56 protein-coding genes (2 of these 56 running past the window's edge) are annotated in these 57,177 nt (G+C 58.5%); 21 read left to right on the forward strand and 35 right to left on the reverse strand.

All coding sequences use genetic code 11. The annotated features are described in order from the left end of the window. Together BLT89_RS16390 and BLT89_RS16395 are read left to right on the forward strand one after the other, a co-directional pair. Positions 1-304: the 3' portion of an NADH:ubiquinone oxidoreductase gene (locus BLT89_RS16390; protein WP_090197916.1), read on the forward strand. The gene continues 50 nt to the left of window position 1, outside the view; 304 of the gene's 354 nt are visible here — the last part of the coding sequence; the start codon falls outside the window, past its left edge; the stop codon is at positions 302-304. Positions 305-345: 41 nt separating this feature from the next. Continuing rightward, the gene (locus BLT89_RS16395; protein WP_090197919.1) at positions 346-816 is read left to right on the forward strand and encodes a DUF2721 domain-containing protein; all 471 of its coding nucleotides are present in this window, start codon (positions 346-348) and stop codon (positions 814-816) included. On the opposite strand, the gene BLT89_RS16400 is transcribed toward BLT89_RS16395, so the two are convergent. The 3 genes from BLT89_RS16400 to bufA2 are packed head-to-tail and all read right to left on the reverse strand — an operon-like array spanning position 808 to position 2,760. Beyond that, positions 808-1,611 (reverse strand): HvfC/BufC N-terminal domain-containing protein, encoded by an 804-nt coding sequence (locus BLT89_RS16400; RefSeq protein WP_090197922.1) that lies wholly within the window; start codon positions 1,609-1,611, stop codon positions 808-810. The two genes, BLT89_RS16395 and BLT89_RS16400, sit on opposite strands and share 9 nt — an antisense overlap. After that, entirely contained in the window at positions 1,602-2,447 is an 846-nt protein-coding gene (gene bufB / locus BLT89_RS16405) for an MNIO family bufferin maturase (RefSeq protein WP_090197925.1), read from the reverse strand. The genes BLT89_RS16400 and bufB overlap by 10 nt, the downstream gene beginning before the upstream one ends. Positions 2,448-2,505: 58 nt before the next feature. After that, on the reverse strand, positions 2,506-2,760 hold the full coding sequence (gene bufA2 / locus BLT89_RS16410) for a BufA2 family periplasmic bufferin-type metallophore (protein WP_090197928.1): 255 nt from the start codon (positions 2,758-2,760) through the stop codon (positions 2,506-2,508). A gap of 161 nt (positions 2,761-2,921) precedes the next feature. On the opposite strand from bufA2, the gene BLT89_RS16415 reads away from it, so the two are divergent. Then, positions 2,922-4,124, forward strand: a complete 1,203-nt coding sequence (locus tag BLT89_RS16415; RefSeq protein WP_231975040.1) for an MFS transporter — start codon at positions 2,922-2,924, stop codon at positions 4,122-4,124. 19 nt (positions 4,125-4,143) lie between these two features. Next, positions 4,144-4,557, forward strand: a complete 414-nt coding sequence (gene arfB / locus BLT89_RS16420; RefSeq protein ID WP_090197931.1) for an alternative ribosome rescue aminoacyl-tRNA hydrolase ArfB — start codon at positions 4,144-4,146, stop codon at positions 4,555-4,557. A gap of 48 nt (positions 4,558-4,605) precedes the next feature. Here the strand turns inward: arfB and BLT89_RS16425 are convergent, their stop codons facing one another. The 22 genes from BLT89_RS16425 to rpmH all read right to left on the reverse strand — a co-directional run bounded on the left by BLT89_RS16425 (position 4,606) and on the right by rpmH (position 26,725). Then, positions 4,606-6,651 (reverse strand): LTA synthase family protein, encoded by a 2,046-nt coding sequence (locus BLT89_RS16425; RefSeq protein ID WP_090199162.1) that lies wholly within the window; start codon positions 6,649-6,651, stop codon positions 4,606-4,608. A 127-nt stretch (positions 6,652-6,778) separates the two neighbouring features. Beyond that, the gene (gene glmS, locus BLT89_RS16430) at positions 6,779-8,614 is read right to left on the reverse strand and encodes a glutamine--fructose-6-phosphate transaminase (isomerizing) (protein ID WP_090197934.1); all 1,836 of its coding nucleotides are present in this window, start codon (positions 8,612-8,614) and stop codon (positions 6,779-6,781) included. A 10-nt stretch (positions 8,615-8,624) separates the two neighbouring features. Continuing rightward, positions 8,625-9,392 carry a DeoR/GlpR family DNA-binding transcription regulator gene (locus tag BLT89_RS16435; RefSeq protein WP_090197937.1) on the reverse strand — a complete coding sequence of 256 codons (768 nt, stop codon included), beginning with the start codon at positions 9,390-9,392 and terminating at the stop codon, positions 8,625-8,627. A 114-nt stretch (positions 9,393-9,506) separates the two neighbouring features. After that, positions 9,507-10,871 (reverse strand): bifunctional UDP-N-acetylglucosamine diphosphorylase/glucosamine-1-phosphate N-acetyltransferase GlmU, encoded by a 1,365-nt coding sequence (gene glmU / locus BLT89_RS16440; RefSeq protein ID WP_090197940.1) that lies wholly within the window; start codon positions 10,869-10,871, stop codon positions 9,507-9,509. Positions 10,872-10,975: 104 nt separating this feature from the next. After that, entirely contained in the window at positions 10,976-11,389 is a 414-nt protein-coding gene (locus BLT89_RS16445; RefSeq protein WP_090197943.1) for a F0F1 ATP synthase subunit epsilon, read from the reverse strand. 42 nt (positions 11,390-11,431) lie between these two features. Continuing rightward, entirely contained in the window at positions 11,432-12,808 is a 1,377-nt protein-coding gene (atpD, locus tag BLT89_RS16450; protein ID WP_090197945.1) for a F0F1 ATP synthase subunit beta, read from the reverse strand. 30 nt (positions 12,809-12,838) lie between these two features. Then, positions 12,839-13,699, reverse strand: a complete 861-nt coding sequence (gene atpG / locus BLT89_RS16455) for a F0F1 ATP synthase subunit gamma (protein ID WP_090197948.1) — start codon at positions 13,697-13,699, stop codon at positions 12,839-12,841. A 50-nt stretch (positions 13,700-13,749) separates the two neighbouring features. Further along, positions 13,750-15,294 (reverse strand): F0F1 ATP synthase subunit alpha, encoded by a 1,545-nt coding sequence (atpA, locus tag BLT89_RS16460; RefSeq protein ID WP_090197950.1) that lies wholly within the window; start codon positions 15,292-15,294, stop codon positions 13,750-13,752. 21 nt (positions 15,295-15,315) lie between these two features. Next, positions 15,316-15,852 carry a F0F1 ATP synthase subunit delta gene (locus BLT89_RS16465; protein ID WP_090197952.1) on the reverse strand — a complete coding sequence of 179 codons (537 nt, stop codon included), beginning with the start codon at positions 15,850-15,852 and terminating at the stop codon, positions 15,316-15,318. 11 nt (positions 15,853-15,863) lie between these two features. Beyond that, a complete protein-coding gene (locus BLT89_RS16470) occupies positions 15,864-16,334 on the reverse strand; it encodes a F0F1 ATP synthase subunit B (protein ID WP_090197956.1) in 471 nt (156 codons plus the stop codon). A gap of 58 nt (positions 16,335-16,392) precedes the next feature. After that, positions 16,393-16,647 carry a F0F1 ATP synthase subunit C gene (gene atpE / locus BLT89_RS16475; protein ID WP_090197959.1) on the reverse strand — a complete coding sequence of 85 codons (255 nt, stop codon included), beginning with the start codon at positions 16,645-16,647 and terminating at the stop codon, positions 16,393-16,395. A gap of 59 nt (positions 16,648-16,706) precedes the next feature. Continuing rightward, positions 16,707-17,573 (reverse strand): F0F1 ATP synthase subunit A, encoded by an 867-nt coding sequence (gene atpB / locus BLT89_RS16480; RefSeq protein ID WP_090197961.1) that lies wholly within the window; start codon positions 17,571-17,573, stop codon positions 16,707-16,709. A gap of 17 nt (positions 17,574-17,590) precedes the next feature. Continuing rightward, the gene (locus BLT89_RS16485) at positions 17,591-17,998 is read right to left on the reverse strand and encodes a F0F1 ATP synthase subunit I (protein ID WP_172829173.1); all 408 of its coding nucleotides are present in this window, start codon (positions 17,996-17,998) and stop codon (positions 17,591-17,593) included. Between the two features lie 138 nt (positions 17,999-18,136). Then, positions 18,137-19,009, reverse strand: a complete 873-nt coding sequence (locus BLT89_RS16490) for a ParB/RepB/Spo0J family partition protein (RefSeq protein WP_090197966.1) — start codon at positions 19,007-19,009, stop codon at positions 18,137-18,139. Between the two features lie 9 nt (positions 19,010-19,018). Then, the gene (locus tag BLT89_RS16495; protein ID WP_090197969.1) at positions 19,019-19,807 is read right to left on the reverse strand and encodes a ParA family protein; all 789 of its coding nucleotides are present in this window, start codon (positions 19,805-19,807) and stop codon (positions 19,019-19,021) included. A 17-nt stretch (positions 19,808-19,824) separates the two neighbouring features. Then, on the reverse strand, positions 19,825-20,475 hold the full coding sequence (gene rsmG / locus BLT89_RS16500) for a 16S rRNA (guanine(527)-N(7))-methyltransferase RsmG (protein WP_090197972.1): 651 nt from the start codon (positions 20,473-20,475) through the stop codon (positions 19,825-19,827). Next, positions 20,472-22,364: a tRNA uridine-5-carboxymethylaminomethyl(34) synthesis enzyme MnmG gene (gene mnmG, locus BLT89_RS16505; RefSeq protein ID WP_090199164.1), complete on the reverse strand. Its 1,893-nt coding sequence runs from the start codon at positions 22,362-22,364 to the stop codon at positions 20,472-20,474. Before mnmG ends, rsmG begins: the two co-directional genes overlap by 4 nt. 454 nt (positions 22,365-22,818) lie before the next feature. Further along, the gene (gene mnmE, locus BLT89_RS16510) at positions 22,819-24,189 is read right to left on the reverse strand and encodes a tRNA uridine-5-carboxymethylaminomethyl(34) synthesis GTPase MnmE (RefSeq protein WP_090197974.1); all 1,371 of its coding nucleotides are present in this window, start codon (positions 24,187-24,189) and stop codon (positions 22,819-22,821) included. A gap of 65 nt (positions 24,190-24,254) precedes the next feature. Continuing rightward, the gene (gene yidC, locus BLT89_RS16515) at positions 24,255-25,928 is read right to left on the reverse strand and encodes a membrane protein insertase YidC (RefSeq protein WP_090197977.1); all 1,674 of its coding nucleotides are present in this window, start codon (positions 25,926-25,928) and stop codon (positions 24,255-24,257) included. A 2-nt stretch (positions 25,929-25,930) separates the two neighbouring features. Beyond that, positions 25,931-26,176 (reverse strand): membrane protein insertion efficiency factor YidD, encoded by a 246-nt coding sequence (gene yidD / locus BLT89_RS16520; RefSeq protein ID WP_231975041.1) that lies wholly within the window; start codon positions 26,174-26,176, stop codon positions 25,931-25,933. Further along, positions 26,169-26,573 carry a ribonuclease P protein component gene (gene rnpA, locus BLT89_RS16525; protein WP_090197983.1) on the reverse strand — a complete coding sequence of 135 codons (405 nt, stop codon included), beginning with the start codon at positions 26,571-26,573 and terminating at the stop codon, positions 26,169-26,171. Before rnpA ends, yidD begins: the two co-directional genes overlap by 8 nt. A gap of 17 nt (positions 26,574-26,590) precedes the next feature. After that, positions 26,591-26,725, reverse strand: a complete 135-nt coding sequence (gene rpmH / locus BLT89_RS16530) for a 50S ribosomal protein L34 (protein ID WP_090197986.1) — start codon at positions 26,723-26,725, stop codon at positions 26,591-26,593. A gap of 438 nt (positions 26,726-27,163) precedes the next feature. On the opposite strand from rpmH, the gene dnaA reads away from it, so the two are divergent. The 7 genes from dnaA to BLT89_RS16565 all read left to right on the forward strand — a co-directional run bounded on the left by dnaA (position 27,164) and on the right by BLT89_RS16565 (position 36,918). Then, positions 27,164-28,606, forward strand: a complete 1,443-nt coding sequence (gene dnaA, locus BLT89_RS16535; protein WP_090197992.1) for a chromosomal replication initiator protein DnaA — start codon at positions 27,164-27,166, stop codon at positions 28,604-28,606. A 43-nt stretch (positions 28,607-28,649) separates the two neighbouring features. Beyond that, positions 28,650-29,753: a DNA polymerase III subunit beta gene (dnaN, locus tag BLT89_RS16540; RefSeq protein WP_090197995.1), complete on the forward strand. Its 1,104-nt coding sequence runs from the start codon at positions 28,650-28,652 to the stop codon at positions 29,751-29,753. Positions 29,754-29,765: 12 nt separating this feature from the next. Then, positions 29,766-30,866, forward strand: a complete 1,101-nt coding sequence (recF, locus tag BLT89_RS16545) for a DNA replication/repair protein RecF (RefSeq protein WP_090197997.1) — start codon at positions 29,766-29,768, stop codon at positions 30,864-30,866. A 3-nt stretch (positions 30,867-30,869) separates the two neighbouring features. Continuing rightward, entirely contained in the window at positions 30,870-33,287 is a 2,418-nt protein-coding gene (gene gyrB, locus BLT89_RS16550) for a DNA topoisomerase (ATP-hydrolyzing) subunit B (protein WP_090198000.1), read from the forward strand. A gap of 4 nt (positions 33,288-33,291) precedes the next feature. Continuing rightward, a complete protein-coding gene (locus BLT89_RS16555; protein WP_172829144.1) occupies positions 33,292-34,200 on the forward strand; it encodes a winged helix-turn-helix transcriptional regulator in 909 nt (302 codons plus the stop codon). A gap of 70 nt (positions 34,201-34,270) precedes the next feature. Continuing rightward, entirely contained in the window at positions 34,271-35,692 is a 1,422-nt protein-coding gene (locus BLT89_RS16560; protein ID WP_197673521.1) for a carotenoid oxygenase family protein, read from the forward strand. Further along, on the forward strand, positions 35,689-36,918 hold the full coding sequence (locus tag BLT89_RS16565) for an acetyl-CoA acetyltransferase (RefSeq protein ID WP_090198005.1): 1,230 nt from the start codon (positions 35,689-35,691) through the stop codon (positions 36,916-36,918). The genes BLT89_RS16560 and BLT89_RS16565 overlap by 4 nt, the downstream gene beginning before the upstream one ends. Before the next feature lie 28 nt (positions 36,919-36,946). Here the strand turns inward: BLT89_RS16565 and BLT89_RS16570 are convergent, their stop codons facing one another. The 4 genes from BLT89_RS16570 to glyQ are packed head-to-tail and all read right to left on the reverse strand — an operon-like array spanning position 36,947 to position 41,285. Next, positions 36,947-37,720: a lysophospholipid acyltransferase family protein gene (locus BLT89_RS16570; RefSeq protein ID WP_090198008.1), complete on the reverse strand. Its 774-nt coding sequence runs from the start codon at positions 37,718-37,720 to the stop codon at positions 36,947-36,949. Between the two features lie 12 nt (positions 37,721-37,732). Beyond that, the gene (gene gmhB / locus BLT89_RS16575) at positions 37,733-38,269 is read right to left on the reverse strand and encodes a D-glycero-beta-D-manno-heptose 1,7-bisphosphate 7-phosphatase (protein WP_172829174.1); all 537 of its coding nucleotides are present in this window, start codon (positions 38,267-38,269) and stop codon (positions 37,733-37,735) included. A gap of 14 nt (positions 38,270-38,283) precedes the next feature. Then, positions 38,284-40,338 carry a glycine--tRNA ligase subunit beta gene (glyS, locus tag BLT89_RS16580; protein ID WP_090198013.1) on the reverse strand — a complete coding sequence of 685 codons (2,055 nt, stop codon included), beginning with the start codon at positions 40,336-40,338 and terminating at the stop codon, positions 38,284-38,286. Continuing rightward, complete coding sequence (glyQ, locus tag BLT89_RS16585) at positions 40,338-41,285, reverse strand: glycine--tRNA ligase subunit alpha (protein ID WP_090198015.1); 948 nt, start codon at positions 41,283-41,285, stop codon at positions 40,338-40,340. The genes glyS and glyQ overlap by 1 nt, the downstream gene beginning before the upstream one ends. A gap of 81 nt (positions 41,286-41,366) precedes the next feature. On the opposite strand from glyQ, the gene BLT89_RS16590 reads away from it, so the two are divergent. Together BLT89_RS16590 and BLT89_RS16595 are read left to right on the forward strand one after the other, a co-directional pair. Continuing rightward, positions 41,367-41,921 (forward strand): DNA-3-methyladenine glycosylase I, encoded by a 555-nt coding sequence (locus BLT89_RS16590; RefSeq protein ID WP_090198018.1) that lies wholly within the window; start codon positions 41,367-41,369, stop codon positions 41,919-41,921. Positions 41,922-42,002: 81 nt separating this feature from the next. Further along, on the forward strand, positions 42,003-42,890 hold the full coding sequence (locus BLT89_RS16595; RefSeq protein ID WP_090198020.1) for a lysophospholipid acyltransferase: 888 nt from the start codon (positions 42,003-42,005) through the stop codon (positions 42,888-42,890). 30 nt (positions 42,891-42,920) lie between these two features. Here the strand turns inward: BLT89_RS16595 and trkA are convergent, their stop codons facing one another. The 4 genes from trkA to def form a co-directional block, all read right to left on the reverse strand. Beyond that, positions 42,921-44,294 (reverse strand): Trk system potassium transporter TrkA, encoded by a 1,374-nt coding sequence (trkA, locus tag BLT89_RS16600; protein ID WP_090198021.1) that lies wholly within the window; start codon positions 44,292-44,294, stop codon positions 42,921-42,923. A gap of 23 nt (positions 44,295-44,317) precedes the next feature. After that, complete coding sequence (rsmB, locus tag BLT89_RS16605; protein ID WP_090198024.1) at positions 44,318-45,670, reverse strand: 16S rRNA (cytosine(967)-C(5))-methyltransferase RsmB; 1,353 nt, start codon at positions 45,668-45,670, stop codon at positions 44,318-44,320. Beyond that, positions 45,667-46,611 carry a methionyl-tRNA formyltransferase gene (fmt, locus tag BLT89_RS16610; RefSeq protein WP_090198027.1) on the reverse strand — a complete coding sequence of 315 codons (945 nt, stop codon included), beginning with the start codon at positions 46,609-46,611 and terminating at the stop codon, positions 45,667-45,669. Before fmt ends, rsmB begins: the two co-directional genes overlap by 4 nt. Before the next feature lie 103 nt (positions 46,612-46,714). Further along, positions 46,715-47,221 (reverse strand): peptide deformylase, encoded by a 507-nt coding sequence (gene def / locus BLT89_RS16615; protein WP_090198030.1) that lies wholly within the window; start codon positions 47,219-47,221, stop codon positions 46,715-46,717. A 146-nt stretch (positions 47,222-47,367) separates the two neighbouring features. Between def and BLT89_RS16620 the strand changes: the two genes are divergently transcribed. The 7 genes from BLT89_RS16620 (at position 47,368) to pbpG (ending at position 54,321) form a co-directional block, all read left to right on the forward strand. Then, on the forward strand, positions 47,368-48,393 hold the full coding sequence (locus tag BLT89_RS16620; RefSeq protein ID WP_090198032.1) for a LysM peptidoglycan-binding domain-containing protein: 1,026 nt from the start codon (positions 47,368-47,370) through the stop codon (positions 48,391-48,393). Between the two features lie 65 nt (positions 48,394-48,458). Continuing rightward, a complete protein-coding gene (gene dprA, locus BLT89_RS16625; protein WP_090198035.1) occupies positions 48,459-49,553 on the forward strand; it encodes a DNA-processing protein DprA in 1,095 nt (364 codons plus the stop codon). 38 nt (positions 49,554-49,591) lie between these two features. Then, positions 49,592-50,149: an L-threonylcarbamoyladenylate synthase gene (locus BLT89_RS16630; RefSeq protein WP_090199170.1), complete on the forward strand. Its 558-nt coding sequence runs from the start codon at positions 49,592-49,594 to the stop codon at positions 50,147-50,149. Positions 50,150-50,260: 111 nt separating this feature from the next. After that, positions 50,261-51,175: an oxygen-dependent coproporphyrinogen oxidase gene (gene hemF / locus BLT89_RS16635; RefSeq protein WP_090199172.1), complete on the forward strand. Its 915-nt coding sequence runs from the start codon at positions 50,261-50,263 to the stop codon at positions 51,173-51,175. A 62-nt stretch (positions 51,176-51,237) separates the two neighbouring features. Further along, positions 51,238-52,068: a shikimate dehydrogenase gene (gene aroE / locus BLT89_RS16640; RefSeq protein WP_090198038.1), complete on the forward strand. Its 831-nt coding sequence runs from the start codon at positions 51,238-51,240 to the stop codon at positions 52,066-52,068. 424 nt (positions 52,069-52,492) lie between these two features. After that, positions 52,493-53,368, forward strand: a complete 876-nt coding sequence (gene ppk2 / locus BLT89_RS16645) for a polyphosphate kinase 2 (protein WP_408003078.1) — start codon at positions 52,493-52,495, stop codon at positions 53,366-53,368. Positions 53,369-53,436: 68 nt separating this feature from the next. Beyond that, on the forward strand, positions 53,437-54,321 hold the full coding sequence (gene pbpG, locus BLT89_RS16650) for a D-alanyl-D-alanine endopeptidase (protein ID WP_231975042.1): 885 nt from the start codon (positions 53,437-53,439) through the stop codon (positions 54,319-54,321). Between the two features lie 87 nt (positions 54,322-54,408). Here the strand turns inward: pbpG and trpA are convergent, their stop codons facing one another. Both trpA and trpB read right to left on the reverse strand, forming a co-directional pair. Beyond that, entirely contained in the window at positions 54,409-55,218 is an 810-nt protein-coding gene (gene trpA / locus BLT89_RS16655; protein WP_090198047.1) for a tryptophan synthase subunit alpha, read from the reverse strand. Continuing rightward, entirely contained in the window at positions 55,215-56,426 is a 1,212-nt protein-coding gene (gene trpB / locus BLT89_RS16660) for a tryptophan synthase subunit beta (RefSeq protein ID WP_090198050.1), read from the reverse strand. Before trpB ends, trpA begins: the two co-directional genes overlap by 4 nt. A gap of 149 nt (positions 56,427-56,575) precedes the next feature. Between trpB and BLT89_RS16665 the strand changes: the two genes are divergently transcribed. Further along, positions 56,576-57,177: the 5' portion of a LysR family transcriptional regulator gene (locus tag BLT89_RS16665; protein ID WP_090198053.1), read on the forward strand. It continues 283 nt past the right edge of the window; 602 of the gene's 885 nt are visible here — the first part of the coding sequence; the start codon lies at positions 56,576-56,578; the stop codon falls past the right edge of the window.

The raw sequence follows: 57,177 nt of genomic DNA on the forward strand, positions 1-57,177 counted from the left end.
GGCTGAAGCCTGCGTCGTACACAGCAGCGGCAAGCAGGTTGACGTAAAGCTGTGCCAGCAGAACGTCAGCATTCCCGCGCAAATGTTTCATGACAATTTCTGCCAGCCACAGCTGTCCGGGCAGAAAGTCGAGGTCAGCTTTGTCGAGCAATGCCCGACGGGGGCTTTTGGGACCTGCCACAATGCCCGGGTGACCAACCTTACTTATCTGGAAGATCTTTACTACTACGGTGTAGCCAGCGATGCCCGCGTGCTGAAAGTGGCCTGCGAGCAACAGTACAAAGGGGTCTGGGAGGCATTTTAGCTGCCAGACCGGGCCGATCGAACGCGCACAAGAGTATTCCCATGTTTCCGCAAAGCAGTATTCCCGACCTTGCACACGTGATCCAGCTGGCCGTCGCGCCGGTATTTCTGCTGACGGCCCTGAGCACCATGCTGGCGGTGCTGACCAACCGTCTGTCACGGGTGGTCGACCGCACGCGCAAGCTTGAAGTGTTTCTTCTCGAGCATCCCGAGCGCATTGCCCAGCCGCGTGCCGAACTGTTCACCCTGTTCCGCCGCACCGTGCTGTGCAATCGCGCCATCAGCCTGTGCACCCTGACCCTGCTGCTGATCTGCGGGGTGATCGGCCTGCTGTTTATCAGCGCCCTGATGGGCTTCAACGCATCGCTGGCGGTAGCGGCGCTGTTCGTCGCCAGCATGGGCACTTTCGTCTTTGCACTGCTGAGTTTTCTGGCTGAAATCCGCGTGGCCTCGAACGCCCTCGAATCCTCGGCGCGGCAGATCATCCGCATGACCGACAGCTCGTCAGGCTGAGGACTCCTGCGCCTGACGCTGCTGCAGCAACCCCTCGCTGAGCCATTGCTTGAGCCAGCCGGCCGCCAGTCGTGGCGCATCCTCAGCGTGGCTGCTGGCCAGCTGCTCGCAGAGCCGGGCAAAGTTCCAGCCTTCGTCGCACATGCCCAGTAACGCTGCAGCCTCGGCACTGCCCAGGCTGCGGTACTGGCTGCGCAGATCCTGCCGCCAGATCAGGCACAGTTTCGCTTCCGGCAGCAGCTCGCTGGCCGGGAACGCCGTGGCCTTCTTCGTCGCCTGCCACAAAGCCAGACTGTTGTAGTGCAAGGGCAGGCGCTGCACGCAGGGCAGCAACTGCACCTGCAACGCCGGCCACGCCTGCGGCGCCAGGCTGGCAACCTGTTCAAGGCTCAGCGGCGGCGCATCCGCAGCGTCGAAGGCCAGGGTAAAGCACCACTCCAGCTCTGCCAGTTCGACCAGCGCCGCCTGTTGCCCGGCCTGCAGGTGCTGCTCGAGAAAACCGGCAAAACGTTCACCCAGCCAGCGCAGGCTGTAATGCCGCGACGGATGGGCCTTGAGATAGGCGCTGGCCAGCTGCTCGAACTGCACATCGCCCAGCCACTCATGCACGGCCGGAAAATCCTCGCGCAGCACCTCCAGCAGGCGTGCCCGATAGGCGTTGTGATAAATCTGCAGGCCCTGCTCGACCGACAGGCTCGGGCTGCCCGACAGGCTCGCCTGCAGGGCAGCAGCCGGCGCCAGCTGATCACCGAGCAGGTAGGCTTCCAGCGCCAGTTGCCAGTCGTTCAGGCGCATCGGGCGCTCCTTTGCAGAGTGCTCTGGCCCAGGGCGCGGGCCTTGCACAGCTCGGCCAGCAATTCTTCAAACGGCGGGAAGTGGTCGTCGCGCTCGATCATCGTGGCGACCGGACCGAGCCATTCCAGGGTGCGCTGATAGAGTGCCCACACCGGATCGCTGATCGGGTGATCATGGGTGTCGATGACGTAATTGCCGTAGTCCGTGTGCCCGGCCAGATGGATCTGGCGGACGCGCTGCGCCGGCAAGGCACTGATGAACTGCCACGGATCGAAGCCGTGATTGCGCGCGCTGACGTAGACGTTGTTGACGTCGAGCAGCAGCTCGCAACCACTCAGTTCGCTGAGCCGCGCGAGAAACTCCCATTCGCTGAATTCGTCACAGGTCGTGCGCAGATAGCTGGAGACATTTTCCAGCACCAGCGGACGCTCCAGCACATCCTGCACCTGGCGCACCCGTGCGGCGACATGCTGCAGACTTTCTTCGCTATAGGGCAGCGGCAGCAGGTCATGCAGCTGATGGGCATTGCCGCGGCTCCAGCACAGATGATCGGATATCCACGCCGGCTGTACGCGCTGAGCCAATTGCTTGAGCCGCTGCAGATAGTCCTGGTCCAGCGCGTGCGGGCCACCGATCGACAGCGACACGCCGTGCATCACCAGCGGGTAATGTTCGCCGATTGCATCCAGGTAATACAGCGCCTTGCCGCCATCAACCAGATAGTTTTCCGAAACAATCTCGAACCAGTCCACCGCCGGCCGCCGGGCGAGGATGGCCTCGTAGTAGTGGCTGCGCAAACCCAGACCGTAACCAAGGCAGGGGGACTCCGGGGTCATGCCGTACTCCTGTTATCCGCAGATCGGGGCGGCCCGCTGCAGGCCGCCCCCGGCAGTGTTACTCGCCGACTGTGCCGCCAGCAGCGGTGCACTCCGCCTCAGTGGTCACCTTGAAGCCATGGCCTTTGCACACGGCCTGACCCTTGCAGGCGTTCTCCGCCGTTTTGCAGTCATTCTGGCCCTTGCAGCCATTGATGCCATAACAATGCACCTGTGCTTCTTCCGCCACGACCTGGGTCGACAGGCTGGCAAACAGGCCGGCTGCAGCAATGGCCAGTGCAGCGCCGGTGTTGCTCATCGTTTTGCTGTTCATGTGAAATCCTCGATCAAGTGGGGTGTAGCAACCTGAACCCTGTGTCCGGTGCATACAATAATCTAGAGAGCGTTTTCAGCGCGGCGTTACACCGCGGTGTGAATCTTTTTTTCACACGACGGTGCTAGTCTGCAGGCTTCTCACCGCAGGACCTTCTCGACATGCAGGAACCGGCCATGCTGCGCGGCATTCCGCGAACCGTCTGGGTGCTGGGCCTGATCAGCCTGTTCATGGATATTTCCTCGGAACTGGTACATGGCCTGCTGCCGATCCTGCTGGTCAACGGTCTGGGCAGCAGCATGCTGGTTGTCGGCCTGATCGAAGGTGCAGCCGAAGCCACCGCACTGCTGGTCAAGGTTTTTTCCGGGGCGCTGAGCGACTACTTTGGCAAGCGCAAGGGCCTGTTGCTGCTCGGCTATGGCCTCGGCGCGCTGAGCAAGCCACTGTTTCCGCTGGCCGGTTCGGCCAGTGCGGTAATGACCGCGCGGGTGCTTGACCGCATCGGCAAGGGCATTCGCGGTGCACCCCGCGATGCTCTGGTCGCCGATGTCACCCCGGCTGCCAGCCGCGGTGCGGCGTTCGGTTTGCGTCAGTCGCTGGACAGTGTCGGTGCCTTTATCGGCCCGCTGCTGGCGGTGCTGCTGATGTTGTGGCTGAGCAATGACATCCAGCTGGTCATGTGGTTTGCCGTGCTGCCGGCCGGTATCGCCGTGGCACTGATCGTCTTCGGCGTGCATGAACCGGCCGGCCAGCCGTCGGCTGGCCAGTTGCGCTGGCCCATCCGGCGGGCAAGCCTGCGGCTGTTTCCGGCGGCTTTCTGGTGGGTGGCACTGATTGGCGCAGTGTTTACCCTGGCCCGCTTCAGCGAGGCGTTTCTGGTGCTGCGGGCCCAGCAGAGCGGCATGCCGCTGGCATTGATTCCGCTGGTTATGGTCATTCTGGCGCTGTGCTACCTGCTTTCGGCCTACCCGGTTGGCCAGCTGTCCGATCGTATCGGCCGCCACGGGCTGCTGGCAGCCGGGCTTGGCCTGCTGATCATTGCCGATCTGCTGTTGGCGATGAACGGCTCGCTACTGTGGGTACTGCTCGGGGTTGCCGTCTGGGGGCTGCACCTGGGCTTTACCCAGGGCCTGCTGGCCGCGATGGTCGCCGACAGCGCACCGGCTGCATTGCGTGGCACGGCGTTCGGTGTATTCAACCTGCTCAGCGGCCTGGCCATGCTGCTGGCCAGCGTGCTGGCCGGCTGGCTGTGGCAGACCTTTGGTGCCGCCACCTGTTTCTACAGCGGCGCGCTGCTGGCCATGCTGGCCTGGCTGCTGTTGCGGCTGCGGCCGGCCCGAACAGGGTATCCTGTCAGCCCCTGAACCTATTGCACCCCTGCCCATGCTGCTGATCTCCAACAACGTGCACCTGCCTGACCATGAAATCGAGCTGAACGCCATTCGCGCCCAGGGCGCCGGCGGCCAGAACGTCAACAAGGTCTCCAGCGCCGTACATCTGCGCTTCGACATTCAGGCTTCGTCGTTACCGGATTTCTACAAGGAGCGCCTGCTGGCCATGCGTGACCAGCGCATCACCGGTGACGGCGTGATCGTGCTCAAGGCCCAGCAATACCGCACCCAGGAACAGAACCGTGCGGATGCGCTGGAACGCCTGCGCGAGTTGATACTGGCCGCGGTCAAGGTCGAGAAGACCCGGCGCCCGACCAGGCCGACCCTCGGCTCGAAGAAGCGTCGTCTGGAAGGCAAAAGCCAGCGCGGCGCAATCAAGGCGGCACGCGGCAAGGTCGACTACTGAAGGCGTGGCTGGCGGGAACCGCGCTAACGGTTCTCGCCAGGCGCAACGCTAGTGGCTGTTGCGCTTGCTGTCGACCACCCCTGCAGTGTCATCCAGCAGACTCTTGGTAGCGGTCTGCAGGAAGGCTTCCAGGGCTTTCTGCATTTGCGGATCGCTGTCACCCGGTACGCGCTCGGCGCTCGGGTTGGCACCCAGCTGATAGTCATACAGGCGTGGCGGGAAGCCTTTGGGCTGAATCAGAATGCGCTCGGGCGACACGATGGCGACGGTCTGATCACCGCCGGATGGCTTGATCACGCCCAGCCCCTCATCGCCTGGCGGCAGGTTGAGCAGGTCACGGCCCCAGCACTGATGGCGCACATCACCACCCAGACGGCCCATGATGGTCGGCACTATGTCGATCTGGGTGCCGACGGTGTGATCCAGCTTGCCGAACTTCTCCTGAATGCCCGGGGCAATCAGCAAGAGCGGCACGTTGAAACGGAACAGATCCATCTCGGTGAGCTGCTGGTCACTGCCAAAACCATGATCGCCGACGATGACGAACAGGGTTTCATTGAACGATGGCAACTTGCGCGCCTTCTCGAAGAACTGGCCCAGCGCCCAGTCGGCATAGCGCATCGCCGTCAGGTGTTCATCGGTATAGCCAAAGCCGGTTACCGGCTCGACCGGCAAATCCTTGGGCAAGGCATACGGCGTGTGGTTGGACAGGGTTTGCAGCAATGCGTAGTAGGGCTTGTCGGCCGGCAGCTTGGCCAGTTCCTCGGCGGCACGATCAAACATGTCCTGATCGGAAACCCCCCAGGTCGGGTCCATGAACACCGGATCGACGAAGTCCTCGCGGCCGATAAAGTTGGTCATGCCCTGATTGCTGAAAAAGCCCGACTGGTTGTCCCACTGGAAGTTGCCGTTGTACACGTAGATATTTTCAAAGCCGCGCGGACCCAGCAGTTGCGGCAAGCCGGAAAACTTGTGCGCGCCTTCGGGCGTGCGCATCAGGTATTCAAAACTGGGCAGATTGGGGAAGCAGGCCATGGTGGCAAACATGCCCTGGTGGGTGTGCGTGCCATTGGAGAAGAAGCGGTCGAACAGCAGCCCTTCCTTGGCCAGCTGGTCAAAGTACGGGGTGATATCGCCACGCCCGCCCAGTGCACCGACAAAGTGCCCGGCGAAGCTTTCCATCAGGATCACCACCACATTCCTGATCGGCAGGGTGTTCTCGGCGGGCGGCAGAAAGTCGCGACGGATGGCCGCCGTATCGGCATCTACCAGGGTGTCATGCGGTGTCAGCAACATGTCACGCACGACCTGCTGGGCATCGGCATCCGACATGGTCGACTTCCACAGGTTGTCGCGGTGATCCGACATGCTCGCCCGCGCGGCGGAAACCAGCGTCAGGGTGCCATTCAGGCCCAGCTGGTTGGCAAACATCGAGCTGGTGGTATAGGCATCGCCCCAGCGCAGGGGCGGACCCTGGCGAATATGGCCACGGGCTGCGATTACCGCAATCACCAGGCAGACGAAGAACGCGGTACCGCGCCAGTACCAGGCCGGACCGGTGGCGTTGCCTACCACCTCGGCAGGACGGGTCAGCAGGTCCAGACCCTTGAACAGCTTGGCCAGCAGCCAGGTAGCCAGTGCCCAGGCGATCAGGTAGCGCCCGACCGGAAAGCCGTTCCACAGCATGCTGGCGACAGTTTTCAGATCTTCCTCGAAGTACTGGAACACCAGACTGTTCAGGCGCTGGTGAAATTCGCGGTAGAAGTCCAGTTCGGTAATACCGAGGAACAGCGTGATACTGGCAAAGCCGGTCAGCCACCATCGGAAAAAGCCCCGGGCAGCCATAGCCCTGCGGTTCAACAGGGCCAGCAGCATCGGGATACAGGCATACACGACCACGCGCAGGTCAAAACGCATGCCGTTGTAGAACGCTTCAAGGAACTCGGCTAGCGGCGTATCACCGATCAGCTCGTGGTTGTACATCAGCAGGGCCACCCGCAACAGGCCATAAATCACCAGCAAGGCCAGAGCGCTCGCAAGGGTAAAGGCCAGGTGGCTGATGATCGTCGGGTTTTGCAGCTTTTTTGAACTCATGCTGATGCTGTTCCACTTGAAGTATTGAACCGGGGCAATGACTGCGCATGCCATGGGGCTGCGCCGGTCTGACCAATTCGGCCAGACGCCTGTTATAGCAGGTCAATGCAGAAAAAAACGTGAAGGTCTATTCCACCGTAACCGATTTGGCCAGATTGCGCGGCTGATCCACATCGGTACCTTTGAGTACCGCCACGTAATACGACAGCAACTGCAACGGTATGGTGTAGAGAATCGGTGCCAGCACATCGTGGATATGCGGCATGCCGATTACATGGGTGCCTTCACCATTAGCCATGCCGGCCTGCTGGTCGGCAAACACGATCAGCTCACCACCGCGCGCACGCACTTCCTGCAGGTTGGATTTGAGCTTTTCCAGCAGCTCGTTGTTCGGTGCCACCGTGACCACCGGCATGTCGCTATCGACCAGCGCCAGCGGGCCGTGCTTGAGCTCGCCGGCGGGATAGGCCTCGGCGTGAATGTAGGAAATCTCCTTGAGCTTGAGTGCACCTTCCATGGCCACCGGATACTGGGCGCCGCGACCGAGAAACAGGGTGTGATGCTTTTCGGCAAACAGTTCGGCAACTTTCTCGACCTTCTTGTCCATCGCCAGTGCCTCACCCAGGTGTGTCGGCAACCGGCGCAGGGCTTCCACCAGCTCGGCTTCCGTGGCCTTGTCCAGCGTACCGCGGACCTGTCCCAGAGCCAGGGTCAGTAACAGCAAGGCGACCAGCTGGGTGGTGAAGGCCTTGGTCGAAGCCACACCGATCTCCGGGCCGGCGTGGGTCAGCAGGGTCAGTTCCGACTCGCGCACCAAGGAACTGGTGCCGACATTGCAGATGGCCAGGCTGCCGAGGAAACCCAGTTCCTTGGCATTGCGCAGAGCTGCCAGGGTGTCGGCGGTTTCACCGGACTGGGAAATGGTCACGAACAGGCTGTCGGGCTGTACCACCACCTTGCGATAGCGGAACTCGCTGGCCACCTCGATCTGACAGGGGATACCGGCCAGTGCTTCCAGCCAGTAACGTGCCACCATCCCCGCGTGGTAGCTGGTACCGCAAGCAACGATCTGCACATTCTTGACTCTGGCAAACAGCTCGGCGGCCTCTGCGCCGAATGCCTGTACCAGTACACGTCCGGAACCCAGCCGGCCTTCCAGAGTACGTTGCACCACAGCGGGTTGCTCGTGGATTTCCTTGAGCATGAAGTGGCGATACTCGCCTTTGTCTGCCGCTTCGGCACCCTCGTGGTACTGCACCTGCTCGCGCTCGACCAGGGCTCCGCTTTCATCCCAGATCTGTACGCTGTTGCGGCGGATCTCGGCAATATCGCCTTCTTCCAGATAGATGAAGCGATCGGTAACCTGGCGCAAGGCCAGCTGATCCGAGGCCAGAAAGTTCTCACCCAGGCCCAGGCCGATCACCAGCGGACTACCGCTGCGCGCTGCCAGCAAACGATCCGGCTGACTGGCACTGATCACCGCCAGCCCATAGGCACCGTGCAACTCGGGGATCGCCGCTTTCAGGGCATCCGCCAGATCGGGGAAGGTCTTCAGCTTGTGATGCAGCAAGTGCACGATAGTCTCGGTATCGGTGTCCGAACTGAATTCATAGCCGAGGCCGCAGAGTTCGGCGCGCAGGGCTTCATGGTTTTCAATGATGCCGTTGTGCACAACCGCCAGATCGCTGCCGGAAAAATGCGGGTGGGCATTACGCTCGCACGGCGCTCCGTGGGTGGCCCAGCGGGTGTGGGCAATCCCCAGCCGGCCATGCAGTGGCTCGTTCAGCAGCGCTTGCGCCAGTTCACTGACTTTGCCCGAACGGCGGCAGCGCTGCAGCGCACCGGACTGTTCGATGACGGCCACGCCGGCGCTGTCATAGCCGCGGTATTCCAGGCGCTTGAGGCCTTCAAGCAGTATCGGGGTAATCGGCCGTTCAGCAACGGCGCCAACAATGCCACACATAGTCTTCTCCTCAGCCAGCCAGGGCGCAGATTACTTCCACGCCACAAGCCTCAATTTGCAAGCGCATCTCGCCATCGAGGCACTCATCGGTTATCAGGGTATGGATGCTGCTCCAGGGCAGTTCCAGATTGGGAATCTTGCGGCCGAATTTTTCCGACTCCGCCAGAACAATCACTTCGCGGGCCACATCGGCCATTACTCGCGATAAACCAAGCAATTCATTGAATGTGGTGGTGCCACGGGCGATATCCAGGCCATCGGCACCAATGAACAGCTGGTCAAAGTCATAGGAGCGCAGAACCTGTTCGGCAACCTGGCCCTGGAAAGACTCCGAATGCGGATCCCAGGTTCCGCCCGTCATCAGCAGCGTCGGCTCATGCTCGATCTCTCTGAGTGCGGTGGCGACCTTCAGAGAGTTGGTCATCACCACCAGTCCGGGCTTGTAGCCCAGTTGCGGAATCATTGCCGCAGTAGTGCTACCGCAATCGAGAATGATCCGCGCATGCTCGCGTATGTGCGCAACGGCAGCCTTGGCAATCGCCAGCTTGAATGGTGCCAGCTGCCGGTTCGGCGCGCTGGTCAATTCCTGCGGCAAGGGCACCGCGCCGCCGTATCGACGCAGCAGCAACCCATTCTGTTCAAGCACCGTGAGGTCCTTGCGAATGGTTACTTCGGAGGTGTCGAAGCGTTTTGCCAGCTCATCCACACTGACTTCACCCTGCTCGGCGAGCAGGGTAATGATGGCGTGGCGGCGCTGCGGTGTATTGCGTTTTGACATTTATTTGTTTCGATTCGAAATATTAATGCGCGAATCAAAACCTAATATGCCTGTTTAGTCAAGGAAATGAAGCCTTAACGGTCCTTCCAAATAACCAGAAGGCCGTTTATTTGCTCACTTTTTATGCTTTTCCGGGCGTTTCCAGCCCGTAATGTTGCGCTGCTTAGCCCGACCGACACCCAGCGCAGCTGCCGGCACCTCCTGGCTGATGGTCGAGCCGGCACCCGTTGTCGCGCCATCGCCAAGACTCACCGGTGCGACCAGCGAGTTGTTGGAACCGATGAATACGTCATCACCCAACACTGTTTGCCATTTGTTCGCCCCATCGTAATTGCAGGTAATGGTCCCCGCGCCGATGTTGCAGTTGTCGCCTATCTGCGCATCGCCCAGATAGCTCAGATGGCCGGCTTTAGAACCAGTGCCAAGCCGTGCATTCTTGATTTCCACAAAATTGCCGACGTGTGCCTTTGCACCGAGCACCGCCCCCGGGCGCAACCGTGCATAAGGGCCACAGTCGCTACCCTCGCCCAACTCGGCACCCTCCAAATGACTGTTGGCCTTGACCGTTGAGCCGCGGCGCAAGGTGCTATTTTTAATGACGCAATTGGGGCCGATCTGCACGTCGTCTTCGATGACTACGCAGCCTTCAAGAATCACGTTCACATCGATCAGGATGTCGCGCCCGACCTGTACCTCACCGCGGACATCCAGTCGCTGCGGGTCGCGCAAGGTCACACCCTGCTGCATCAAGGCACGGGCGGCTTGGCCCTGATAATGCCGCTCGAGCTCCGCCAGCTGAATTCTATCGTTGGCACCCTGCACTTCCTGCTGGCTTGCCGGTTGTTCGGTCGCAACCCGCAAGCCGTCTGCAACCGCCATGGCAATCACATCGGTGAGGTAGTACTCGCCCTGGGCATTGTTGTTGGACAGCCGTGCCAGCCATTCACAAAGCTTGACCCGCGGAGCAACCAGGATTCCCGTATTGCCCTCGCAAATCTTGCGCTGCTCGCTGCTCGCATCTTTCTGTTCGACAATGGCCTGCACCTCACCATTTTCGTTACGCAGTATGCGTCCATACCCTGTCGGATCGCTCAGCGAGACGGTCAGCAAGCCAAGACAGTTTTCTGCTGATTGGGCCAGTAATCGCACTAGCGTTTCCTGCTGAATCAGGGGCACATCGCCATACAGAATCATCACCTGATCAGCTTTCAGATGCGGTATTGCCTGCGCGACTGCATGGCCGGTACCGAGCTGTTCGTTCTGCATCACGAAAGTCAGATCTTCCGCCTGCAAGCGTTCCCGGACCAGTTCCGCGCCATGGCCAATGACCACCTGAATGCTATCCGGACGCAATGTACGCGCGGTATCCAGCACGTGCCCGAGCATCGATTTACCAGCCACCGGGTGGAGGACCTTGGGTATAGATGAACGCATGCGCGTTCCCTGGCCGGCAGCAAGAATGACGATATCGAGCGACATGAGGTGTACCTGATCTGGCTTTGTGGAGGGAAATGCAACGCATGAAAAAGGGTAGCCTAGGCTACCCTTTTGCACTTGCTGATTAAAGCTGACGCTTTACCAGCCTACCTTTTGCGCAACTTTACCGTACGCAATTGCGCAACGGCTTCCGCAAGGCGGTTGGATGCAGACGCATAATCAAACTCGGCGCCTTTCTCGCTCAACGCCTTTTCTGCCGTTTGAACAGCAGCTTGCGCCGAAGCTTCATCCATATCCGCAGCGCGCAGCACGGTATCGGCCAAAACCTTTACCATACTTGGCTGTACTTCAAGGAACCCACCGGAGATGTAGAACACCTCTTCGTCTCCACCCTGCTTGACGATACGAATCGGACCCGGTTTCAGGTCTGTAATCAAGGGTGCGTGACCGGGTGCGATACCCAGATCACCGAGATTGCCGTGGGCAATTACCATTTCTACCAAGCCGGAGTAAATCTCCTCCTCGGCGCTAACAATGTCGCAATGGACTGTAATAGCCATACGCTTGCCTCATCTAAGCGCCCGTAACCGGGCGCTCGCGGATTACAGTTTCTTGGCTTTCTCGATCGCTTCTTCAATGCTGCCGACCATGTAGAACGCCTGCTCTGGCAGATGGTCGTAGTCGCCCTTGAGAATCCCGCTAAAACCTTCAATGGTATCTTTCAGGGACACATATTTACCTGGAGAACCGGTAAATACTTCCGCAACGAAGAACGGCTGCGACAGGAAACGCTGAATTTTACGTGCACGGGAAACCAGCTGCTTGTCGGCGTCGGAAAGTTCATCCATACCCAGAATGGCAATGATGTCCTTCAGTTCCTTGTAGCGCTGCAGCACGAACTGCACACCACGCGCAGTGTCATAGTGTTCCTGGCCGATAACCAGTGGATCCAGCTGACGCGAAGTCGAATCCAGTGGATCTACCGCAGGGTAAATACCCAGCGATGCGATATCACGGGACAGTACGACTGTAGCGTCAAGGTGGGCGAAGGTTGTCGCCGGCGACGGGTCAGTCAGGTCATCCGCAGGTACGTAAACGGCCTGAATCGAAGTGATCGAACCACTTTTGGTCGTGGTGATACGCTCCTGCAGAACACCCATCTCTTCCGCCAGCGTCGGCTGGTAGCCTACCGCTGAAGGCATACGACCCAGCAGTGCGGATACTTCGGTACCGGCGAGTGTATAGCGGTAGATGTTGTCGATGAACAGCAGTACGTCGTTACCTTCGTCACGGAACTTCTCGGCCATGGTCAGGCCGGTCAGCGCTACACGCAGACGGTTTCCCGGTGGCTCGTTCATCTGCCCGTAAACCAGAGCAACCTTGTCCAGTACGTTGGATTCCTTCATCTCGTGATAGAAGTCATTACCTTCACGAGTACGCTCACCAACACCGGCAAATACCGAGTAGCCGCTGTGCTCAATGGCGATGTTACGGATCAGTTCCATCATGTTAACGGTCTTGCCCACACCGGCACCACCGAACAGACCAACCTTACCACCCCGGGCAAAAGGACATACCAGGTCGATTACCTTGATGCCTGTTTCCAGCAAATCATTGCCGCCAGCCTGCTCGGCAAACGATGGTGCTTCACGGTGAATACCCCAGCGCTCCTCCTCACCGATAGGACCAGCCTCATCGATAGGGTTGCCGAGAACATCCATAATGCGACCGAGAGTAGCCTTGCCAACAGGCACGGAGATAGCTGCTCCGGTGTTGGCAACATCCAGCCCTCGCTTCAACCCTTCAGTTGAACCCATGGCAATGGTACGTACCACACCGTCACCCAGCTGCTGCTGGACTTCAAGTGTGGTTTCGGCGCCTTGTACTTTCAATGCATCATAAATATTCGGTACCTGCTCGCATGGAAACTCCACGTCGATAACAGCGCCGATAATCTGAACAATACGTCCACTACTCATGTCTGGTTCCTCTGAAAATTTGAACCTGTCTTACAACGCGGCTGCGCCGCCGACGATTTCCGAAATTTCTTGTGTGATTGCTGCCTGGCGAGCCTTGTTGTAGATCAGCTGCAATTCACCGATCAGCTCACCGGCGTTCTCGGTGGCATTCTTCATAGCCAACATCCGCGACGCCTGCTCACAAGCATTGTTTTCGATAACAGCCTGATACACCTGAGACTCAACATAACGAACCAGCAGGCCTTCCAGAAGCTGTTTGGCATCTGGCTCGTACAGGTAGTCCCAGTGATGCTTGAGCTCTGTATCAGGGTCGGCGACCAATGGAATCAACTGATCTACCGTTGGCTGCTGAACCATGGTGTTAACGAACTTGTTCGACACTATGTTCAGACGATCAATTCGCCCGTCCAGATAGGCATCAAGCATTACCTTGACGCTGCCGATCAGATCATTGATTGACGGCTCTTCACCGATATGGCTGATAGCCGCAACAATGTTGCCACCAAAGTTGTTGAAGAAAGCCGCACCCTTGGTACCAATCACACAAAGGTCTATTTCTATTCCTTGTTCGCGATTGCCTGCCATGTCCTTGACCAGCGCCTTGAACAGGTTGGTGTTCAAACCACCGCAAAGACCTCGATCTGTGCTGACCACGATATAACCGACGCGCTTTGTTTCACGTTCGATCATGAAGGGGTGGCGATACTCCGGGTTAGCATTGGCCAGGTGGCCAATAACCTGCCGGATACGCTCAGCATAGGGACGACCTGCAGCCATGCGCTGTTGTGCCCTGCGCATTTTGCTGACCGCCACTTTTTCCATGGCGTTGGTAATTTTTTGCGTGCTTTTGATGCTCGCAATCTTTGTGCGAATCTCTTTTGAGCCTGCCATGCAACACCTATAGGTCTAGCAGACGAGTGCCTTTCGGCACCCGTTGCGGATTACCAGGTTTGGGTAGCCTTGAACTTCTCGATACCTGCTTTGATAGCCGCGTCGATATCGTCGTTGAAGTCACCCTTCTCGTTAATCTTCGCCATTAGGTCAGCTTGATCACGGTTGAAATAGGACAGCAGGGAAGCCTCAAAACTGCCGACCTTGTCTACTTCAACGTCGTTCAGGAATCCACGGTCAACGGCATAAAGCGACAGCGACATTTCAGCGATGGACATCGGCGAATATTGCTTCTGCTTCATCAGCTCGGTAACACGCTTACCATGTTCAAGCTGCTTGCGAGTGGCATCGTCCAGATCCGAAGCAAACTGGGAGAAGGCTGCCAGTTCACGGTACTGGGCCAGCGCCGTACGAATACCGCCGGACAGTTTTTTGACGATCTTGGTCTGAGCAGCACCACCAACACGCGATACCGAAATACCGGAGTTCACTGCCGGACGAATACCGGAGTTGAACATCGCTGATTCCAGGAAGATCTGGCCATCCGTAATCGAGATCACGTTGGTCGGAACAAACGCGGAAACGTCACCGGCCTGGGTTTCAATGATCGGCAGAGCCGTCAGCGAGCCCGTTTTGCCAGTTACTGCGCCATTGGTGAACTTCTCGACGTACTCTTCGGACACGCGTGACGCGCGCTCGAGCAGACGACTGTGGAGATAGAAAACATCACCCGGATAAGCTTCGCGACCTGGCGGACGGCGCAGCAGCAGGGAAATCTGGCGATAAGCTACCGCCTGCTTGGACAGATCGTCATAAACGATCAGCGCATCTTCGCCGCGGTCACGGAAATATTCGCCCATGGTGCAACCGGAATAGGCCGCAATATATTGCAGTGCAGCTGACTCCGAAGCACTGGCCACGACGACGATAGTATTCGCCAGCGCACCATTCTCTTCCAGCTTGCGTACCACGTTGGCGACAGTCGAACGCTTCTGGCCGATTGCTACGTAGACAGAAAAAATGCCGCTGTTCTTCTGATTGATGATGGCATCAATCGCCAGAGCAGTTTTACCAATCTGGCGGTCACCGATGATCAGCTCACGCTGGCCACGGCCGACAGGAATCATGGCATCTACAGCCTTGTAACCGGTCTGTACCGGCTGGTCGACCGATTTACGCCAGATCACACCGGGAGCCACCTTTTCAACAGCATCAAATGCGCTGTTGTTCAGTGGTCCTTTGCCGTCGATCGGGTTACCCAATGCATCGACAACACGGCCCAGCAGTTCCGGTCCGACCGGCACTTCGAGAACACGGCCGGTGCACTTGGCACTCATACCTTCAGCCAGCGACTGAAACTCGCCCAGAACAACAGCGCCGACCGAATCGCGCTCAAGGTTCATGGCCATGCCATAAACCCCGCCGGGAAACTCGATCATTTCGCCATACATTACGTCGGCAAGACCATGAATCCGCACGATACCGTCGGAGACACTGACTACAGTGCCTTCGTTGCGGGCTTGGGAGGCGATATCGAGTTTCTCGATACGGCCTTTGATGATTTCACTTATTTCGGAAGGATTGAGTTGCTGCATTGCTCTGCTGCCCCTTCAAACTCAGGATTTCAACGCTTCAGCAAGTTTCGCGATTTTTCCGCGAACCGAGCCATCGATAACCAGGTCGCCGGCACGGATTACGACGCCGCCAATAAGGCTGGAATCTTCCGTAGCATGCAAACGCACTTCTCGGCTGAGCCGTGCGCTGAGAACCTTGGCGAGTTTGTCTTTCTGTTCATTATTCAATGCAAAGGCACTGGTGACTTCCACATCTACCGACTTTTCCTGTTCAGCCTTGTACAGCTCGAACAATTCGGTAATCTCTGGCAAAAGCAACAGACGGTCGTTTTCAGCCAGCAGGTGGATAAAGTTCTGTACCTTGGCATCCAACTTGTCGCCACACACCTCGACAAAAGTGTTGGCCTTTTCAGCGCCTGTCAGACGCGGAACCCTGAGCATCTGCTGAATGGTTTTATCCACAGATACACTGCTTGCCAAACCCAGCATTGCTGACCATTCAGTCAACTGCTTCTGGCTTTGGGCAAACTCGAAGGCTGCCTTTGCGTAAGGTCGGGCAAGCGTGGTCAGTTCAGCCATGATGCCCCCGCTTAGATTTCGGCTGCCAGTCGCGAAACCAGCTCCGCATGCGCATTTTGATCAATGGTCGAACCAAGAATTTTTTCAGCGCCAATCACCGCCAGGCCACCCAACTGGGTACGCAATGCATCTTTAGCGCTGTTGATTTCTTGTTCGATCTCGGCTTGAGCCTGTGCTTTCACGCGCTCCGCCTCGACACGAGCCTGATCTCTGGCCTCGTCGACGAGCTGGTTCGCGCGCTTCTTCGCTTGCTCAATGATTTCTGCAGCCTGGCTTTTGGCATCGCGTAACTGGTGTGCCACTTTTTCGTGGGCCAACTCCAAATCACGATTTGCCCGGCTGGCAGCATCCAGACCATCTGCGATCTTCTTCTGACGCTCCCGCAAAGCTGTGATGACCGGAGGCCACACATACTTCATGCAGAAAACTACAAAAATGAAGAACGCAACGGACTGACCAATCAGGGTTGCATTAATGTTCACGCCAACACCTCGCTCTTTCGTTGTTCATCGCATAAAGCAACTCGAAACATCGAGTTGCTTAGAGGATTTGACCAACGAAGGGGTTTGCAAAGGTGAAGAACAGTGCCAGACCAACACCGATCATGGTCACGGCATCCAGCAGACCGGCGACGATGAACATTTTCACTTGAAGCATTGGAACCATTTCCGGCTGGCGAGCTGCGCCTTCCAGAAATTTGCCTCCAAGCAGGCCAAAGCCAATGGCGGTACCCAGGGCACCCATGCCAATCAAAAGTGCAACGGCGATCGCGGTTAGACCAACTACAGTTTCCATCTTTCCTCCCGACTTTTATGTCGTATTGGTTAAAGGTTTTGCAAAAAGTACAACAGTAATCAGTGACTGTCTTCGTGTGCCAGCGACAGGTAGACAATGGTCAGCATCATGAAGATGAATGCTTGCAGCGTGATGATCAGGATATGGAACATCGCCCAGGCCCAGTTGAGGGCCAGACCGAAGACGCCCATCAGGAATCCGGCACTGAATATCACAGCAATCAGAATGAAGATCAACTCGCCGGCATACATGTTGCCGAACAGCCGCAAACCCAGAGAAAACGGTTTGGCAATCAGGGTGACGAATTCAAGCAGAAAGTTCACCGGTACCAGAATCGCCTGAACCACCACATTCTTGCTGTTGAAAGGATGCAGTGTCAGCTCGCCAAGGAAACCGCCTATGCCCTTGACCTTGATGCTGTAGTAAACAATCAGCGCAAAAACCGAAATGGCCATGCCCAATGTGGCATTCGGATCGGTAGTCGGTACCACACGGAAGAACAGATGGTCGTTGCCGGCAATCGTGGCCGCCAGCTTTGGCAGCCAGTCCACAGGCACCAGATCCATCAGGTTCATCAGGAATATCCAGACAAAGATTGTCAGGGCCAGAGGGGCAATCACGGCATTCTTGCCATGAAAGGTGTCCTTTACGCTCTGGTCAACAAACTCGACCATCATTTCGACAAAATTCTGCAGTGCGCCAGGTTGGCCGCTGGTGGCGCGCTTGGCTGCTGCGCGGAATACCAGAATGAAAACCAGACCAAGAACAACAGACCAGCCAAGGGTGTCTACATGAAACGCCCAGAAGCCCATCTCCTTTGCTTGTTCAGGGGTATGTGCAAAACCCCACTCGCCACCGGGAAGCTGTCCGAAGGTCAGATTCTGCAGGTGGTGCTTGATGTAGCCGGAAACGCTTTCTGCTGCCATTTTTACCTCAACCGCTCTTAAGGTCTCAAAGGTTTAGCTTTAATCAGCAACGGTGCAAACCAGCTGACCACCTGGGTCAGGATGAACACTACGAAAACCGATCGTGCATCCAGTGGTTTAACGCCCGCAAACACCAGCGCAAAAAGCGCCGCTGTCAAAACAAACTTGCCCGCCTCACCCGCATAGAATGACTTGAGGATGTCCCTGGCTGCACGCGCACCGCTGTAGCGAAATGCCTTGCGTGCAAAGTACAGGTTAGGTAGCCAGGCTATCGCCCCACCGAGAAATCCCGAATATCCGGAACTCCATCCTAGCCAGATCAGCAATGCTGCGGAAATCAGGATTGCTACAACCAGTTGCGCAATCAGTATCTGAAAAACCGGTAGCCGATGTAGCGGCAAGCGTTTCTGCATGCGCACATTCACCGGTGTATTCCCCTTCATGTCGACTGCCTTCACATAACAAGCTGGCATATTTCGTGCCGACAAATTAGCTGCGGAAGTATAGGCCTGCATTAAAAGTGGTTCAACCGTTGGTCGGCATATTCCGACCAAGTACCTCAATCAGCGTATGTGAGCCAGAACCCCCTGCAGTTCATCCAGAGAGTTGTAGCGAATAACCAGCTGACCCTTGCCTTTCTGGCCATGCTTGATCTGCACCGGAGAGCCCAGTTTTTCGGCCAGTCGCTGTTCCAGCCGGGTTATGTCCGGATCGGTTTTTACGGGTTCAGCCGCTCGTGGTTTAGCGCTCAGCCATTGCCTTACCAGTGCTTCCGTCTGGCGAACTGTGAGCCCTTGTGCGACAACGTGTCGCGCACCTTCGACCTGAGTTTCCAGTGGTAAGCCCAGCAGAGCCCTGGCATGACCCATTTCCAGATCGCCATGGGACAACAGTGTCTTGATCTCCTCCGGCAAAGCGGTCAAACGCAACAGGTTGGTAACGGTAACCCTGGATTTTCCGACCGCATCAGCAACCTGCTGCTGGGTCAATTGAAACTCCTGTTGCAATCGTTGCAGGGCAAAGGCTTCTTCAATCGGGTTGAGATCTTCACGCTGGATATTCTCGATAAGGGCCATGGCAATAGCCGCTTCATCGGGAATTTCCCTGACCAATGCAGCTATTTTATCCAGACCCGCCTGTTGCGTTGCGCGCCAGCGGCGTTCGCCAGCAACGATTTCAAAACGGCCATTGGCTATCGGACGCACCACGATCGGTTGCATCAGGCCCTGTGCCTTGATCGATTGCGCCAGTTCTTCCAGAGCTTCGGGATCCATGTCGCGACGCGGCTGGTATTTGCCGCGCTGGATCAAGTCCACCGGTAGATTCTGTAACTCACTGCTTTCTTTGCTGCTGGCTTCCTGTTGCAAAGCAGAAGCGCTGCTACCACTCAGAAGTGCATCCAGACCACGGCCGAGGCCACGCTTTTTGAGAACCATGTAATTTCCTTATGCCGTAGCAGCTTTATGGCTGTTGCGTTGACGCCTGGACATTTCTCCAGCGAGCGCAAGATAGGCCTGGGCACCACGTGATTGCTTGTCGTAGACCAGGGCTGGCATGCCGTGACTCGGGGCCTCGGCCAGACGAATATTCCGCGGAATCACTGTCTGGTACAGCTGATCTCCAAAATGCTCTTTCAATTGGCTGGAAACGTCGTTGGTCAAGCTCATCCGAGGGTCGTACATGGTGCGCAACAAACCCTCGATCTTCAGCGAAGGATTCAACATCTGTGCGATGCGCTGAATGGAATTGATCAGATCTGACAGACCTTCCAAGGCAAAGTATTCACACTGCATCGGAATAATCACACCATCTGCGGCCACCAGCGCGTTGACTGTCAGCATCGACAACGAAGGGGGACAGTCGATCAGAATGTAATCGTAATTATCCCTGATCGGCGCCAGCGCATAACGCAAGCGGCTTTCCTTCATGCGCATTTCCAGCAGAACGACTTCCGCCGCGGTCAGATCACGATTTGCCGGCAGCAACTGGTAGCCGCCGTGCTCGGCGAACTGCATGGCGGTACCCACATCACACTCGCCAATCAGTACGTCATAGATCGAGTGCTGGAGAGCATGTTTGTCTATTCCACTGCCCATTGTCGCGTTACCTTGCGGATCAAGGTCAATCAGCAAAACCCGGCGCTTGGTGGCTACCAGGGATGCTGCCAGATTGATGCAGGTGGTGGTTTTACCCACACCGCCTTTCTGGTTGGCAATCGCGAATACCTTGGCCATGAATAGCAGTTACTCCTTTAAATCGTGCGCTGCAGTATCAGCAGATGGCGTTGACCTTGGCAACCTGGAACCAGCAAGACATGTGATTCCAGCAAGCGGAAATCTGCCGGTAAAACCTGCAGTTCATCGTCAGGATGCAATCCTTTCATCGCCAACCAGCGCGTATCAACCCCACCCAGATGGCGGGTCCAGTTGGCAAAATCCGCCAGCGAGCTGAAGGCTCGGGAACAGATACCCTCGAAAGGTCGTTCAGGTCTGAAGTCTTCGACTCTACTGTGAACAACCTCAAGATTACTCAATTGCAGTTCAAGCTTTACCTGGGTGAGGAAGCGGGTTTTCTTGCCGTTCGCATCAAGCAGAGTGAAATGCAGCTGGGGAAACATGATAGCCAGCGGTATGCCAGGCATTCCGCCACCGCTGCCGACATCCAGCCAGTTGTTCCCGGCCTGGGCGACGTACTTAACGACACTCAGGCTATCCAGCAGGTGACGGGAGACCATTTCATCGGGATTGCGTACAGCCGTCAGGTTGTACGCCTTGTTCCACTTGATCAGTAGCTCAAGATAAGCCAGCAGTCTTTCTTGCTGAATGGGGCTTATCTCTAGTCCAAGCTGGCTCGCTCCGTGCAGAAGCTCCTCAGCGTGTGCAGGTGTTAATGACGAACTCAAGCACTCTGCTCCATCTGGCTCCCGGCACTGCGCTTCTTCAGATAAATCATTAACAGCGAGATAGCGGCCGGGGTAACACCTGGTATGCGGGATGCCTGACCCAAGGTTTGCGGGCGACTGCTGTCCAGCTTGAGCTGAATTTCCTTGGACAGTCCGGAGATACTCTTGTAATCGATATCCGGCGGCAACCCGGTGTTTTCACTGGCTCGCAGACGCAGGATTTCTTCCTGTTGCCGATCTATGTAGCCGGCGTATTTGGTCTTGATCTCAATCTGCTCGGCAACCCGGGAATCACAGGTACCTTGTCCGGTAATGGCAATCAAACCCGCATAGTCAATTTCCGGTCGTGCCAGTAAATTCAGCAAATTGTATTCATGCGTCAGCGGTGTACCGAAGTGCTCGGCGATTGCCTCACCCTGCGCTGTATGGGGTCTGACCCAGGTACTTTTCAAACGCTGCTCTTCAAGGGCAATTGCCTCGCGCTTGGCCTCGAAAACAGCCCAGCGCTGATCATCCACCAGGCCCAGCTCGCGACCCTTTTCAGTCAGGCGTACATCCGCATTGTCCTCACGCAGGATCAGCCGGTATTCCGCTCTTGAGGTGAACATCCGGTATGGCTCCTGGGTGCCCAGTGTTATCAGGTCATCGACCAGCACACCGATATAGGCTTCGTCGCGTCGAGGACACCAGGCTTCCTTTCCTTGCGTCCGCAAAGCAGCGTTGGTCCCGGCCAACAAGCCCTGGGCACCTGCCTCCTCATAGCCGGTCGTTCCGTTGATCTGGCCAGCGAAAAACAAACCATCAATGACCTTGGTTTCCAGACTGTACTTCAGATCTCTCGGGTCAAAATAATCGTACTCGATGGCGTAACCGGGACGCATGATATGGGCGTTTTCCATACCGCGAATCGATCTGACGATTTGCAGTTGCACATCAAAAGGCAATGAGGTCGAGATGCCATTCGGATACAACTCGTGGGTATCCAGCCCTTCGGGCTCTATGAAAACCTGGTGACTTTCCTTTTCGGCGAAGCGATGGATCTTGTCTTCAATGGATGGGCAATAACGCGGCCCCACGCCTTCGATTACCCCGGAATACATCGGTGAGCGGTCCAGATTGCTGGCAATGATTTCGTGAGTGCGAGCATTCGTGTGGGTAATCCAGCAGCTGACTTGTCGCGGATGCTCTTGCTGGGTACCGAGAAAAGACATCACCGGTAGCGGTGTATCCCCAGGTTGCTCGGTCATCACCGAGTAATCCACCGAGCGGCCATCGATGCGCGGTGGTGTTCCGGTCTTCAACCGTCCAACGCGTAAAGGCAGTTCGCGCAAACGTTTTGCCAGAGCGATCGAGGGCGGATCACCGGCACGACCACCTGAGTAATTCTGCAGGCCAATGTGGATCAGCCCGCCAAGAAAGGTTCCGGTTGTCAGCACCACGGATGCGGCATGGAACTTCAGACCCATCTGGGTTACCACACCACAAACCTGATTATTGTTGACGATCAGATCATCGCAGGCTTGCTGGAATATCCACAGGTTCGGCTGGTTTTCCAGGGCATGCCGAACAGCCGCCTTGTACATCACCCGATCGGCTTGTGCGCGTGTCGCACGCACCGCTGGTCCTTTGCGGCTGTTGAGTACACGAAACTGAATGCCGCTCTTGTCTGTGGCATGCGCCATGACGCCACCCAGCGCATCTATTTCCTTGACCAGATGACTCTTGCCGATTCCGCCAATGGCAGGGTTGCAGCTCATTTGCCCAAGCGTTTCAACGTTATGTGTCAGCAGTAAGGTCTTTACACCCATGCGTGCAGCTGCCAGGGCAGCTTCAGTGCCAGCATGGCCGCCACCAATCACGATGACATCAAAACGGGAAGGGAAATCCACCACGCACCTCGTGCCTGTTGAAATTATGGTTTCGGAAAGACCGGCGAGTATAGGGATTTCGGCGATCTGAATGAAGCTTTTTGGATATTTTTTAACCAGAAAGGAAAAAGTGCTGTTAACAAATATAAAAAATAAAGAATTCTTTAAAGACTCTTTTTATGTTTATTAATGGTCAAGCAATTTTCTGTGGATAACACTCTGAACGCCTTTGTTATAAAGGCTTGCAGCGATCGGCTAAGCTGTGCTCTGGCTGCCCGTATCAGGTTGGCAAGCGGTAGGTAAGCTGTGTATGGATAGGCTACTTATGCACAGGCTGGTTTGTCCCCCTAGTTACTCCGAGCTTATGAACTGTCCCTGAGGGCAGTTTTCCACAGAGCTCAGGGAGCTAAATATTCGACTGAATGGCTTTTTCCAGGGGGATGGAGTTGCGTGTTAACGGATGTCTGCCGGCGGTTTATTTGCCAATGCAGAAACTTGTGAAGATCCGACCGAGCAAGTCATCGGAACTGAAGGCACCGGTAATCTCGCCGATAGCCTGTTGGGCGTGCCGCAGATCTTCTGCCAGCAACTCACCTGCGCCGGTTGCGGTCAGCTGCGCACGGCCGTGTTCGAGTGACTGTGCGGCCTTTTGCAGTGCCTGCAGGTGCCTTTGCCTGGCGCTGAAGCCGTTCTCGGTGGTCTGCGCGAAGCCCATGCAGGCTTTCAGATGCTCACGCAGCAGATGCAGCCCCGCAGTGGATTTGGCGCTCAATGCTATGGTGGTATGGCCATCGGGGCTGGTTTCCAGTGCAACAGGCTCGCCTGACAGATCAGCCTTGTTTTTGATCAAGGTCACTTTTTCCGGATCAGGCCGTTGCTGCAAAAACTCGGGCCAGAGTGCCGTGGCATCGGCTGCTTCCGGGGTTGTAGCATCGACAACCAGCAATATTCGATCGGCTTCATTGATGGCGTGCAGGGCGCGGGCAACACCAATTTTTTCCACCTGATCCTCTGTTGCTCGCAGTCCGGCTGTGTCAATGATGTGCAGGGGCATGCCATCGATATGAATATGCTCGCGCAATACATCGCGGGTGGTTCCCGCAATTTCTGTGACGATTGCGCTTTCACGACCAGCCAAGGCATTGAGCAGGCTGGACTTTCCCGCATTTGGCCGGCCGGCGATGACGACCGTCATGCCATCCCGTAACAACACACCCTGATTTGCCTGATGAAATACTTGCTGCAAATCGGCGCGCAACTCATCAAGCATTTTCAGAACATGACCATCCGCCAGAAAGTCGATTTCCTCCTCCGGAAAGTCGATGGCGGCTTCAACGTAAATACGCAGATTGATCAGTTGCTCGGTCAGTTGATGGATGCGTCTGGAAAACTCGCCCTGTAACGAGCGCAACGCATTGCGCGCTGCCTGCGTGGAGCTGGCCTCGATCAGATCGGCGATGGCTTCTGCCTGCGCCAGGTCCAGTTTGTCGTTTAGAAAGGCGCGCTGACTGAACTCGCCCGGAGCGGCCAGTCGGGCTCCCAGACTCAGACAGCGTTGCAGCAGCATGTCCAGTACGACGGGTCCGCCATGCCCCTGAAGCTCGATGACATCCTCGCCGGTAAATGAATGCGGTGCAGGAAAGAACAGCAGCAGGCCTTGATCCAGAACCTGCTGATCCTCGTCCTGAAAGGAGCCGTAATGGGCATGACGCGGCAGAGGCTCTCTGCCACAGATAGCCGAGGCCAGCGTCCGCGCCAGGGGGCCTGACACACGAACAATGCCCACCCCGCCTCTGCCCTGTGCTGTAGCGACGGCAGCGATGGTGTCTTTTAGGTAAGTGGTCATCTACCGGGCCCTCTGCGCTGGATAGCAAAACGCCCCACTAGGGGGCGTCTGCATACAGGGTTTGATCAGGCTGCTTTGCTGGCAGCTTCGATTTTCCGGGTAATGTACCACTGCTGGGCAATAGACAGGATGTTGTTGACCACCCAGTAAAGCACCAGACCGGCCGGGAACCAGAGGAAAAAGAAGGTGAAGATAACCGGCATCATTTTCATCACTTTGGCCTGCATTGGATCCGGCGGGGTCGGATTCAATTGCATCTGGATGAACATGGTGGCGCCCATGATGATTGGCAACAGGAAGAACGGATCCTTGATGGACAGGTCGGTAATCCAGAACATCCAGGGTGCCTGACGCATTTCAACGCTTTCCAGCAGTACCCAGTACAGCGCCAGGAACACCGGCATTTGCACAAGAATGGGCAGACAGCCGCCTAAAGGATTGATTTTTTCCTTCTTGTACAGCTCCATCATGGCTTGCGACATTTTCTGCCGGTCATCACCAAACTGCTCTTTCAAAGCTGCAAGCTTTGGTGCAACGGCACGCATGCGCGCCATCGACTTGTAACTGGCTGCCGACAACGGGAAGAAGAACAGCTTGATGATCAGGGTCAGCACGATGATCGACCAGCCCCAGTTACCCAGCAGTGCATGAATATTCTCAAGCAGCCAGAAAATCGGCTGGGCAATGAACCAGAGCATGCCGTAATCAACAGTCAACTCCAGGCCCGGGGCGAGTGTTTTCAGATTGCCCTGGATTTTCGGGCCGGCATACAGGGTTACCGCGGTTTCCGCCCGGGAAGCAGCCGGAATGTTCATGGCTGCAGCAGTAAAACCTACGATGTAGTTGCCCTGACTGTCCTTGCGGGCGGTTACCTGATTGCTTTCATCTTTGGGTGAAACCCAGGCGGTCACGAAGTAGTGCTGCAGCCAGGCAACCCAGCCGCCTTCTACCTTCTGGCTTAGCGATTTGTCATCCATGTCAGACATGGAAATTTTTGTATAGGGCTTGTCAGCAGTCCAGATTGCCGCACCCAGATAGGTTGCGGTGCCAGTGGCTGTGGTCGAAGAAGGATCACCGCTGGCATCGCGCTTGATCTGCGCGAACAGGTTGCCGGTCCAGGGGCTCGCAGCCTGGTTGTCAATGATATAGCTCACCGCCAGATCGTACTGACCGCGCTTCAGGGTAAAGCGCTTGGTGTAGTTGACCCCGGCATCGCTGAAATGCAGATCAACCACCAGCTGATCTTGACCATCAGCAAGCCGATACTCGCGTTTATCGCTGGAGTACAACGGCCGTCCGGTTGCACGCGCATCAGGACCATTGCTGCCGGTCAGCCCGCTTTGCGCAATATACAGATGCTGTGGATTGTCATTGAACAGCTGGAAAGGCACATCCGGCTTGTTCTGGCTTAGCGGATATTTTGGCAGGTTCAGCTGAGTGATATCGCCGCCACGTGGATCAATAGCCAGTTGCAAAACATCGGTTTCCACGCGGATTAGATCGCTGCTGGCAACTGTCGCATCGCTAGCCAGGTGATTGCGCGGCACATCGGCAGTGGGAACGTCACCGGTATTTTTTGCCGGGCTGTCCGCTACTGAAGGAATAGGTGCTGCATTCTGGGTAGCCGAATTTTCGACTTGCGGCTGGCTTACCTGACCGTAGTCTTCGCTCCATTGCAAAACCATCAGGTATGAAACAACAGCCAGAGCGACTATCGGAAGTGCGCGTTTGATATCCATGATTACTCGACGAGCGAAGGGGATCGGGAGGATTGAATTGGCGGAACGGGATCAAAACCACCTGGATTCCAGGGATGACAGCGGCCCAGTCTGCGCAGGGCCAGCCAGCCACCATGCATCACGCCATGAAGCTCGATAGCCTCATAGGCATAGCAGGAACAACTGGGATAGAAACGACAATGACTGGCCATCAGCGGGCTGATGGCATAACGGTAAAACTGGATCGAACCAAGGGCCAGTTTACGCATCTCGTTGTTGCGCCTCTCCCGAGTCGATAACAGGTTGCGCTTCATTATTCCGGGGACGCTGCAGACGTTTCCAGAATTTGCCAAACTGTCGGGCAATATCGGCATTGTTCGACTCGGCAATGCCTTTGCGCGCCACTACTACGATGTCCCAGCCACCAAGTAGATCCTGGTGTTGGCGAAAGGACTCTCGTATCAGGCGCTTGAGGCGATTTCGTTCAACGGAAAGCTTTACGCTTTTCTTGCCGATTACCATGCCGATCCGCGGGTGATCCAGATCGTTTTCACGGACAAGAAGCAATACGTTCTTGCCGGGGATCTTGCCGCCGGGTGAATCAAACACCGCCTTGAACTGGCGAGGGATCAGCAGGCGTTTGTCCCGACTGAAATCCAGATTCACCCCTGAAGCCGGATCAATTAAACGGTCAGACGCTTGCGACCTTTGGCACGACGGCGCGACAGAACGAGACGACCATTTTTGGTAGCCATACGGGCACGGAAACCGTGGGTGCGAGCGCGCTTGATGGTGCTTGGCTGGAAAGTACGTTTCATGATGCTTACCTGGTTTACTGAGGAGCTGAAAATAGCCCCGTTTAAGGAGACCGGGCATTCTAGAGAAAGAAGCAGTCGAGGTCAATTTCATCTGCTGATTTGTTCAGGGGTATTTAAGGCTTGGGAATGTGCGCCGGCATTGTGAGTTGCAGTGCTTTCTTGTGTGCAACAGGAAAAACCTGTGGATAGAAATTGTGAATTGCAAAAACTTTGAAGTTACTTGCTGATTAATAAAGACTTTTGTTCAATTTATCGCAGTGAATAACCTTGTGTATAGCCTGTTGAATTTATCCGGAAATGGCCAGTGCACGGGGTGATTTGCCGCTCTGGAATGTGATCTGGTTAATCACTATGTGTATAAAAATATACGTGTGGATAACCCCGGGTTGCCTCAGTACAATGCGGGTAGATTTTCTGTTCTGACTTGAGGGTTGCCGTGTGTCTGTTGAGCTTTGGTTGCAGTGCGTTGAATTGTTTCGCGATGAACTGCCGGCCCAGCAATTCAATACCTGGATACGTCCCCTGCAAGTGGAAGGTGACGGCGAGAACTTGCGGATTTACGCGCCCAACCGTTTTGTCCTGGATTGGGTGAATGAGAAATACCTGGGCAGACTGCTTGAGTTACTCGACGAGCGTGCCGATAGCATTACTCCGCAAGTTTCGTTGCTGATCGGCAGCAAGCGCAATGCCAATCAACTGCCGCGAAGCACCGCGGTGCTGAAACCGCCAGCAGCTTTTGCCGAGTCAGCAGCAGCCGAACCAAACCCGGTCGTTAACCCGGTTGTTCAACCAGTGGATCCCCTGCCGCAGAATCCGATTTCTCAGGAGCGCAAGGTTCAGGTTGAGGGCGGGCTAAAACACAGCAGCTATCTCAATCGCACATTTACCTTCGAGAACTTTGTTGAAGGTAAATCCAACCAGCTGGCCAGAGCTGCGGCCTGGCAGGTTGCGGATAACCCCAAGCATGGCTACAACCCGCTATTTCTATATGGCGGTGTTGGTCTGGGGAAAACACACCTGATGCATGCAGTGGGCAATCACCTGCTGAAAAAGAATCCGAATGCCAAGGTGGTTTACCTTCACTCCGAACGTTTTGTTGCCGATATGGTCAAGGCGCTGCAGCTCAATGCGATCAACGAATTCAAACGCTTTTACCGCTCGGTCGATGCGTTGCTGATTGACGACATTCAATTCTTCGCCAAAAAGGAACGTTCGCAAGAGGAGTTTTTTCATACCTTCAATGCCCTCCTCGAGGGTGGGCAGCAGGTAATCCTCACCAGCGATCGCTATCCCAAGGAAATCGACGGTCTGGAAGAACGTTTGAAATCGAGATTTGGCTGGGGACTCACCGTAGCAGTCGAACCGCCCGAGCTGGAAACGCGTGTTGCCATTTTGATGAAAAAAGCCGAACAGGCACGTGTTGAGCTACCCCATGATGCAGCTTTTTTTATCGCACAAAAGATTCGCTCCAACGTGCGTGAGCTGGAAGGTGCACTCAAGCGGGTGATTGCCCATGCGCACTTCATGGGCAAGGAAATCACCATCGAGCTGATTCGCGAGTCCTTGAAGGATTTGCTGGCGCTGCAGGACAAGCTGGTCAGTATCGATAATATTCAGCGCACGGCTGCCGAGTATTACAAAATCAAGATTTCCGACATGCTGTCCAAACGCAGATCGCGTTCGGTTGCCCGTCCGCGCCAGGTCGCCATGGCACTCTCCAAGGAGCTGACCAATCACAGTCTTCCCGAGATCGGTGATGCATTTGGTGGGCGTGACCACACTACTGTTTTACATGCTTGTCGTAAGATTGCAGAACTCAGAGAGTCTGACGCGGATATCTGCGAAGATTACAAAAACCTGTTACGTACGCTGACCACTTGATAGATAACAATTAAATACAACATCCAGGCAAAGGGACCAGACCATGCATTTTACGATTCAGCGCGAAGCCCTGTTGAAACCCCTGCAGTTGGTTGCAGGAGTCGTAGAGCGCCGCCAGACACTGCCGGTATTGTCTAACGTTTTACTGGTCGTCGAAGGGCAGCAACTGTCCCTGACCGGTACCGACCTTGAAGTGGAGTTGATTGGCCGTGTTGCTCTGGATGAAATTGCCGAGTCTGGCGAAATCACAGTGCCTGCACGCAAGCTGATGGATATCTGCAAAAGCCTTCCGGCTGACGCGCTTATTGATATACGGGTAGATGAGCAAAAGTTGCTGATCAAGGCTGGTCGCAGCCGCTTTAGCCTTTCAACCTTGCCGGCAAATGACTTCCCTACTTCAGAGGAAGGCCAGACATCGCTGGTCATCAGTCTGCCGCAAGCCAAGGTTCGCCACCTGATCGAGCGCACCAGCTTTGCCATGGCTCAGCAGGATGTTCGTTACTACCTGAATGGCATGCTGCTTGAGGTTGGGGAAAACACCCTGCGTGCAGTTGCTACCGACGGCCATCGTTTGGCCATGTGCTCGCTGGCTGCGCCTATCGAGCAGCAGGAAAAGCATCAGATCATCGTGCCGCGAAAAGGCATTCTTGAACTGGCCCGGCTGCTTACCGAGCAGGATGCCGATGTTGCCATCGTCCTTGGCCAGCATCACATCCGCGCCACCACCAGCGAGTTTACCTTCACATCCAAATTGGTAGACGGCAAGTTTCCCGACTACGAACGTGTGTTGCCCAAGGGTGGCGACAAGCTGGTTGTCGGTGACCGCCAGGCATTGCGTGAAGCCTTTACACGTACCGCGATTCTTTCCAATGAAAAGTATCGTGGCATCCGTCTTCAGCTGGCGGCCGGGCAGTTGAAGATCCAGGCCAACAACCCCGAGCAGGAAGAAGCTGAAGAAGAAGTGGCAGTTGACTATAACGGCGCCAATCTGGAGATCGGCTTCAATGTCAGTTATCTGCTCGACGTCATGGCGGTCATGACAACTGAAAAGGTGCGTTTGCTGCTTTCCGATTCGAACAGTAGCGCGCTGGTTCAGGAGTTCGATAACGACGAATCCGCCTATGTTGTCATGCCTATGCGTCTGTAGTTTTCACCTTCAGTGTCCCTTCTCCGCTTGAATGTTACCGCGCTGCGCAATTTGCACGCGGTAACCCTTTCCCCCTCTCCGCGCATCAATATTCTTTCCGGCGACAACGGAAGCGGCAAGACCAGCCTGCTTGAGGCTGTGTATCTTCTCGGCCTGGCGCGCTCTTTCCGCAGTACCCGATTGCAGCCGGTCATTCAGCATGAACAGGATGCGCTGGTAGTTTTCGGCGAGCTGGCTACTTCCACGGGTTCGCGCAATCTCGGTATCACCCGTAATCGTCAGGGCGTGTTCCAGATTCGTATTGACGGGCAAACGGCCCGTAGCGCTGCACAGCTGGCGCAAGCGCTGCCATTGCAGCTGATTAACCCTGACAGTTTTCGTCTGCTTGAAGGCAGTCCGCGCATACGCCGGCAATTTCTCGACTGGGGTGTGTTCCACGTGGAACCTCGCTTTTTACATGCCTGGCAGCGCTTGCAGCGGGCCTTGCGTCAACGTAACTCGTGGTTGCGCCATGGTACAATCGACGCTGCTGCAGAGGCCGTCTGGGCTCGCGAGCTGATTCTTGCCAGCGATGAAATTGATAGTTATCGGCGCAGTTACATCCAGGCCTTGAAGCCGCTATTTGAAGCGACTTTGGGCAAGTTGTTACCACTGCCGGAACTTACTCTGAGTTATAACCGCGGCTGGGATAAGGACCGTGATCTGACTGAAGTTCTCCGTACATCCTTTGCGCGAGATCAGCAGTTGGGCCATACCCAGGCAGGTCCGCAGCGTGCCGATCTAAGAATCAGGATGGGGGCATTTAACGCGATTGACGTTTTGTCGCGCGGACAACAGAAACTGGTTGTTTGTGCGCTGAAGATTGCCCAGGGGCATCTGATCAATCAGTACCGTACCGGCGAGTGCATTTATCTGGTGGATGACTTGCCGTCCGAACTGGATGAGCAACACCGACAGGCACTGTGCAGTTTGTTGGAAGAGTTGAATTGCCAGGTTTTTATAACCTGTGTTGAAAGCAGAATATTAAGGGAGTGCTGGCACAGCGAAACGCCAGTTGCCATGTTCCACGTGGAACATGGCGGTATTACCCAGACCCACGATTACCGGGAGTAAGGCATGAGCGAAAACAATACATATGACTCCAATAGCATCAAGGTGCTGAAGGGCCTGGATGCCGTGCGCAAGCGCCCCGGTATGTACATTGGCGACACCGATGACGGCAGTGGGCTGCACCACATGGTATTCGAGGTCGTTGATAACTCTATTGATGAAGCTCTGGCCGGCCATTGCAGTGATATCAGCATCACCATCCATACCGACGAATCAATCACCGTGCGTGACAACGGCCGTGGTATCCCGGTGGATATTCACAAGGAAGAAGGCGTTTCCGCTGCCGAAGTGATCATGACCGTACTACACGCGGGCGGTAAGTTCGATGACAACTCCTACAAGGTCTCCGGTGGTTTGCACGGTGTTGGGGTTTCTGTGGTCAACGCGCTGTCGGAATTGCTGCTACTGACCGTACGGCGTAGCGGGCATATCTGGGAGCAGACCTATGTACATGGTGTGCCGCAGGAGCCGATGCGTATCGTCGGTGATACCGATACCAGCGGTACCCAGATTCACTTCAAGCCTTCAGCCGATACTTTCCAGAACATCCACTTCAGCTGGGACATTCTGGCCAAGCGGTTGCGCGAGTTGTCTTTTCTGAACTCCGGTGTCGGCATTGTTCTCAAGGATGAGCGCAGCGGCAAAGAGGAACTGTTCAAGTACGAAGGCGGTTTGCGCGCCTTCGTGGAATACCTGAACACCAACAAGACGGCAGTAAACCAGGTGTTCCATTTCAGTGTTCAGCGCGATGATGGCGTCGGCGTTGAAGTGGCCTTGCAGTGGAATGACAGCTTCAATGAAAACCTGCTGTGCTTCACCAACAACATTCCGCAACGCGATGGTGGTACTCACCTGGCGGGGTTCCGCTCGGCACTGACACGAAACCTGAACACCTATATCGAGCAGGAAGGCCTGGGCAAAAAAGACAAGGTGGCGACCACCGGTGATGATGCGCGTGAGGGCCTGACTGCAATCATTTCGGTGAAAGTTCCGGACCCGAAATTCAGTTCGCAAACCAAAGACAAGCTGGTTTCTTCCGAAGTGAAGACGGCTGTTGAGCAGGAAATGGGTAAATACTTCGCCGATTATCTGCTGGAAAATCCGGCGGAAGCCAAGGCTGTGGTCGGCAAGATGATCGACGCCGCGCGTGCCCGCGAAGCTGCACGCAAGGCTCGTGAAATGACCCGCCGCAAGGGCGCGCTGGATATCGCCGGGCTGCCCGGCAAGCTGGCTGACTGCCAGGAAAAGGACCCTGCCCTGTCCGAACTGTATATCGTGGAAGGGGACTCCGCGGGCGGCTCTGCCAAGCAGGGGCGCAACCGCAGGACGCAGGCGATACTGCCGCTCAAGGGCAAGATTCTCAACGTAGAGAAAGCCCGTTTTGACAAGATGATCTCATCCCAGGAAGTGGGCACGCTGATTACTGCGCTGGGTTGCGGTATCGGTCGTGACGAGTACAACATCGAGAAATTGCGCTACCACAACATCATCATCATGACTGATGCCGACGTGGACGGCTCGCACATCCGTACCCTGCTGTTGACGTTCTTCTTCCGCCAGTTGCCGGAGCTGGTCGAGCGCGGCTACATCTATATTGCCCAGCCGCCGTTGTACAAGGTGAAAAAAGGCAAGCAGGAGCAGTACATCAAGGACGACGATGCCATGGATGAGTACATGACCCAGTCGGCACTTGAAGATGCCAGCTTGCATGTCAACGAGAATGCTCCGGGGCTCTCCGGTCTGGCTCTGGAAACTCTGGTCAACGACTACCGTCTGGTGATGAAGACACTCAAACGCCTGTCACGCATCTATCCGATGGAGTTGACCGAGCACTTCGTCTACCTGCCGCGGGTAAGTGTCGAGCAGCTGGCCGATCAGGCCGCGATGCAAGCCTGGCTTGAGCAGTATGAGGCACGCCTGCGTCTGGTCGAGAAATCCGGCCTGGTCTACAAGGCCAGCCTGCGTGAAGACCGCGAGCGTCATCTGTGGCTGCCGGAAGTGGAATTGATTTCCCATGGCCTGTCCAACTACATCACCTTCAACCGTGACTTCTTCGCCAGCAATGACTACAAGACGGTCACCACACTGGGCGATCAACTCAATAGCCTGTTGGAAGAAGGCGCTTACGTTAAGCGCGGTGAGCGCAGGAAAGCCGTTGTCACCTTCAAGGAGGCATTGGACTGGCTGATGGCGGAAAGTACCAAGCGTCACAGCATCCAGCGCTACAAGGGGCTTGGCGAGATGAACCCGGAACAGCTGTGGGAAACCACCATGGATCCGAATGTAAGGCGCATGCTCAGGGTCACCATTGAAGATGCCATTGCGGCCGACCAGATTTTCAATACCCTGATGGGCGATGCTGTGGAGCCACGCCGCGACTTTATCGAAACCAACGCGCTGGCGGTTTCAAATCTGGACTTCTGAGCAGGTGCCGGTACATCCATCGCGGACGCTGGCGGTCACTGCCCATGTGAATGCCAGCATTGTTCCTGCCGTGCTGGATGTGATCGGCCAGCGTTGGTCACTGGCAATCATCCAGGCGTTGCTGCTGGAAGATAAATCCTTTGGTCAGCTGTTGCAGGTGCTGGATATCCCGCGCAGTACCCTGGCGGCGCGTCTCAAGCATCTGCAGGCCATGCGCTGCCTGCAACCATCTGCTGCGGGTTATGGCCTGTCCGGGGCTGGCCAGTCGTTGTTGGCGATCACCAGTCTGGCCCGCGAGTGGGATCGCGCGGTGTTACCGCTGTCGAAAGCGCCGGAGCTGTTTCATCAGTGCGGCCAGCGCTTGCAGCCGGTTCTGGTTTGCAGTCATTGCGGCCAGGCCATACATGTCCGGGATATCCGGCTGGCTGCACCGGGCGAACCACCACAACTGGGCGACTTGCCCAAGCCCGTGCGCCGCTCACGTGCGGAGTTCTCTGCCGACTGCCCGTTGACTGCGACGGAAATTCTCGCGGATCGCTGGACGGCGATGATTGTGGCGCTGGCTTTCTATGGTGTGCAACGTTACAGCGACCTGCTGCGCCATCTGCACATTGCACCGAATATCCTCGCGGATCGCCTGTTGCGCTTGTGCGCGGGCGGGGTGCTGCTGCGCGACGGACCTGTGTACCGCCTCAGCGAGCGCGGCTTGCAACTGTTTCCGCTGATTGTTGCCCTGATGGCCTGGGGCGATCGCTGGCTGCGAGTAGCCAGCCAGAGTCAGACCAGCCTGCGTCATCAACCCTGTGGCCACTTGCTCGAGCCCGAGTTGCGCTGCGCCTGTTGTGCCGGGCGCGTTGACCTGCAAGGCATCCGGCTTGCCGAGGTTCCCAGCCAGAGCGGAAACAAGGGATAGCAGGAAAACGGCTATTGACTTGCATAGTGAAACCAATAATAGTTTCACTATGCAAGCACAGGAGCCGCTGATGAACGCCATAGTCCAGGAAACCAACCCCTACCTGCTGGGCAGTTATGCCCCCACCGACACACAAGCTGAAGCACCGTTGCAGCTGCTGGCCGGGACTATTCCCACCGATCTGCAGGGTGTCTATGTGCGTAACGGGCCAAACCCGTACCTGCCCGTGGAGGGCAGGCATCACTGGTTCGACGGCGATGGCATGCTGCATGCGGTGAGCTTTGCCAACGGTCAGGCGACCTACCGCAATCGCTGGGTCGAGACCGCCGGGCTGCAACTCGAGCGCAGCACGGGTGAAGCACAATGGCAGGGCATTCGCGAGCCGGTCAGAAAGATGACCCTGGGCAGACCCTACAAGGACACCGCCAATACGGATGTCAAATTCCACAATGGCGCCCTGCTCGCCCTCTGGTATCAGTGCGGAGAACCCTACCGTGTCGATCCGCTGAATCTGCAGACTCTGGGTGTTGATGACTTTGCCGGCAAGCGCTCCACAGCGGTGTCTGCGCACGTAAAAGTCGACGCAAAAACCGGCGAAATGATGTTCTTTGAATACTCGGTACGACCGCCGTACATGCATTACGGGGTAGTCAGTGCAGCCGGCGAGCAACTCAGCCTGATCCCGGTAGAGCTGCCCGGACCAAGGCTGCCGCATGATATGGCGATCACCGAAAACTATTCGATCCTGATGGACCTGCCGGTCTGCGTGGATACCGAAGCCCTGCAGCGCGGGCGCTGGCGCAGTGTCTACCGCCCGGAGCTGGGTTCGCGCTTTGCCATCATTCCACGCCACGGCAAGGTCGGGGATATCCGCTGGTTCAGCGCCTCGCCGTGCTACATCTACCATGTGATCAATGCTTGGGAAGAGGCTGACGAGCTGGTCATGGTGGCGCACAAGGTGGCCAATCCGGTGGCCAACAGCGAGCAAAGTTCGGCCTCGGAATTCGAGCGCATGTTGCAGAATCTGCAGATGAATGCCGAAGTGTGGGAATGGCGCTTCAATCTGCAAACAGGCGAAACCAGCGAGCGCTGTCTGGACAAGGTCAATGCCGAGTTCCCCAGTACCAACCCGCGTGAGCAGGGTTATCCAACCCGTTATGGTTACGCGGTCACCATCGGCCCCATCCCTACCCTGCGCTTTGACGGTATTCGCAAATACGACTTTGCGACCGGCAAGCATCAGGAAGTGCGCTTTGGCGAAGGCATCTACGGCAGTGAGAGTCCGTTCGCGCCGAGTTCACAAGCCGAGAAAGAGGACGACGGCTACCTGCTCAGCTTCATCCAGGACGAGACCAACAATCGCTCCGAGCTGTGGATCTATGATGCGCGCGACCTGCAGGCTGGCCCGTGTGCCAGACTGGCAATTCCGCATCGGGTGCCACTGGGCTTTCATGCCTGCTGGGTCGAGGGCAAGGATCTGAAAACAGCATGAGCCGTCAGGTAATGATTCTGGGTGGCGCGCAAAGTGACTTTGCCCGCCACTGGCAGCGCGAAGGCAGCGATCTGGCGGCAGAGATGCAGCGGGTAGTCCAGCAGGGCTTGCAGGCCTGTGCTTTGCCTGCCGCGCAGGTGCAGGCTGCGCATGTGGGTAATTTTGCCGCAGAGCTGTTCTGTCATCAGGGCCTGCTGGGTGGCCTGCTGGCACGCTGTGAGCCGAGCTGGAACGAGCTGCCGATCATGCGCCATGAGGCGGCCTGTGCTTCCGGGAGCATGGCCATCCTCGCCGCCATGGCGACCATCGAATCGGGTCGCGCTGAGTGTGTCTGCGTGCTGGGCATCGAGCAGATGCGCAATGTCTCCGGCGAGCAGGCCGCAGCGAATCTGGGCACTGCCGCCTGGCACGGCCATGAAGCGCAAGACGCAAAGTATCTGTGGCCGTACATGTTCGAGCAGATTCGTCAGCGTTATGCCGAGCAGCACGGGCTGGACAGCATTTACCTGCAGCGGATTGCCGAAATCAATCTGGGCAATGCCCGGCGTAATCCACTGGCACAGACGCGCGACTGGCAATTGCAGGCCGAACATTTTGCCGCGAATGACGAGTTCAATCCGCGGGTTGAAGGCGAACTGCGGCGGCGTGACTGTGCACAGATCAGCGATGGCTGTGCGGTGGTGTTCCTGTGTTCGGCCGAATTTGCCCGCCAGCATGCCCAGCGCCTGGGACGCCAGGCCGGATATCCGGCAATTCTCGGTTGGGGCCAGCGCAGCTCACCCTTGCCACTGGCGGAGAAATTGCCGCCGGCCAGTGCACCGGGGCTGATGTTCCCGCATCTGCAGAGTACCATCGGCGATGCGCTGCAACGCGCCGGGCTGCAGGATGCCTGGCAGCTGGATGTGATCGAAACCCATGACTGTTTCACCATCAGCGAATATCTGGCGCTAGAGCACTTCGGCCTGGCGCCGGCCGGCAAGGGCTGGCAGCGCATCGAAGACGGCAGCATCGAGCTGGGCGGGCGGCTGCCGGTCAATCCCGGTGGAGGTTTGATTGGCGGTGGGCACCCGGTGGGAGCGACCGGGGTGCGCATGTTGCTGGATGCCTGGCGTCAGGTCGAAGGCAAGGCTGGCGATTATCAGGTTGAAGGTGCGCGACGAGCTGCCTGCCTGAACATCGGCGGCAGTTTCAGTGCGGTGGCCAGCTTTGTGGTGGGGCAGAACTGAGTCGGTCTGAACGTCAGCGAGCGGTAACTCAAGCGTCAGTTTGCCCTGTAGCCAGCGGCGCATCGGCCGCCAGGGCACCGATCTCGATCTGCTGCTGGCGTACCCATTCGTAGGCACGATCATTCAATGCTGCAACCGCACGAGGGCCGCTGCCTTCCGCATACATCGGCGGACCGATGACAATCTGGATGGTGCCCGGGTGTTTCAGCCAGCCATCGCGCGGCCAGCACTTGCCGGCATTGTGCGCGATCGGCAGTACCGGCAACCCTGCATTGACCGCCAGCGCAGCGCCACCGCGGGAGAACTTGCCCATCTGGCCATAGGGAACGCGGGTGCCTTCGGGAAAGATCAGCACCCACAGCCCGGCCTTGAGGCGCTCGTCACCCTGTGTTGCCAGTTGCTTGAGAGCTGCCTTGGGATTGCCGCGATTGATGGCGATCGGTTTGAGCAGGGCCATCGACCAGCCCCAGAAGGGCACGCGCAGCAACTCGCGCTTGATCACCTGGCTGAGGGGGGAAAACAGGGCCGAAAAATAGAAGGTTTCCCAGGTGCTCTGGTGTTTGGCCAGAATTACGCAGGGCTGGTCCGGAATATTCTCCCGACCGATCAGTTCGTAGTTCACGCCGGCCACCCAGCGCGCCAGCCAGACAGCCTGCCAGGCCCAGGCCTGATTGATCAGCCGGTAACGCAGGTTGAACGGCAACAGCAGGCCGACAAGCATGCCGAAAGAACTCCACAGCACCGTCATCAAGGCAAGCAGCAGGTAGAAAACAAGGGTTCTGACTGGCTGTACAAGCGACATGGAAGAGGTCCTTCAGGCAAGCAATTGAGCGGCAACTGCCGCCAGATCTTCGAATACCAGGGTGTTGGTGGGCAAGGGGCTGGCCAGCGTGCGCTCGCCCTTGCCGGTTTTTACCAGCACCGGTTGACAGCCGACGGCCAGCGCCGCCTTCAGGTCACCCTGACTATCCCCTACAAACCATACACCCTTGAGGCTTGTGCGGTAGTGTTCGGCGATCTCGCGCAACATGCCGGGTTCCGGCTTGCGGCAACTGCAGGCGTCATCCGGGCCATGCGGGCAATACACAATCAGCCCGAGCTCGCCGCCCTGCTCTGCCACCAGCTGGCGCAGTTGATGGTGCATGGCCTGCAGTGTGGCTTCATCGTAATAGCCACGGGCCAGCCCGGACTGGTTGGTGGCCACCGCGACCGTCCAGCCCGCCTGACTCAAGCGAGCGATTGCGCTGATCGCACCGGGCAACGGAATCCACTCATCCAGTGACTTGATGTAGTCATCGGAGTCCTGATTGATCACACCGTCGCGGTCAAGAATCAGCAGTTTCATCGGCAGGCTCCGCTAATCACTTAACCGAGCAGCGAAATATCCGCAACGCCGAGGAACAGCCCGCGCAACTTGGCCAGCAGGGCATAACGGTTGGCGCGCACGGCCGGATCTTCGGCATTCACCAGCACTTCCTCGAAGAAGGCATCCACCGGCTCGCGCAAGCCTGCCAGAAGCTCCAGGGCCGCGCGATAACGGCGTTCGGCAGCCAGCGGTTGCACGGCATGGTCGGCTTGCTGGATGGCAGAGTAGAGGCTGAACTCTTTCGGATTGTCGAAGTAATGCGCCTCCACGCTGCTGGCAACAGTGCCATCGGCCTTGCCCAGCAGGTTGGAAACGCGCTTGTTGGCGGCGGCCAGTGCTGCGGCCTCCGGCAACTGGCGGAACAGCTGCACCGCCTGTACCCGCTGATCAAAATCCAGCGGTGCGGTTGGTCCGACTGCACGCACGGACTGGTACACGGCGATGTCCACGCCTTCATCCTCGTAGCGGGCGCGCAGGCGATCAAAGATGAAGTCCAGTACCTGCAGGGCCAGGCCGTCTGCCTTGACCTTGTCGGCATAGAGGTTGATGGCAAATGCCAGCGCTTCGGCCAGATCCAGATCCAGTTTTTTCTCGATCAGGATACGCAGCACACCAAGGGCGGCACGGCGCAAGGCATAGGGGTCCTTGGAGCCGGTCGGCAGCATGCCGATGCCGAAGATGCCGACCAGGGTATCGAGCTTGTCAGCCACGGCGACAGCCGCACCGGTCAGGGTTTTTGGCAGTTCTGCACCTGCCCCGCGCGGCATGTACTGCTCGTTGAGGGCCCGGGCCACGTCATCATGCTCACCATCATGCAGGGCGTAGTAGTAACCGGCGATGCCCTGCATCTCGGGAAACTCGCCAACCATTTCACTGGCCAGGTCGCATTTGCAGAGGATGCCGGCGCGGGCTGCGCGGGTGGTGTCGCCGCCGATGCGTTCGGCAATGAACGCGGCGAGTGCCGAGACCCGCTCGGCCTTGTTGAACACGCTGCCCAGCTGGGCCTGAAACACCACGCTGGCCAGACGCTGGTTGCGCTGCTCCAGTGGCTGGCGTTTGTCCTGCTTGAAGAAGAACTCGGCATCGGTCAGGCGCGGGCGTACCACCTTCTCGTTGCCGGCAACGATTTGCGCCGGGTCCCTGGATTCGATATTGGCCACGGTGATAAAGCGCGGCAGCAGCTTGCCGTTACCATCGAGCAGGCAGAAGTACTTCTGGTTGTCCTGCATGGTGGTGATCAGCGCTTCCTGCGGCACTTCGAGGAAGCGCTCCTCGAAGGAGCACACCAGCGGCACCGGCCATTCGACCAGCGCGCTGACTTCATCCAGCAGTGCCGGCGGGACGATGGCGCTGCCCTGCTCTGCGGCGGCCAGTTCGGCCACGCGCTGGCTGATCAGTTCGCGGCGCTCGGCAAAATCGGCGATCACATAGGCACTGCGCAGGTCTTCGGCATAGCTGGCGGGGCTGGAAATCCGCACTTCATGGTTGGCATGGAAGCGATGGCCACGGGACACCCGGCCAGCCTGCTGGGCGAGGATTTCACAGTCGATCACCTGGTCGCCGAAGAGCATCACCAGCCATTGGCTGGGTCGTACGAATTCGGTCTTGCGGGCACCCCAGCGCATGCGCTTGGGGATCGGCAGGTCATTCAGCGCGGTTTCGACAATCCCCGGCAGCAGGCTGCTGGCGGCTTGTCCGGCTATGGTCTGGCTGAACCTGAGTTTCTGTCCACTCTGGTCGATCTGCGCCAGTTCGACGCCACACTTGCGGGCGAAGCCCAGAGCAGCCTGGGTAGGCTGGCCTTGCTTGTCGAAGGCGGCCTGCAGCGGCGGGCCGTCGAGGTTGAGCGTGCGGTCGGGCTGTTGTGCGGCCAGCTGGCCGACCAGCACCGCCAAGCGACGCGGAGCGGCATACACGCGGGCGCTGGAATATTCCAGACCGGCAGCTTTGAGGCCCTTCTCGATTCCGCCAAGGAAAGCCTCAGCCAGATTTTTCAGTGCTTTGGGTGGCAGCTCTTCGGTGCCGAGTTCAACCAGGAAATCTTCAGTCCGCATTATTCGGCCTCCTTCAACTGGGCCAGTACTTCATCGCGCAATTCGGCGGTGGCCATGGGGAAGCCGAGTTTGGCGCGGGCCAGCAGGTAGCTCTGGGCGATGCTGCGTGACAGCGTACGCACGCGCAGGATGTACTGCTGGCGCGCGGTCACCGAAATGGCGCGGCGGGCATCCAGCAGGTTGAAACTGTGCGAGGCCTTGATCACCATTTCATAGGCCGGCAGCGGCAGTTGCAGCTGCATCAGGCGGTTGGCTTCGGACTCGTAGAAGTCGAACAGTTCGAACAGCTTGTCGATGTTGGCGTGTTCGAAGTTGAAGGTGGACTGCTCCACTTCGTTCTGATGGAACACATCACCATAGGTAACCTTGCCGAACGGGCCGTCGGAGTAGACCAGGTCATACACCGAGTCGACGCCCTGCAGGTACATGGCCAGGCGTTCCAGGCCGTAGGTGATCTCGCCGGTCACCGGGTAGCACTCGACTCCGCCGACCTGCTGGAAGTAGGTGAACTGGGTGACTTCCATGCCATTCAGCCAGACTTCCCAGCCCAGCCCCCAGGCACCGAGGGTCGGTGACTCCCAGTTGTCCTCGACGAAACGGATATCGTGCACCAGGGTGTCGACGCCGATACGCCGCAGAGACTCCAGATACAGGTCCTGGATATTGTCCGGATTGGGCTTGAGCACCACCTGGAACTGGTAGTAATGCTGCAGGCGGTTGGGGTTCTCGCCGTAACGGCCGTCGGCCGGGCGCCGCGAGGGTTGCACGTAGGCGGCGTTCCAGGTTTCCGGGCCGATGGCGCGCAGGAAGGTCGCGGTATGGAAGGTGCCGGCACCCATCTCCATGTCGTAGGGCTGCAGGATCACGCAGCCTTGCTCGGCCCAATAGCTTTGCAGGGCGAGGATCAGTCCTTGGAAGGTGCTAACGTCGGGCGTAGTCTGGGTCACGAATTTCACCGCTGTCGAGGCTTGTGCGTAAAGCCGCGCAGTATACCCGATGAATTCCGCGCAATCCGCATGGAGGGCCTTATGCCACGCTGCTTCTGGTGTACCGATGATCCGTTGTACATCGCTTACCACGATCAGGAGTGGGGGGTGCCGCTACGCGACCCGCAGCGGCTGTTCGAATTGCTGCTGCTGGAAGGCTTTCAGGCCGGTTTGTCGTGGATCACCGTGCTGAAGAAGCGTGCGCGCTACCGCGAGGTGCTGTTCGGCTTCGATGTACAGCGTCTGGCACAGATGAGCGATGCCGAGATCGACGAGCGCTTGCAGGATCCGGGGATCATCCGCAATCGCCTGAAATTGCGTGCGGCACGCCAGAATGCGCGGGCCTGGCTGCAGCTGGAGGATCCGGTGGCACTGCTCTGGTCGTTTGTCGGCGGGCAGCCGCAGGTCAATCATTTTCGCCAGCGTAGCGAGATCCCGACGCAGACCGAACAGGCAGTGGCCATGAGCAAGGCATTGAAAAAAGCCGGCTTTACCTTTGTCGGCCCGACCATCTGTTATGCCTATATGCAGGCCGCCGGCATGGTCATGGACCACACCACCGATTGCGACCGCTATGCAGCGCTGGTATCGGCCTGAACCGTCAGGCCTGCATTTAGCCGTGAAGCGCCGTCCTGCGATTGCGTAGAATGGGCAGGCAAATAAACCGGGAGTGCATTGATGGAAAAGCTCAAAGGCGCGGTGGCAGTCGGATTTCTCCGCCTGTTTGCCTTGTTGCCCTGGCGTGCGGTGCAGGCAGTAGGTGCCGGGCTCGGCTGGCTGATGTGGAAAATCCCCAGCCGCTCACGCGACGTGGTGCATATCAACCTGAGCAAGTGTTTTCCTGAGCTCGGCCCGCAAGCGCTGCAACAGCTGGAGAAGCAGACCCACCGTGACATCGGCAAGTTGCTGGCGGAAAGCGCCTGCGCCTGGATCTGGCCAGCGGATAAAACCCTCAAGCTGATTCGCCAGGTCGAGGGTCTGGAGGTCATGCAGCAGGCCCTGGCCAGCGGCAAGGGCGTGATCGGTATTGCCACGCACATCGGCAACTGGGAAGTGCTCAACCATTACTTCTGCTCGCTGTGCAATCCGATCATTTTCTACCGGCCGCCCAAGCTCAAGGCGCTCGATGAGCTGTTGCAGCAACAGCGCGTCCAGCTCGGCAACCGCGTGGCACCGTCGACCAAGGAAGGTATCCTCAGCGTGATCAAGGAGGTCCGCCGCGGTGGCGTGGTGGGCATTCCGGCCGATCCGGAGCCGGCTCTTTCCAGTGGCTTGTTTGTACCGTTCTGCGGGATTCAGGCGCTTACCAGCAAGTTCGTGCCGGGCATGCTCGCCGGTGGCAAGGCGACCGCCTTCTTCATCAACGGCTTTCGCCTGGAGGATGGCTCCGGCTTCAAGGTGGTCATCGAGGCGGCACCGGAGGCGATGTACAGCGAGGATGTCGAGGTTTCGACGGCGGCCATGAGTGGCATGGTGGAAAAATACGTGCGCGCCTATCCGAGCCAGTACCTGTGGAGCATGAAGCGCTTCAAGAAGCGTCCTGAAGGAGAACCGCGCTGGTATTGATCCGGCGCGGCAGCAGGCTTCAGGTGCGGGTCAGAAGAAGGCCAGGCCGACCTGGAACAACCGCTCGATCTCGCGAATGTATTTCTTGTCCACCAGGAACATGATCACATGGTCACCGGACAGGATCAGCGTGTCATCGTGGGCAATCAGCACTTCATCTTCGCGGATGATGGCGCCGATGGTGGTGCCCGGCGGCAAGCTGATCTGTTCAATCATGCGCCCGACTACCTTGCTCGATTTGGCATCGCCATGGGCGACCACTTCGATGGCCTCGGCAGCACCGCGACGCAGGGAGTGCACGCTGGCGATGTCGCCGCGGCGTACGTGGGTCAGCAGGGTGCCGATCGTGGCCAACTGCGGACTGATGGCGATGTCGATTTCGCCACCCTGCACCAGGTCAACGTAGGCCGGATTGTTGATCAGGGTCATCACCTTCTTCGCACCCAGACGCTTGGCCAGCAGTGACGACATGATGTTGGCTTCATCGTCGTTGGTCAGGGCGAGGAAAATATCGGCGTCGCTGATGTTCTCTTCGACCAGCAGATCGCGATCCGACGAGCTGCCTTGCAGCACCACGGTATTGTTCAGCGACTCCGACAGTGCCCGGCAGCGCGCCGGACTCTTTTCGATGATCTTCACCTGATAGCGGTTTTCGATGGCTTCGGCCAGGCGTTCGCCAATGTTGCCACCGCCGGCAATCACGATGCGTTTGTAGTTTTCATCGAGCCGGCGCAACTCGCCCATGACGGCGCGGATATGCGCCTTGGCGGCAATGAAGAACACCTCGTCATCGGCCTCGATGACCGTGTCGCCCTTGGGCATGATGGCGCGATTGCGGCGGAAGATCGCCGCGACCCGGGTATCCACTTTCGGCATGTGCTCGCGCAGGGCGCGCAAGCCGTGGCCGACCAGCGGACCGCCGTAGTAGGCGCGGACACCGACCAGCTGGGCTTTGCCGTCGGCAAAATCGATAACCTGCAACGCGCCGGGATATTCGATCAGGCGCTTGATGTAGTTGGTTACTACCTGTTCCGGGCTGATCAGCACATCAACCGGAATGGCGTCGTTGTCGAACAGTCCGGCGCGGGTCAGATAGGCGGATTCGCGCACGCGGGCGATCTTGGTCGGGGTGTTGAACAGGGTGTAGGCCACCTGACAGGCGAGCATGTTGGTCTCGTCGCTGCTGGTGACGGCTACCAGCATGTCGGCATCATCCGCACCGGCCTGGCGCAGGATGGTGGGAAACGAGCCGCGACCGACCACCGTGCGGATATCCAGGCGGTCGCCGAGATCGCGCAGGCGATCACCATCGGTATCCACCACGGTAATGTCGTTGGCTTCGCCGGCGAGGTGTTCTGCCAGCGTGCCGCCAACCTGGCCAGCACCGAGAATGATGATCTTCACGGTAGTACTCCTGTAGGGCGGTTTCAGGCCGCCGGCGAATCGGTGGGCGTTGACCCACCCTGTAAGATTTCCGGGCATGCTGCGCTTTTTTGCAGCGCAGCGTAGTAGAACCCGTCGTGACCGTTTATCTGTGGCAGCAACTGCCGTCCATGCGCTTGGGCGATACCGAAGGAGCCTGCAATACCCAGCTCCCGGGCATCCGCGGTACGCGCCAGGAAACGGGCAATATTGTCACTGTTTTCCTCCGGCAGCACGGAGCAGGTGGCGTACAGCAGGATGCCTCCCACTTCCAGCGTAGGCCAGAGCGCATCCAGCAGCTCGCCCTGCAGCTGTGCCAGTGCGCTGATATCCGTTGCTTGCCGGGTGATTTTTATGTCCGGGTGGCGACGGATCACACCGGTCGCCGAGCAGGGCGCATCGAGCAGAATGCGCTGAAAAGGTTGCCCGTCCCACCAGACCTTGGTCGCACGCGCATCACCAGCGAGCAGCTGTGCTGACAGCTGCAGCCGCTGCAGGTTTTCGCGCACACGCTGCAGGCGCTTCTCCTCCAGATCCAGCGCCACCACGCCGGCCAGCTGCGGCTGCAGCTCCAGCAGATGGCAGGTCTTGCCGCCGGGCGCGCAACAGGCGTCGAGCACGCGCTGGCCGGGGGCCAGCTGCAGCAGGCTGGCGGCCAGTTGCGCGGCTTCGTCCTGCACACTGACCCGGCCTTCGGCAAAGCCCGGCAGGCTGGGTACGTCGCAGGCTTCCAGCAGGCGAATGCCTTCCGCGGAAAAGCTGCAGGCCTGTGCCGGGATACCGGCATCGTCCAGTTGTTGCAGATAGGCAGCGCGGCTGATGACGCGCTGGTTGCTGCGCAGGATCAGCGGCGGGTGGGCGTTATTCGCCTGACAGATGCTTTCCCAGTGTTCCGGCCAGGCGGCTTTCAGGGCCTTTTGCAGCCAGCGCGGGTGGGCAGTGCGCACTACCGGGTCGTTTTCCATCTGGCTCAGCAGCGCACTGCCATCGCGCTGTGCGGCACGCAACACGGCATTCAGCAAGCCTCTGGCCCAGGGCTTTTTCAAGCTGGCCGCGCAGGCTACGGTTTCGCTGATGGCGGCGTGCGGCGGGATGCGCGTATAGAACAGCTGATACAGGCCAACCAGCAGCAACGCCTCGACATCCCGGTCTCCGGCTTTCAGCGGCTTTTCCAGCAATCTGTCGAGCAGCAGGCTCAGTCTGGGCTGCCAGCGCGCCGTACCAAAGGCCAGGTCCTGCGTCAGCGCACGATCCCGTGCGGCGACCTTGTCCAGTTGCGCTGGCAGGCTGCTGCCCAGCGAAGCCTTGCGGGCGAGGACGGCGCCAAGGGCGCGGGCAGCGGCAAGCCGGGGATTCACAGATCGAAGCTCCGGCCCACGGCAAATTGCTCCTGACGGCTATTGAGCAGATCAGCGAAGGCCAGCGGTTTGCCGCCGGGAAGCTGCAGCCGGGTCAGGCACAGGGCGCCACTGCCGCAGGCAACGGTGAGGCCCTGTTTGCTGGCCTGCAGAATGGTTCCGGGCGCGCCGGTGCCCTCGCCCGGACAGGCATTGAGCACTTTCAGCGTCTCGCCAGCGAGCAGCGCGTGACTCACCGGCCAGGGGTAGAAGGCACGGATCTGCCGCTCCAGCTCGACGGCCGGGCGCTGCCAGTTGATGCGCGCTTCTTCCTTGTTCAGCTTGTGGGCGTAGGTGGCGAGCGTATCGTCCTGTTGCTGGCCGGCGAGTGTGCCCTGCGCCAGCGGACCGATAGCCTCGGCCATGGCCCGGGCGCCCAGCAAGGCCAGACGGTCATGCAGGCTGGCGGCGTTATCTTCCGCACGGATCGGGGTGGTGACCTTGCGCAGCATGGGGCCGGTATCCAGGCCTGCTTCCATCTGCATCAGGGTGACACCGCTTTGCTCATCGCCGGCCTCGATGGCGCGCTGGATCGGTGCTGCACCACGCCAGCGCGGCAGCAGCGAAGCATGACTGTTGATGCAGCCCAGAGGTGGAATATCCAGCACGGCCTGCGGCAGGATCAGTCCGTAGGCCACCACCAGCAGCAAATCGGGTTGCAGTGCGGCCAGTTCGGCCTGGGCTGCCGGGTCGCGCAAGGTGGCCGGCTGCAAGACCGGGAGTCCGTGCTGTTGCGCCAGCAGCTTGACCGGGCTGGGCATCAGTTTGTGGCCACGTCCTGCCGGCCGGTCCGGCTGGGTGTAGACGGCAATCACCGGATGGCCGGCATCCAGCAAAGCCTGCAAGTGGCGGGCGGCAAACTCTGGCGTGCCGGCAAAAACGAGACGCAATGGCTTGGTCATGGATTCTCTTGGGGAGTAGGTTCCGGGCGCGCCGGGCAGAGCTAGGTGATCAGGACCGGTGAACGCTTGAAAGCCCGGCGCCGACGTTCAACGGCGGTTTTGCTCACGCCTGCTGCCGATGCTGCTTTTCCAGTTTCTTCTTGATCCGGTCACGCTTGAGGGTGGAAAGATAGTCGACAAACAGCTTGCCGTTGAGGTGGTCGCATTCATGCTGGATGCATACCGCGAGCAGACCTTCGGCGATCAGCTCGAAGGCCTCGCCGTTGCGATCCAGCGCATTGATCCTGACCTTTTGCGGGCGTTCGACGTTCTCGTAGAAGCCGGGAACCGACAGGCAGCCTTCCTGATACTGCTCCAGCTCGTCAGTCAGTACGGTAAATTCCGGGTTGATGAAAACCAGCGGCTCGCTGTTGTCTTCGCTGAGATCCATCACCACCAGGCGTTTGTGTACATTCACCTGACTGGCCGCAAGTCCGATACCCGGTGCGGCATACATGGTCTCGAACATGTCGTCGATCAGTTGCCGCAAGGCATCATCCACTACCTCGACCGGCTTGGCTTTGGTCCGCAGTCGGGGGTCAGGAAATTCCAGAATGTTCAAGATTGCCATATGCGTTTGTGATGCACTTGTGGAATAAAGTCAAAAACCGCTGCTAAGATGATGAGCAGCATTGAAAAAACGGTTTGTTTCCGCGACCCCGAAGGGGCACCAAGCGGTCAATCCTCGCTAAGACACATAATAAAGGGATTCACCCCATGAGGAAATCACTACTCGCCCTGCTGCTGCTCACCGCCTGCGGATTGGCTCAGGCTGAAGTGCAGCTCAAGAGCGGCCATCCAGATACCTATACCGTGGTCAAGGGCGATACCTTGTGGGATATCTCCGGGAAGTTCCTGACCCAGCCATGGAAATGGCCGGAAATCTGGCATGCCAACCCGCAGATCGAGAATCCCAACCTGATTTATCCGGGCGACAGATTAAGTCTGGTGTATATCGATGGTCAGCCGCGGCTGAGCCTGGATCGTGGTGCATCCCGCGGCACCATCAAGTTGTCGCCGGGCGTCCGCAGTACTCCCATGGTTGATGCCATTCCACCTATTCCGCTGGAAGCCATTCGCGCCTTCCTGATCAGAAACCGCGTGGTCGACAGCGAAGAGGACTTCAAGCAGGCGCCTTATGTGGTCGCGGGTGAAGGTCAGGGCGTGGTCTATGGCGCCGGCAATACCATCTATGCCCGCGGAGACTTTTCCGCACCGCAGCCAGGCTACCGGATCCTGCGTCAGGGCAAGGTTTACAAGGACCCGGTGACCAACGAGTTCCTCGGCATCAACGCCAACAGTATCGGTGGCGGTGACCTGAAGGCCGTCGAAGGTGAAATAGCCACCCTGTACGTTACCGATACTTCCGAAGAAATCCGCCGTGGTGACCGCCTGTTCCCTTCGCTGGAAGGCGTGATCAACTCCAGCTTCCAGCCCAGCGCGCCGAGCCAGCAGATCGATGGCGAAATCATTGATGTCCCGCGTGGTGTCAACATCGTCGGTGCCATGGACGTGGTCACGCTGAACAAGGGTGCCCGCGACGGTCTGGTTCCCGGCAGCGTGCTGGCGATTTTCAAGACAGGTGAAACTATCCGTGATGTGGAAACCGGCAAGCAGCTGAAGATGCCCGATGAAGAGGCCGGTGTGCTGATGGTTTTTCATGCGTTCGACAAGGTCAGCTACGCGCTGGTGATGCGGGCGCATCGACAACTCAAGGTCGGCGACAAGGTGCATAATCCGTAATACCTGAACCCCCGCCAATGCGGGGGTTTTGCTGCATGCCCTGCCAAGAGATCAAGGATGATCCCATGTCTGCAATTTCTCCCGCCGAACTTGAGGCGCGTCTGCGCCTGCACAGCCTGCCCGATATTGGTCCGCGGCGCTTTCATCGCCTGATTGAAGCTTTTGGTGATGCCGCCTCCGCGATCGCGGCACCTGCTGCGGCCTGGCGCGCACTGGGGCTGCCTGCCGGTTGTGCCGAGCAGCGCCGCAGCGAGTCGATACGGCTGCAGGCCGCCGCGGCCCTGCGCTGGCTTGAGCAGCCCGGCCAGCAGCTGATGATGTGGGATAACCTGGCGTATCCCGGCCTGCTAGCCGAGCTGAACGATGCCCCGCCGTTGTTATTTGTCGCCGGTGCGCCAGGGATTCTCGAGCAGCCACAGCTGGCCATGGTCGGTAGCCGGCGTGCCAGTCGCCCGGGGCTGGATACGGCACAGAGTTTTGCCCGTGCGCTGGCGGCCGGTGGTTTCACCATCACCAGTGGGCTGGCGCTGGGGATCGACGGTGCAGCGCATCAGGGCGCGCTGGATGTATCAGGCAAAACCATTGCTGTGCTGGGGACCGGCCTGCAGCAGATCTATCCTGCCCGGCACGCCGCTCTGGCGCAGCGCATTGTCGAGGGTGGCGGCGCCCTGGTATCCGAGTTGCCACTGGGCAGCGCAGCCCATGCGAGCAATTTTCCACGGCGCAATCGCATCATCAGTGGCTTGTCCCTTGGCGTACTGGTGGTAGAGGCGAGTCCGGCCAGTGGTTCTTTGATCACCGCGCGGCTGGCTGCGGAACAGGGCCGCGAGGTGTACGCCATTCCCGGTTCGATTCATCACCCCGGCGCGCGCGGTTGCCATCAGCTGATCCGTGACGGGGCGACGCTGGTGGAGAGCGTCGAGCACATACTGCAGGCGTTGCGCGGCTGGCAACTCGGTGCAGCAGAACCGCAGTCCGAACCGCGCACGCAACCATTGTCGCCATTGCTCAAGCTGCTGCGCGCCGCGCCACTGACGGCGGAACAGCTTGCGGGCAGTCTGGGCTGGCCGTTGAGCCAAACGCTGGCGGCCTTGACCGAGCTGGAACTGGGCGGACAAGCCTGTTGCGAGTCCGGACTGTGGGTGTTTCGCCGCGCCTGAAGCTTTACACTGCCGGGCATCGCAAGCCGGAGGTGGAAATGGCGAGTCAATGGCAAATAAGCAGGGCGGCGCGCCTGGTGCGTGCTGGCGGAGTAATCGCCTACCCGACCGAGGCGGTGTGGGGTCTGGGTTGTGATCCGTGGAATGCGCTCGCGGTGGAGCGCCTGCTGGCGCTTAAACAGCGCGATCCGGCCAAGGGTCTGATACTGGTGGCCGCGGCCATCGAGCAATTCGACTTTCTGCTGGATGATCTGCCCGAGCGCTGGCTGGATCGTCTGGCCAGTACCTGGCCGGGCCCGCATACCTGGCTGGTCCCGCATCGGCAGAGATTGCCTGGCTGGATCAGCGGTGAACACGACAGTGTGGCCTTGCGCGTCAGCGATCACCCCCTGGTGTGTGAGTTGTGCGCAGCCTGCGGGCCGCTGGTATCGACTTCAGCCAACCCGGCAGGCAGACCGGCTGCACGCAGTCGCTTGCGTGTGCAGCAGTATTTTTCCGCTCAGCTCGATGGCCTGCTGAACGGGCCGCTGGGTGGCCGCAAGAACCCCAGTACGATTCGTGATCTGGCGACGGCAGAGGTGCTGCGGCCTGCCTGAATGGCGGGCTGCAGCCGGCCGGTGCCGGGTGTTAAGGTAGTGCCCTGTCCGTCTGGCGTCGCTCTGTCGGATGCCAATCCTGTACCAATCTGCCTGCTCAAGGGTGAATCCGTGACCGAGCGTATCGAGGCCGTAAAGGCTTATCTGCTGGATCTGCAAGTACGTATCTGTACCGCACTGGAAAATGAAGACGGCCGCGCCAGCTTCGCCGAGGAGAGCTGGCAGCGTCCTGCGGGTGGCGGTGGCCGCACCCGGGTTATTGGCGCTGGTGCGCTGATCGAAAAAGGCGGGGTGAATTTCTCCCATGTGTTTGGTGACTCCCTGCCGCCCTCGGCCAGTGCCCATCGCCCGGAACTGGCCGGGCGTACCTTTCAGGCGCTGGGCGTGTCTCTGGTGATTCATCCGGAAAATCCGCATGTACCGACGTCGCACGCCAATGTGCGGTTCTTCTGTGCGGAAAAACCGGGGGAGGAGCCGGTCTGGTGGTTCGGTGGCGGCTTTGACCTAACGCCCTACTACGCCGTCGAGGAGGATTGCGTACATTGGCATCAGGTGGCGCGTGCGGCTTGCGAACCCTTTGGTCCCGGGGTGTACGGGCGTTACAAGGAGTGGTGTGACCGTTACTTCCACCTCAAGCACCGCGGTGAACCGCGCGGGATTGGCGGATTGTTCTTTGATGACCTCAACGAGTGGGATTTCGACACCTGCTTCGCCTTCATGCGTGCGATTGGCGATGCCTATATCGATGCCTACCTGCCGATCGTGCAGCGCCGCAAGCTGACCCCTTACGGGGAGCGCGAGCGCGAGTTTCAGGCTTTCCGTCGCGGCCGCTATGTCGAGTTCAATCTGGTCTACGACCGCGGCACACTGTTCGGCCTGCAGTCCGGTGGTCGTACCGAATCAATTCTCATGTCATTACCGCCCGTGGTGCGCTGGGGCTATGACTGGAAGCCCGAACCCGCAACCGCGGAAGCGCGCCTGACCGAGTACTTTCTCACCGACCGCGACTGGCTGGGTCTGAACTAGCCATCTGCCCTCGCCCACCCCTGGCGTCGGGCGAGCCACTTCAACCCAGCAAAGGTCAGTCCATGGATCGTTATGGCGTGTTTGGCAACCCGATTGCCCACAGCAAATCACCGCTGATACATCAACTGTTTGCCGAGCAGACCGGACAGGTGCTCAGTTATGAAACCCTGCTGGCGCCGCTGGACAACTTCAGCGGCTTTGCCCGTGCTTTTTTTGCCAGTGGCGGCTGCGGGGCAAACGTCACCGTGCCGTTCAAGCAACAAGCCTTCCGCCTGGCAGACCAGCTCAGCCCCCGCGCCCGCCGGGCCGGTGCGGTAAATACCCTGAAGAAGCTGGAAACTGGTGCCTTGCTGGGCGACAACACGGATGGTGCCGGTCTGGTCCGCGACCTCTCAGGCAATGCAGGAATCCCCTTGCGCGGCCAGCGCATCCTGTTACTCGGTGCTGGCGGTGCCGTGCGCGGGGTGCTTGAGCCCTTGCTGGCAGAGCATCCGGCAGCGCTGGTGATTGCCAATCGCACGGTGGAAAAGGCCGAGCAACTGGCCCATGAGTTTGCTGATCTTGGTCCGGTTGCGGCCAGTGCCTATGACTGGCTGGACGAGCCGGTCGATCTGATCATCAATGGCACGTCAGCCAGTCTCGCCGGAGCGCTGCCACCCCTGGCGGCAAGCCTGGTGCAGCCGGGGCATACCTGTTGTTACGACATGATGTATGGCCGTGAGCCAACCCCGTTCAACCACTGGGCCAGCCAGCTGGGCGCGCGCCAGACGCTGGATGGGCTGGGCATGCTGGTCGAGCAGGCGGCCGAGGCGTTTTTCCTCTGGCGTGCTGTGCGGCCACAGACGGCGCCGGTGCAGGAGCGCTTGCGCCGGCAGTTGCAGGCAAGCGGCTGAGGGTAATCTGCCCTTGGCATGACTTGTGTCTATGTTCGCCCCGCCGGATGAAGGGACAATCGGGAAAGGTGGTTAGCCCCACACGAAATTAGCCAGTCGAGAGATGCCCATGAACGACAAGCAAGCAGAGACCGAAACCAGCAACAGCTCCCCGGCAGTAGCCCCGGCCATGGCAGCACCCCGCAGGGTGCGCCGGGCACCGGCGGCAAAAGCTGCGGCAAACCCTGACGGCGTACTTGGCGGTGCCGAGCTCGAAGCAAAAATGCTCGATGACTCGATAAAGGCGGTCCGCGAAAGGACTGCCGTGGCGGTCGAGGACATCCTTGCGCACATTGACCCGCAGGATGTAACCAGCCTGCGCGATACCCTGGAAACCTTTGTGCAGGGCCTGTCGCAAGATGATGCCGAAGCCCTGAACAAGGCGTTGGCCGACAAGGCGGGCCGGGATTTCAATGGCGGCAGCTCCGACCCGGATGACGAGCTGGCACCGGACTGGCGGCATGGCGGCTATCCCTACAAGAACCGCATGTCGCGCAAACGCTACGAGCAGGAGAAGTATCACCTGCAAGTCGAACTGCTCAAGTTGCAGGCCTGGGTCAAGGAAACCGGGCAGAAGGTGGTGATTCTGTTCGAGGGCCGGGATGCGGCGGGCAAGGGGGGCTCGATCAAGCGCTTCATGGAGCATCTGAATCCGCGTGGTTCACGCATCGTGGCGCTGGAAAAGCCTACCGAAGTCGAGCGCGGCCAGTGGTATTTCCAGCGTTATGTACAGCACTTGCCGACTGCCGGGGAGATCGTCATGTTCGACCGCTCCTGGTACAACCGTGCCGGGGTAGAACGGGTCATGGGCTTTTGCTCGGAGGCCGAGTATCTCGAATTCATGCGTCAGGCTCCGGAGTTCGAGCGCATGCTGGCGCACAACAATGTGCACCTGATCAAGTTCTGGTTCTCGGTCAGTCAGGAAGAGCAGCGCCGGCGCTTCAAGGAGCGCGAAAAACATCCACTCAAGCAGTGGAAGCTCAGCCCGATCGACCTGGCCTCGCTGGACAAGTGGGACGACTACACCAAGGCCAAAGAGGCGATGTTCTTCTACACGGATACCGCCGATGCGCCCTGGACGGTGATCAAGTCCACCTGCAAGAAACGCGCACGCCTGAATGCCATGCGCTATGTCCTGCACAAGCTGCCGTATACCGGCAAGGACCTGAAACAGATCGACAGTCTTGACCCGCTGATAGTCGGGCGTGCCAATGTGGTTTACGAACGCGGCGAAAAAGTATCGGACGTACCGATCCTCTGACCGAGGTGGGCGCAGCGCTTGGCAGAGGTATACTGCGCCCTTCTCCTCCAGTTGCCGGTAATTTTCTCGTGAAGCTTCGACATTTCGTACTCATGCTGCTGTGCAGCAGCGCTTTGATCGCCTTGCCCGGTCTGGCGGCCACTGCCGCGAAGACCCAGCAGATTGCCTCCGGCAGCGGCCTGGTGATTGACCTGCAAACCAATCAGGTACTGTATGCCAGCAATCCTGACTGGGTGGCGCCGATCGCTTCGGTGACCAAGCTGATGACTGCGGTAGTGGCACTGGATGCCAAGCTGCCGATGGATCAGCAGTTGCCGATCATCATTCGCGACGTACCGGAGATGCGCGGGGTGTATTCGCGGGTACGCATTGGCAGTGAAATCAGTCGCAAGGACATGCTGCAGCTGGCACTGATGTCTTCGGAGAACCGTGCTGCTGCCAGTCTGGCGCATCATTATCCGGGTGGGGTCAAAGCTTTTGTCGCTGCCATGAATACCAAGGCCAAGGCACTGGGCATGAGCCATACCCATTTCGTCGAGCCGACCGGACTATCGGAAAAGAATGTGTCCACCGCCAATGACCTGGTCAAGCTGCTCAAGGCCAGTCAGCAGTACCCGTTGATCGGCCAGTACAGCACCACCCGCGAGAAGACCCAGAGCTTTCGCAAACCCAGTTACACGCTGGGTTTTCGCAATACCAACCGGCTGGTGTACAAGCCCGACTGGAGCATCCAGCTGACCAAGACCGGCTTTACCAATGAAGCCGGGCACTGTCTGGTGATGCGTACCCGTATGGACGGCCGCCCCGTGGCCTTCGTGGTGCTGGATGCCTACGGCAAGTACACCCACATGGCCGATGCCAACCGCCTGAAGAAGTGGCTGGAAACCGGCAAGGTCAGCCCGGTGCCGGCAGCGGCCTTGAGCTACAAGGCGCAGAAGCTTTCGCAGCGCTGAAGAGCCAGCTGTCGCGAATCAGAAGCGCAACAAAAAGCCGCTGCATCGTTTGGATCGCAGCGGCTTTTTGTTTTCTTCCACAGCGCTTCAATCTCTTGCTTGACGGACTCCAGCAGCCAGTTCGCGACACAGGCTGAGTACACCATCAATCGCCTGCTGTTGCGTGGTCGCGCTGGCAATCTGGTCAACCAGCGCCGAGCCGACCACCACGCCGTCGGCGCGGCGGGCTACATCGGCGGCATGCTCAGGGGTGCGGATGCCGAAACCGATGCACAGTGGCAGTTCGGTGTGGCGGCGCAGGCGGGCCACGGCCTGCTCGACATGAGCCATGGTTGCCGCACCGGCGCCGGTCACACCGGCTACCGAGACGTAATAGACAAACCCGGAGCTGCCGTTGAGGACGGTGGGCAGGCGCTGGTCATCGGTGGTCGGCGTGGTCAGGCGGATGAAGTCGATGCCGGCAGCCTGGGCCGGATCACACAGGTCTTCGTTATGTTCCGGCGGCAGGTCGACCACGATCAGGCCGTCGACGCCGGCAGCCTTGGCGTCTTCGACAAAGCGTGGCACACCGTAGTGGTGGATCGGGTTGAAGTAGCCCATCAGCACCAGCGGCGTGTCGCTGTTCTCCTCACGGAATTCGCGAACCATCTGCAGGGTTTTCGCCAGCGTCTGCTGCTTGCCCAGCGCGCGGATGTTGGCCAGCTGGATCGCCGGACCGTCGGCCATCGGATCGGTAAACGGCATACCCAGTTCGATCACGTCGGCACCGGCGGCCGGCAGGCCCTTGAGGATCGCCAGCGAGGTGGTGTAGTCGGGATCGCCGCCGGTGACGAAGGTGACCAGGGCGGCACGATTCTGTTGTTTCAGTTCGGCAAAGCGCGTGTGCAGGCGGCTCATGCGTGCTTCTCCTGTTCGCTCATGTGGTGCATTACAGTCTGCATGTCTTTATCGCCACGGCCAGACAGGTTGACCACCATCAGGTGGTCACTGGGCAGGTTCGGGGCGCGCTTGAATACTTCAGCCAGCGCATGGGCACTTTCCAGCGCCGGGATGATGCCTTCCAGGCGGCAGCACTGGTGAAAGGCAGCGAGTGCTTCGTGGTCGGTGATCGAGGTGTACTCGACACGGCCGACATCGTGCAACCAGGCGTGCTCGGGGCCGATGCCGGGGTAGTCGAGACCGGCGGAAATCGAGTGGGCGTCGATGATCTGGCCATCGGCGTCCTGCAGCAGGAAGGTGCGGTTGCCATGCAGCACGCCCGGCTCACCACCGTTCAGGCTGGCGGCATGCTTGCCGGTTTCGATGCCGTAACCGGCTGCTTCGACGCCGATCATCTGTACGCCCGGTTCGTCGAGGAACGGATGGAACAGGCCGATGGCATTCGAACCGCCGCCGATGCAGGCGACCAGCGAATCGGGCAGGCGCCCTTCCTTCTCCTGCAGCTGCTCGCGGGTTTCCTTGCCGACCACCGCCTGGAAGTCGCGCACCAGCTCCGGATAGGGATGCGGGCCGGCTACGGTACCGATCAGGTAAAAAGTACTGTCGACATTGGTCACCCAGTCGCGCAGCGCTTCGTTCATTGCATCCTTGAGGGTGCCGGTACCGGCGACCACCGGGATTACCTCGGCGCCGAGCAACTTCATGCGGAACACGTTGGCCTGCTGGCGGTCGATGTCGGTGGTGCCCATGTAGATCACGCACTGCAGGCCGAATCGGGCGGCCACGGTGGCAGTGGCCACACCATGCATGCCGGCGCCGGTCTCGGCGATGATGCGTTTCTTGCCCATGCGCCGGGCCAACAGGATCTGGCCGATGCAGTTGTTGATCTTGTGCGCACCGGTGTGATTCAGCTCTTCGCGCTTGAGGTAGATCTTTGCGCCGCCACAGTGCTCGGTCAGGCGTTCGGCGAAATACAGCGGGCTGGGACGGCCAACATAGTCGCGCTGGAAGTATTTCAGCTCTTCGGCAAATGCCGGGTCGGTTTTGGCCTTGTCGTATTCACGCTTGAGATCGTGAATCAGCGGCATCAGCGTTTCGGCAACATACTGGCCGCCGAAGTGACCGAACAGGCCGCGGGCATCGGGGCCGTTGCGAAATGAAGTCATGTTCGTGCTCCTGGGTTGGCTGGGTGCGCCTGTCCGAGCGGTAAAGTGTCGGGCAGGGCGATTTGGCAGTGGATGAAGCCTAAACCCGTGCAGTTCGGCAGAAAAGCGATTAGATTGCAGCAACACGTCAGAAAAAGTCACGAATTGATATGACTCGAGAACTGCCCCCGCTGAATGCCTTGCGCGCCTTTGAAGCGGCTGCCCGTCTGCAGAGCATCAGTCTTGCTGCTGCTGAATTGCATGTTACCCATGGGGCGGTGAGCCGACAGATCCGGGTGCTGGAAGAACACCTCGGAACAAGCCTGTTCGGCAAGGAAGGACGCGGCGTAAAACTCACCGATGCCGGCAGGCGGCTGCGGGATACCGCCTTCGATGTTTTCGAGCGTTTACGTAGCACCTGCACCGAGCTCCGGCAGGCTGGTGATGCGCCGTTTGTGCTGGGTTGTCCGGGCAGCTTGCTGGCGCGCTGGTTTATTCCGCGTCTGGACCGGCTTAACCGTGATCTGCCGGAGTTGCGCTTGCAGCTCTCGGCCAGTGAGGGCGAGCTGGATCCGCAGCGCGGTGATGTGGATGCCACCCTGTGTTTTGCCACACCACCCTGGCCGACGGGCATGCGGGTAAATGAGCTGGCTGCCGAGCGCATCGGTCCGGTCATCAGTCCGCAGCATCCGCGCTTTGCCGAGCTCGCCATGCTTGCGCCAGTCCAGCTGATGGCGGAGCCGCTGCTGCATACCGCCTCGCGACCGCAGGC

It is taken from the genome of Pseudomonas pohangensis, from assembly GCF_900105995.1.
Taxonomy (GTDB): domain Bacteria; phylum Pseudomonadota; class Gammaproteobacteria; order Pseudomonadales; family Pseudomonadaceae; genus Aquipseudomonas; species Aquipseudomonas pohangensis.

Bases quoted from the DNA above. Each gene is read 5' to 3' on its own strand.
- BLT89_RS16395 (WP_090197919.1), top strand. From the start codon at position 346: ATGTTTCCGCAAAGCAGTATTCCCGACCTTGCACACGTGATCCAGCTG.
- BLT89_RS16400 (WP_090197922.1), bottom strand. From the start codon at position 1,611: ATGCGCCTGAACGACTGGCAACTGGCGCTGGAAGCCTACCTGCTCGGT.
- bufB (WP_090197925.1), bottom strand. From the start codon at position 2,447: ATGACCCCGGAGTCCCCCTGCCTTGGTTACGGTCTGGGTTTGCGCAGC.
- bufA2 (WP_090197928.1), bottom strand. From the start codon at position 2,760: ATGAACAGCAAAACGATGAGCAACACCGGCGCTGCACTGGCCATTGCT.
- BLT89_RS16415 (WP_231975040.1), top strand. From the start codon at position 2,922: ATGCAGGAACCGGCCATGCTGCGCGGCATTCCGCGAACCGTCTGGGTG.
- arfB (WP_090197931.1), top strand. From the start codon at position 4,144: ATGCTGCTGATCTCCAACAACGTGCACCTGCCTGACCATGAAATCGAG.
- BLT89_RS16425 (WP_090199162.1), bottom strand. From the start codon at position 6,651: ATGAGTTCAAAAAAGCTGCAAAACCCGACGATCATCAGCCACCTGGCC.
- glmS (WP_090197934.1), bottom strand. From the start codon at position 8,614: ATGTGTGGCATTGTTGGCGCCGTTGCTGAACGGCCGATTACCCCGATA.
- BLT89_RS16435 (WP_090197937.1), bottom strand. From the start codon at position 9,392: ATGTCAAAACGCAATACACCGCAGCGCCGCCACGCCATCATTACCCTG.
- glmU (WP_090197940.1), bottom strand. From the start codon at position 10,871: ATGTCGCTCGATATCGTCATTCTTGCTGCCGGCCAGGGAACGCGCATG.
- BLT89_RS16445 (WP_090197943.1), bottom strand. From the start codon at position 11,389: ATGGCTATTACAGTCCATTGCGACATTGTTAGCGCCGAGGAGGAGATT.
- atpD (WP_090197945.1), bottom strand. From the start codon at position 12,808: ATGAGTAGTGGACGTATTGTTCAGATTATCGGCGCTGTTATCGACGTG.
- atpG (WP_090197948.1), bottom strand. From the start codon at position 13,699: ATGGCAGGCTCAAAAGAGATTCGCACAAAGATTGCGAGCATCAAAAGC.
- atpA (WP_090197950.1), bottom strand. From the start codon at position 15,294: ATGCAGCAACTCAATCCTTCCGAAATAAGTGAAATCATCAAAGGCCGT.
- BLT89_RS16465 (WP_090197952.1), bottom strand. From the start codon at position 15,852: ATGGCTGAACTGACCACGCTTGCCCGACCTTACGCAAAGGCAGCCTTC.
- atpE (WP_090197959.1), bottom strand. From the start codon at position 16,647: ATGGAAACTGTAGTTGGTCTAACCGCGATCGCCGTTGCACTTTTGATT.
- atpB (WP_090197961.1), bottom strand. From the start codon at position 17,573: ATGGCAGCAGAAAGCGTTTCCGGCTACATCAAGCACCACCTGCAGAAT.
- BLT89_RS16490 (WP_090197966.1), bottom strand. From the start codon at position 19,009: ATGGTTCTCAAAAAGCGTGGCCTCGGCCGTGGTCTGGATGCACTTCTG.
- BLT89_RS16495 (WP_090197969.1), bottom strand. From the start codon at position 19,807: ATGGCCAAGGTATTCGCGATTGCCAACCAGAAAGGCGGTGTGGGTAAA.
- mnmE (WP_090197974.1), bottom strand. From the start codon at position 24,189: ATGACCACTTACCTAAAAGACACCATCGCTGCCGTCGCTACAGCACAG.
- yidC (WP_090197977.1), bottom strand. From the start codon at position 25,928: ATGGATATCAAACGCGCACTTCCGATAGTCGCTCTGGCTGTTGTTTCA.
- yidD (WP_231975041.1), bottom strand. From the start codon at position 26,176: ATGCGTAAACTGGCCCTTGGTTCGATCCAGTTTTACCGTTATGCCATC.
- rpmH (WP_090197986.1), bottom strand. From the start codon at position 26,725: ATGAAACGTACTTTCCAGCCAAGCACCATCAAGCGCGCTCGCACCCAC.
- dnaN (WP_090197995.1), top strand. From the start codon at position 28,650: ATGCATTTTACGATTCAGCGCGAAGCCCTGTTGAAACCCCTGCAGTTG.
- gyrB (WP_090198000.1), top strand. From the start codon at position 30,870: ATGAGCGAAAACAATACATATGACTCCAATAGCATCAAGGTGCTGAAG.
- BLT89_RS16560 (WP_197673521.1), top strand. From the start codon at position 34,271: ATGAACGCCATAGTCCAGGAAACCAACCCCTACCTGCTGGGCAGTTAT.
- BLT89_RS16565 (WP_090198005.1), top strand. From the start codon at position 35,689: ATGAGCCGTCAGGTAATGATTCTGGGTGGCGCGCAAAGTGACTTTGCC.
- BLT89_RS16570 (WP_090198008.1), bottom strand. From the start codon at position 37,720: ATGTCGCTTGTACAGCCAGTCAGAACCCTTGTTTTCTACCTGCTGCTT.
- glyS (WP_090198013.1), bottom strand. From the start codon at position 40,338: ATGCGGACTGAAGATTTCCTGGTTGAACTCGGCACCGAAGAGCTGCCA.
- BLT89_RS16590 (WP_090198018.1), top strand. From the start codon at position 41,367: ATGCCACGCTGCTTCTGGTGTACCGATGATCCGTTGTACATCGCTTAC.
- BLT89_RS16595 (WP_090198020.1), top strand. From the start codon at position 42,003: ATGGAAAAGCTCAAAGGCGCGGTGGCAGTCGGATTTCTCCGCCTGTTT.
- fmt (WP_090198027.1), bottom strand. From the start codon at position 46,611: ATGACCAAGCCATTGCGTCTCGTTTTTGCCGGCACGCCAGAGTTTGCC.
- def (WP_090198030.1), bottom strand. From the start codon at position 47,221: ATGGCAATCTTGAACATTCTGGAATTTCCTGACCCCCGACTGCGGACC.
- BLT89_RS16620 (WP_090198032.1), top strand. From the start codon at position 47,368: ATGAGGAAATCACTACTCGCCCTGCTGCTGCTCACCGCCTGCGGATTG.
- dprA (WP_090198035.1), top strand. From the start codon at position 48,459: ATGTCTGCAATTTCTCCCGCCGAACTTGAGGCGCGTCTGCGCCTGCAC.
- BLT89_RS16630 (WP_090199170.1), top strand. From the start codon at position 49,592: ATGGCGAGTCAATGGCAAATAAGCAGGGCGGCGCGCCTGGTGCGTGCT.
- aroE (WP_090198038.1), top strand. From the start codon at position 51,238: ATGGATCGTTATGGCGTGTTTGGCAACCCGATTGCCCACAGCAAATCA.
- trpA (WP_090198047.1), bottom strand. From the start codon at position 55,218: ATGAGCCGCCTGCACACGCGCTTTGCCGAACTGAAACAACAGAATCGT.
- trpB (WP_090198050.1), bottom strand. From the start codon at position 56,426: ATGACTTCATTTCGCAACGGCCCCGATGCCCGCGGCCTGTTCGGTCAC.